The 55,986-nt window shown below is 57.7% G+C and carries 54 protein-coding genes (2 of these 54 running past the window's edge); 28 read left to right on the top strand and 26 right to left on the bottom strand.

Annotation, left to right across the window (positions count from 1 at the left end; translation table 11 throughout):
* Positions 1-134, bottom strand: the 5' end (the start) of a protein-coding gene (locus tag AC0QKW_RS22705) for a DUF8196 domain-containing protein (protein ID WP_473153385.1). It extends 511 nt beyond the left edge of the window; the window shows 134 of its 645 coding nt (coding positions 1-134); its start codon is at positions 132-134; its stop codon lies off the left edge, out of view.
* Positions 135-394: 260 nt separating this feature from the next.
* On the opposite strand from AC0QKW_RS22705, the gene secA reads away from it, so the two are divergent.
* On the top strand, positions 395-3,184 hold the full coding sequence (secA, locus tag AC0QKW_RS22700; protein WP_473153384.1) for a preprotein translocase subunit SecA: 2,790 nt from the start codon (positions 395-397) through the stop codon (positions 3,182-3,184).
* An 18-nt stretch (positions 3,185-3,202) separates the two neighbouring features.
* Positions 3,203-3,367 carry a hypothetical protein gene (locus tag AC0QKW_RS22695; protein ID WP_473153383.1) on the top strand — a complete coding sequence of 55 codons (165 nt, stop codon included), beginning with the start codon at positions 3,203-3,205 and terminating at the stop codon, positions 3,365-3,367.
* Here the strand turns inward: AC0QKW_RS22695 and AC0QKW_RS22690 are convergent.
* On the bottom strand, positions 3,360-4,613 hold the full coding sequence (locus tag AC0QKW_RS22690) for a M23 family metallopeptidase (RefSeq protein WP_473153382.1): 1,254 nt from the start codon (positions 4,611-4,613) through the stop codon (positions 3,360-3,362). The two genes, AC0QKW_RS22695 and AC0QKW_RS22690, sit on opposite strands and share 8 nt — an antisense overlap.
* On the opposite strand from AC0QKW_RS22690, the gene AC0QKW_RS22685 reads away from it, so the two are divergent.
* Positions 4,612-4,734 carry a hypothetical protein gene (locus tag AC0QKW_RS22685; protein ID WP_473153381.1) on the top strand — a complete coding sequence of 41 codons (123 nt, stop codon included), beginning with the start codon at positions 4,612-4,614 and terminating at the stop codon, positions 4,732-4,734. The two genes, AC0QKW_RS22690 and AC0QKW_RS22685, sit on opposite strands and share 2 nt — an antisense overlap.
* 177 nt (positions 4,735-4,911) lie before the next feature.
* Positions 4,912-6,921 (top strand): ABC1 kinase family protein, encoded by a 2,010-nt coding sequence (locus AC0QKW_RS22680; RefSeq protein WP_473153380.1) that lies wholly within the window; start codon positions 4,912-4,914, stop codon positions 6,919-6,921.
* A gap of 77 nt (positions 6,922-6,998) precedes the next feature.
* Here the strand turns inward: AC0QKW_RS22680 and AC0QKW_RS22675 are convergent, their stop codons facing one another.
* From AC0QKW_RS22675 to AC0QKW_RS22650, 6 genes are all read right to left on the bottom strand, one after another.
* The gene (locus tag AC0QKW_RS22675; protein WP_473153661.1) at positions 6,999-7,184 is read right to left on the bottom strand and encodes a DUF4278 domain-containing protein; all 186 of its coding nucleotides are present in this window, start codon (positions 7,182-7,184) and stop codon (positions 6,999-7,001) included.
* Between the two features lie 495 nt (positions 7,185-7,679).
* A complete protein-coding gene (locus AC0QKW_RS22670; protein ID WP_473153379.1) occupies positions 7,680-8,207 on the bottom strand; it encodes a DUF937 domain-containing protein in 528 nt (175 codons plus the stop codon).
* A gap of 86 nt (positions 8,208-8,293) precedes the next feature.
* Positions 8,294-10,735 carry a DUF4912 domain-containing protein gene (locus AC0QKW_RS22665; protein WP_473153378.1) on the bottom strand — a complete coding sequence of 814 codons (2,442 nt, stop codon included), beginning with the start codon at positions 10,733-10,735 and terminating at the stop codon, positions 8,294-8,296.
* Positions 10,736-10,958: 223 nt separating this feature from the next.
* Positions 10,959-11,810 (bottom strand): KPN_02809 family neutral zinc metallopeptidase, encoded by an 852-nt coding sequence (gene ypfJ / locus AC0QKW_RS22660; RefSeq protein ID WP_473153377.1) that lies wholly within the window; start codon positions 11,808-11,810, stop codon positions 10,959-10,961.
* Between the two features lie 254 nt (positions 11,811-12,064).
* Positions 12,065-12,634 (bottom strand): ribosome maturation factor RimM, encoded by a 570-nt coding sequence (rimM, locus tag AC0QKW_RS22655; RefSeq protein WP_473153376.1) that lies wholly within the window; start codon positions 12,632-12,634, stop codon positions 12,065-12,067.
* On the bottom strand, positions 12,634-13,917 hold the full coding sequence (locus tag AC0QKW_RS22650; protein WP_473153375.1) for a valine--pyruvate transaminase: 1,284 nt from the start codon (positions 13,915-13,917) through the stop codon (positions 12,634-12,636). Before AC0QKW_RS22650 ends, rimM begins: the two co-directional genes overlap by 1 nt.
* Before the next feature lie 584 nt (positions 13,918-14,501).
* On the opposite strand from AC0QKW_RS22650, the gene AC0QKW_RS22645 reads away from it, so the two are divergent.
* Together AC0QKW_RS22645 and AC0QKW_RS22640 are read left to right on the top strand one after the other, a co-directional pair.
* Positions 14,502-15,275 (top strand): hypothetical protein, encoded by a 774-nt coding sequence (locus AC0QKW_RS22645; RefSeq protein ID WP_473153374.1) that lies wholly within the window; start codon positions 14,502-14,504, stop codon positions 15,273-15,275.
* An 11-nt stretch (positions 15,276-15,286) separates the two neighbouring features.
* A complete protein-coding gene (locus tag AC0QKW_RS22640; protein ID WP_473153373.1) occupies positions 15,287-16,540 on the top strand; it encodes a DUF4231 domain-containing protein in 1,254 nt (417 codons plus the stop codon).
* A gap of 112 nt (positions 16,541-16,652) precedes the next feature.
* On the opposite strand, the gene AC0QKW_RS22635 is transcribed toward AC0QKW_RS22640, so the two are convergent.
* Both AC0QKW_RS22635 and AC0QKW_RS22630 read right to left on the bottom strand, forming a co-directional pair.
* Positions 16,653-17,396 (bottom strand): phycobilisome rod-core linker polypeptide, encoded by a 744-nt coding sequence (locus AC0QKW_RS22635; protein ID WP_473153372.1) that lies wholly within the window; start codon positions 17,394-17,396, stop codon positions 16,653-16,655.
* Positions 17,397-17,753: 357 nt separating this feature from the next.
* Entirely contained in the window at positions 17,754-18,335 is a 582-nt protein-coding gene (locus AC0QKW_RS22630) for a phycobiliprotein lyase (protein WP_473153660.1), read from the bottom strand.
* A 728-nt stretch (positions 18,336-19,063) separates the two neighbouring features.
* Between AC0QKW_RS22630 and AC0QKW_RS22625 the strand changes: the two genes are divergently transcribed.
* The 8 genes from AC0QKW_RS22625 to AC0QKW_RS22590 all read left to right on the top strand — a co-directional run bounded on the left by AC0QKW_RS22625 (position 19,064) and on the right by AC0QKW_RS22590 (position 25,015).
* A complete protein-coding gene (locus tag AC0QKW_RS22625; protein ID WP_473153371.1) occupies positions 19,064-19,582 on the top strand; it encodes a phycocyanin subunit beta in 519 nt (172 codons plus the stop codon).
* A gap of 91 nt (positions 19,583-19,673) precedes the next feature.
* Positions 19,674-20,162 carry a phycocyanin subunit alpha gene (gene cpcA, locus AC0QKW_RS22620; protein WP_473153370.1) on the top strand — a complete coding sequence of 163 codons (489 nt, stop codon included), beginning with the start codon at positions 19,674-19,676 and terminating at the stop codon, positions 20,160-20,162.
* Between the two features lie 103 nt (positions 20,163-20,265).
* Positions 20,266-21,078 carry a phycobilisome rod-core linker polypeptide gene (locus tag AC0QKW_RS22615; RefSeq protein WP_473153369.1) on the top strand — a complete coding sequence of 271 codons (813 nt, stop codon included), beginning with the start codon at positions 20,266-20,268 and terminating at the stop codon, positions 21,076-21,078.
* Between the two features lie 243 nt (positions 21,079-21,321).
* A complete protein-coding gene (locus tag AC0QKW_RS22610) occupies positions 21,322-22,197 on the top strand; it encodes a phycobilisome rod-core linker polypeptide (protein WP_473153368.1) in 876 nt (291 codons plus the stop codon).
* 90 nt (positions 22,198-22,287) lie between these two features.
* On the top strand, positions 22,288-22,512 hold the full coding sequence (locus AC0QKW_RS22605; RefSeq protein ID WP_473153367.1) for a phycobilisome linker polypeptide: 225 nt from the start codon (positions 22,288-22,290) through the stop codon (positions 22,510-22,512).
* Between the two features lie 33 nt (positions 22,513-22,545).
* The gene (locus AC0QKW_RS22600; RefSeq protein WP_473153366.1) at positions 22,546-23,379 is read left to right on the top strand and encodes a HEAT repeat domain-containing protein; all 834 of its coding nucleotides are present in this window, start codon (positions 22,546-22,548) and stop codon (positions 23,377-23,379) included.
* A 91-nt stretch (positions 23,380-23,470) separates the two neighbouring features.
* Positions 23,471-24,109 carry a HEAT repeat domain-containing protein gene (locus tag AC0QKW_RS22595; protein ID WP_473153365.1) on the top strand — a complete coding sequence of 213 codons (639 nt, stop codon included), beginning with the start codon at positions 23,471-23,473 and terminating at the stop codon, positions 24,107-24,109.
* Positions 24,110-24,274: 165 nt separating this feature from the next.
* Entirely contained in the window at positions 24,275-25,015 is a 741-nt protein-coding gene (locus AC0QKW_RS22590) for a WecB/TagA/CpsF family glycosyltransferase (RefSeq protein ID WP_473153364.1), read from the top strand.
* Between the two features lie 149 nt (positions 25,016-25,164).
* Here the strand turns inward: AC0QKW_RS22590 and AC0QKW_RS22585 are convergent, their stop codons facing one another.
* From AC0QKW_RS22585 to AC0QKW_RS22575, 3 genes are all read right to left on the bottom strand, one after another.
* On the bottom strand, positions 25,165-26,127 hold the full coding sequence (locus tag AC0QKW_RS22585; RefSeq protein WP_473153363.1) for an RNA polymerase sigma factor, RpoD/SigA family: 963 nt from the start codon (positions 26,125-26,127) through the stop codon (positions 25,165-25,167).
* A gap of 105 nt (positions 26,128-26,232) precedes the next feature.
* Positions 26,233-28,167 (bottom strand): ABC-F family ATP-binding cassette domain-containing protein, encoded by a 1,935-nt coding sequence (locus AC0QKW_RS22580; protein ID WP_473153362.1) that lies wholly within the window; start codon positions 28,165-28,167, stop codon positions 26,233-26,235.
* Positions 28,168-28,296: 129 nt separating this feature from the next.
* Positions 28,297-28,818, bottom strand: a complete 522-nt coding sequence (locus AC0QKW_RS22575) for an NADPH-dependent FMN reductase (protein WP_473153361.1) — start codon at positions 28,816-28,818, stop codon at positions 28,297-28,299.
* Between the two features lie 384 nt (positions 28,819-29,202).
* On the opposite strand from AC0QKW_RS22575, the gene AC0QKW_RS22570 reads away from it, so the two are divergent.
* Positions 29,203-29,847 carry a hypothetical protein gene (locus AC0QKW_RS22570; RefSeq protein ID WP_473153360.1) on the top strand — a complete coding sequence of 215 codons (645 nt, stop codon included), beginning with the start codon at positions 29,203-29,205 and terminating at the stop codon, positions 29,845-29,847.
* Between the two features lie 106 nt (positions 29,848-29,953).
* Here the strand turns inward: AC0QKW_RS22570 and AC0QKW_RS22565 are convergent, their stop codons facing one another.
* The 5 genes from AC0QKW_RS22565 to AC0QKW_RS22545 form a co-directional block, all read right to left on the bottom strand.
* Positions 29,954-30,481 (bottom strand): hypothetical protein, encoded by a 528-nt coding sequence (locus AC0QKW_RS22565; protein ID WP_473153359.1) that lies wholly within the window; start codon positions 30,479-30,481, stop codon positions 29,954-29,956.
* 29 nt (positions 30,482-30,510) lie between these two features.
* Positions 30,511-30,957, bottom strand: coding sequence for a Tse2 family ADP-ribosyltransferase toxin (locus AC0QKW_RS22560; RefSeq protein WP_473153358.1), 447 nt, complete (start codon positions 30,955-30,957; stop codon positions 30,511-30,513).
* Positions 30,958-31,111: 154 nt separating this feature from the next.
* Positions 31,112-32,272 (bottom strand): AlbA family DNA-binding domain-containing protein, encoded by a 1,161-nt coding sequence (locus tag AC0QKW_RS22555; protein ID WP_473153357.1) that lies wholly within the window; start codon positions 32,270-32,272, stop codon positions 31,112-31,114.
* A gap of 554 nt (positions 32,273-32,826) precedes the next feature.
* Entirely contained in the window at positions 32,827-34,830 is a 2,004-nt protein-coding gene (gene uvrB, locus AC0QKW_RS22550) for an excinuclease ABC subunit UvrB (RefSeq protein WP_473153356.1), read from the bottom strand.
* A gap of 177 nt (positions 34,831-35,007) precedes the next feature.
* Positions 35,008-38,802, bottom strand: a complete 3,795-nt coding sequence (locus tag AC0QKW_RS22545) for a WD40 domain-containing protein (protein ID WP_473153355.1) — start codon at positions 38,800-38,802, stop codon at positions 35,008-35,010.
* Positions 38,803-39,070: 268 nt separating this feature from the next.
* Here AC0QKW_RS22545 and AC0QKW_RS22540 point away from each other — a divergent pair, with 268 nt between their 5' ends.
* The 7 genes from AC0QKW_RS22540 (at position 39,071) to AC0QKW_RS22510 (ending at position 46,223) form a co-directional block, all read left to right on the top strand.
* Entirely contained in the window at positions 39,071-40,228 is a 1,158-nt protein-coding gene (locus AC0QKW_RS22540) for a BMP family ABC transporter substrate-binding protein (protein ID WP_473153354.1), read from the top strand.
* 88 nt (positions 40,229-40,316) lie between these two features.
* Complete coding sequence (locus tag AC0QKW_RS22535; protein ID WP_473153353.1) at positions 40,317-41,414, top strand: ABC transporter permease; 1,098 nt, start codon at positions 40,317-40,319, stop codon at positions 41,412-41,414.
* 181 nt (positions 41,415-41,595) lie between these two features.
* Entirely contained in the window at positions 41,596-42,525 is a 930-nt protein-coding gene (locus AC0QKW_RS22530; protein ID WP_473153352.1) for an ABC transporter permease, read from the top strand.
* A gap of 155 nt (positions 42,526-42,680) precedes the next feature.
* Positions 42,681-43,361, top strand: coding sequence for a biuret amidohydrolase (gene biuH, locus AC0QKW_RS22525; RefSeq protein ID WP_473153351.1), 681 nt, complete (start codon positions 42,681-42,683; stop codon positions 43,359-43,361).
* Positions 43,362-43,490: 129 nt separating this feature from the next.
* Positions 43,491-45,035 carry an ABC transporter ATP-binding protein gene (locus AC0QKW_RS22520; protein WP_473153350.1) on the top strand — a complete coding sequence of 515 codons (1,545 nt, stop codon included), beginning with the start codon at positions 43,491-43,493 and terminating at the stop codon, positions 45,033-45,035.
* Between the two features lie 75 nt (positions 45,036-45,110).
* Positions 45,111-45,455 (top strand): cupin domain-containing protein, encoded by a 345-nt coding sequence (locus AC0QKW_RS22515; RefSeq protein WP_473153349.1) that lies wholly within the window; start codon positions 45,111-45,113, stop codon positions 45,453-45,455.
* An 81-nt stretch (positions 45,456-45,536) separates the two neighbouring features.
* Positions 45,537-46,223, top strand: coding sequence for a cysteine hydrolase family protein (locus AC0QKW_RS22510; RefSeq protein ID WP_473153348.1), 687 nt, complete (start codon positions 45,537-45,539; stop codon positions 46,221-46,223).
* Positions 46,224-46,417: 194 nt separating this feature from the next.
* On the opposite strand, the gene AC0QKW_RS22505 is transcribed toward AC0QKW_RS22510, so the two are convergent.
* Both AC0QKW_RS22505 and AC0QKW_RS22500 read right to left on the bottom strand, forming a co-directional pair.
* A complete protein-coding gene (locus AC0QKW_RS22505; RefSeq protein WP_473153347.1) occupies positions 46,418-47,203 on the bottom strand; it encodes a DUF1350 family protein in 786 nt (261 codons plus the stop codon).
* A gap of 59 nt (positions 47,204-47,262) precedes the next feature.
* Positions 47,263-47,385 carry a hypothetical protein gene (locus AC0QKW_RS22500; protein ID WP_473153346.1) on the bottom strand — a complete coding sequence of 41 codons (123 nt, stop codon included), beginning with the start codon at positions 47,383-47,385 and terminating at the stop codon, positions 47,263-47,265.
* Between the two features lie 15 nt (positions 47,386-47,400).
* On the opposite strand from AC0QKW_RS22500, the gene AC0QKW_RS22495 reads away from it, so the two are divergent.
* Positions 47,401-48,261: an alpha/beta fold hydrolase gene (locus AC0QKW_RS22495; RefSeq protein WP_473153345.1), complete on the top strand. Its 861-nt coding sequence runs from the start codon at positions 47,401-47,403 to the stop codon at positions 48,259-48,261.
* A 7-nt stretch (positions 48,262-48,268) separates the two neighbouring features.
* Here AC0QKW_RS22495 and AC0QKW_RS22490 read toward each other — a convergent pair whose 3' ends face one another.
* Positions 48,269-48,508, bottom strand: a complete 240-nt coding sequence (locus AC0QKW_RS22490; protein WP_473153344.1) for a hypothetical protein — start codon at positions 48,506-48,508, stop codon at positions 48,269-48,271.
* A gap of 169 nt (positions 48,509-48,677) precedes the next feature.
* Here AC0QKW_RS22490 and trxA point away from each other — a divergent pair, with 169 nt between their 5' ends.
* From trxA to AC0QKW_RS22475, 3 genes are all read left to right on the top strand, one after another.
* A complete protein-coding gene (trxA, locus tag AC0QKW_RS22485; protein WP_473153343.1) occupies positions 48,678-48,998 on the top strand; it encodes a thioredoxin in 321 nt (106 codons plus the stop codon).
* 3 nt (positions 48,999-49,001) lie between these two features.
* On the top strand, positions 49,002-49,547 hold the full coding sequence (gene folK, locus AC0QKW_RS22480; RefSeq protein ID WP_473153342.1) for a 2-amino-4-hydroxy-6-hydroxymethyldihydropteridine diphosphokinase: 546 nt from the start codon (positions 49,002-49,004) through the stop codon (positions 49,545-49,547).
* Positions 49,548-49,608: 61 nt separating this feature from the next.
* Complete coding sequence (locus AC0QKW_RS22475; protein ID WP_473153341.1) at positions 49,609-50,172, top strand: NUDIX hydrolase; 564 nt, start codon at positions 49,609-49,611, stop codon at positions 50,170-50,172.
* Positions 50,173-50,437: 265 nt separating this feature from the next.
* Here AC0QKW_RS22475 and AC0QKW_RS22470 read toward each other — a convergent pair whose 3' ends face one another.
* On the bottom strand, positions 50,438-51,178 hold the full coding sequence (locus AC0QKW_RS22470) for an HAD family hydrolase (RefSeq protein ID WP_473153340.1): 741 nt from the start codon (positions 51,176-51,178) through the stop codon (positions 50,438-50,440).
* 328 nt (positions 51,179-51,506) lie between these two features.
* On the opposite strand from AC0QKW_RS22470, the gene AC0QKW_RS22465 reads away from it, so the two are divergent.
* A complete protein-coding gene (locus tag AC0QKW_RS22465) occupies positions 51,507-52,292 on the top strand; it encodes an RNA polymerase sigma factor SigF (protein WP_473153339.1) in 786 nt (261 codons plus the stop codon).
* Here AC0QKW_RS22465 and AC0QKW_RS22460 read toward each other — a convergent pair.
* The 3 genes from AC0QKW_RS22460 to purN all read right to left on the bottom strand — a co-directional run bounded on the left by AC0QKW_RS22460 (position 52,216) and on the right by purN (position 54,944).
* Positions 52,216-53,121, bottom strand: coding sequence for a DUF1350 family protein (locus AC0QKW_RS22460; protein WP_473153338.1), 906 nt, complete (start codon positions 53,119-53,121; stop codon positions 52,216-52,218). The two genes, AC0QKW_RS22465 and AC0QKW_RS22460, sit on opposite strands and share 77 nt — an antisense overlap.
* Before the next feature lie 171 nt (positions 53,122-53,292).
* A complete protein-coding gene (locus AC0QKW_RS22455; protein WP_473153337.1) occupies positions 53,293-54,126 on the bottom strand; it encodes a hypothetical protein in 834 nt (277 codons plus the stop codon).
* 176 nt (positions 54,127-54,302) lie between these two features.
* On the bottom strand, positions 54,303-54,944 hold the full coding sequence (purN, locus tag AC0QKW_RS22450) for a phosphoribosylglycinamide formyltransferase (RefSeq protein WP_473153336.1): 642 nt from the start codon (positions 54,942-54,944) through the stop codon (positions 54,303-54,305).
* Between the two features lie 183 nt (positions 54,945-55,127).
* Here purN and AC0QKW_RS22445 point away from each other — a divergent pair, with 183 nt between their 5' ends.
* Positions 55,128-55,259 (top strand): hypothetical protein, encoded by a 132-nt coding sequence (locus AC0QKW_RS22445; RefSeq protein WP_473153335.1) that lies wholly within the window; start codon positions 55,128-55,130, stop codon positions 55,257-55,259.
* A 74-nt stretch (positions 55,260-55,333) separates the two neighbouring features.
* Here AC0QKW_RS22445 and AC0QKW_RS22440 read toward each other — a convergent pair whose 3' ends face one another.
* On the bottom strand, positions 55,334-55,986 hold the 3' portion of the coding sequence (locus AC0QKW_RS22440; RefSeq protein ID WP_473153334.1) for a class I SAM-dependent methyltransferase. It continues 307 nt past the right edge of the window; 653 of the gene's 960 nt are visible here — the last part of the coding sequence; the start codon falls outside the window, past its right edge; it ends in the stop codon at positions 55,334-55,336.

The following is a 55,986-nucleotide window of genomic DNA, read 5'->3' as shown; positions in this document are numbered from 1 at the left end:
TCGGCGGCGCGGCGATCGGCCTCGGCATTGAGTTCAGCCATGCGGCGATCGGCTTCGGCGGCGCGGCGATCGGCCTCGGCCTGGGAGGTTTGAAAGAGCGCGTAGATGTCGGCGATGGTGACGGGGTCTGCCATGGTTGCTGGTATGTGGAGCCTATCTGCAATCCATTATGCCTCTCCTAATTTAGGTACAGAAGTAACCGAGCTTCAGCAGTGACCTCAGCACCCAGCAAACCCGCCCAGCAGGCCAGGTGATAGGATAGAAAAGCACTTTTGGCTGCTTGCAAACTCACCTTGACCCGCCCCAGGTGTGGACATTGCCCCTTGCAGAGCGATCGCCCGTTACGGTTGACTTTAAGTGCAACACCCTACGCTGACCTAGGCTGCCTGAATTCATGCTGAAGAACCTCCTCGGTGACCCCAACGCGCGCAAGCTGAAGAAATATCGTCCCGACGTGGTCGAGATCAACCTGCTGGAGGAAGAGATTCAGCAGCTCTCCGACGAGGCCCTGACGGCCAAAACTGGAGAGTTTAAGCAGCGCCTTGAAAAGGGCGAAACCCTTGATGACATTCTGCCCGAAGCCTTTGCCGTGGTGCGTGAAGCCTCGAAGCGGGTGCTGGGCATGCGCCACTTTGACGTGCAGCTGATCGGCGGCATGGTGCTCCACGACGGCCAGATCGCCGAGATGAAAACCGGGGAAGGCAAAACTCTGGTGGCGACGCTGCCGTCGTATCTCAACGCGCTGTCGGGCAAAGGTGCCCACGTGGTCACGGTCAACGACTACCTGGCCCGCCGCGACGCCGAGTGGATGGGGCAGATTCACCGCTTTTTGGGCCTCAGTGTGGGTCTGATTCAGCAGGGCATGTCGCCGACTGAGCGCAAACAAAACTACGGCTGCGACATCACCTACGGCACCAACAGCGAGTTTGGCTTTGACTATCTGCGCGACAACATGGCCACCGCCATGGAAGACGTGGTGCAGCGCCCTTTTAACTACTGCGTCATCGACGAGGTTGACTCGATTCTCGTAGACGAAGCGCGCACGCCGCTGATTATCTCTGGCCAGGTCGAGCGCCCTAGCGAAAAGTACACCCGCGCCGCCGAAGTAGCCCGCGAGCTTAACGCCGAAGACCACTACGAAGTCGATGAAAAGGCCCGCAACGTGCTGCTCACCGACGAAGGCTTTATCCGGGCTGAAGAGGTGCTGGGGGTACAAGATCTGTTCGACCCCAAAGACCCCTGGGCGCACTATATATTTAACGCCATCAAGGGCAAAGAACTCTTCACCAAAGACGTCAACTACATCGTTCGCAACGACGAGATTGTGATTGTGGACGAGTTTACCGGGCGGGTGATGCCCGGTCGCCGCTGGAGCGACGGTCTACACCAGGCGATCGAAGCCAAAGAGCATGTGGAGATTCAGCCTGAGACCCAGACTCTGGCCAGCATTACTTACCAAAATTTCTTTTTGCTCTACCCCAAGCTGTCGGGTATGACCGGTACGGCCAAGACCGAAGAAGCTGAATTTGAGCGCATCTACAAGCTCGAAGTCACCATCATCCCCACCAACCGGCCTGCCTCTCGTCGCGATCTGTCGGATGTGGTCTATAAGAACGAAGAGGCCAAGTGGAAGGCCGTGGCCGAAGAGTGCGCTGAGATGCACGAGGGCGGTCGTCCGGTGCTGGTGGGCACCACCAGCGTGGAAAAATCGGAGGTGCTGTCGGCCCTGCTGAGCGATCGCGGTGTGCCCCACAACCTGCTCAACGCCAAACCCGAGAACGTGGAGCGCGAGTCTGAGATCGTCGCCCAGGCCGGGCGCAGTGGCTCGGTCACGATCGCTACCAACATGGCCGGACGCGGTACCGACATTATCCTGGGCGGCAATGCCGAATACATGGCCCGCCTGAAGGTGCGCGAATATCTGATGCCTCGCATCGTTAAGCCCGAGGATGAAGACGAATTTTCGGTCACCGCTGTACCGGGCACCAAGGGGCGGGGCGCGGCCCAGGGGTTTGGCGGCAATAAGAAAATCAAGACCTGGAAAGCCTCCCCCGACATCTTCCCCATTGAGCTGTCGGCTGACACGGTGAACGAGCTCAAGGCCACCGTCGATTTTGCCGTGGCCACCTATGGGGAGCGCAGCCTGCCCGAGCTACAGGCCGAAGACAAGCTAGCCGTCGCCGCCGAAAAAGCCCCCACCGACGACCCGGTGATTCAAAAGCTGCGGGATGTGTACAACCGCATTCGCCACGAGTACGAGGCGTTTACCAGTACCGAGCACGACAAGGTGATCGAACGCGGTGGCCTGCACGTGATTGGCACCGAGCGCCACGAGTCGCGCCGCATCGACAACCAGCTGCGGGGCCGGGCGGGGCGTCAGGGCGACCCTGGCTCCACCAAGTTCTTCCTGAGTCTGCAAGACAACCTGCTGCGGATTTTTGGCGGCGATCGCGTCGCCGGTCTGATGAATGCTTTCCGCGTCGAAGAAGACATGCCCATCGAGTCGGGGATGCTCACCCGTTCTCTAGAAGGCGCGCAGAAAAAGGTTGAAACCTACTACTACGACATTCGCAAACAGGTGTTTGAGTACGACGAGGTGATGAACAACCAGCGCCGCGCCATCTACGCCGAGCGCCGCCGCGTGCTCGAAGGCAATGAACTCAAAGAGATGGTGATCGGCTACGCCGAGCAGACCATGGATGACATCGTCACCGCCTATATCAACCCCGAGCTGCCTCCCGAAGAGTGGAAGCTGCCCGAGATGGTCGATAAGATCAAAGAGTTTGTCTATCTGCTGGCCGACCTCACCCCCGAGCAGCTCGAAGACCTCTCCGTGGGCGAAATTCGCACCTTCCTCCACGAGCAGGCCCGCATTGCCTACGACATTAAAGAGGCCCAGGTTGACCAGATCAAGCCGGGGCTGATGCGCGAGGCCGAGCGCTTTTTCATCCTTCAGCAGATCGACAGCCTCTGGCGTGACCACCTGCAACAGATGGATGCCCTACGGGAAACCGTGGGCCTGCGCGGCTACGGCCAAAAGGATCCCCTAATTGAGTACAAGAGCGAGGGCTACGAGGTCTTCCTCGACATGATGACCGGCATTCGCCGCAACGTGGTCTACACCCTGTTCCAGTTCCAGCCCCAGCCGCAGACCCAGGTGAAAGCCTCTCAAGAAGTAGGGTAACCGCAGGGGCAGACCCACGTGTCTGCCCTACCTACTGTGGATTACCGCATGGGTAAGGCTGAGGATGACGATGCGATCGCCCGACACTTCCACGACTGGTGGCAAAACCACGGCACTCCAGGGGCTGACAGCAGCCTGATGGAGCTAGACCTGACCACCAGGTTCGAGCCCTTGACTAGTTAGGGAAATCAACCACGGTCAAAAACAGGGGAAACTCCTGCTGGCGCGGTTCTGGCTGGGGCAGTAGCGCCGATCGCCAATCGCCCTCCATACTGTAGAACTGCTCCACGGCCTCCAGCGGAATTTGCCCGGATACAGCCATGGAATCAAAGGTGTAGGGCAGCCCGTTTGCAGCCAGGGTGGGGCCATCCATCAGGTGAAAATGCAGGTGAGGGGCCGATGTATTGCCTGTGTTGCCTAGCCGACCTAAAACTTGCCCCTTTTTGACCTGCTCTCCCGGCGCTACGTCCACCGAGCCTGGCTGGAGGTGGGCATACAGGGCGTAGGCTCCGTTTCCTAGATCGAGAATCACGTTGTTGCCCAGCACGTTTTCCAGGGTGATGGTAGTGGGGTCGGGCAGGGTGGGAGGCACCTGCTCGGGCAGATCGCTGCGGGTCTGGATCACGGTGCCATCGGCCACGGCCAGCAGCTCAGCGCCATAGCCGGTATAGTGGCTCACCTCGGCCAGATCGCCTGTGGCAAGACGCCCCTGGCGATCGAGCTGCATCCAGTCGATGGCAAAGCGCTGGGCAAAGTGAATCTCGCCGTTGATGGGCAAGCCGGTACTGCGGTGACCCACCAGGGGAGAGCAGCAGCCGTTAATTGCCACCCAGCCTGGCCCTCGCAGCGGTGGCCCCAGCACCAGGGCGTCCGGCGATATCGCCAGCGCAGCTGTGGTATAGCTGAGAGAAGAAAGCTGAGTCCGCCTTGGCCCCTCTGGCGCAGAAATATCGAGCCGGTGCAGCAGGTGCTGGGGCAGGGGGCGATCCTGGGCAAAGCTGTGGTCAACCAAAAACAGGCGGGTTTCACTGGGGCCTAGGTCAGCGCTGGGGGCTGGGGCATTGCCTAGGGTGCGCAATCGCAGCAGCAGGTCGTCGTCGCTGAAAGATGCGATCGCTGGAGAAAGCTGGTCATTGACTACCACCTCCTGGGAGCTGTCTAGCGCCACCACCTCAATGCGGTTGACCGTCACCGTCACCGGGCTGGTGTTTGACAGCATCAGCTCGTACAGGCCGTGGTAGTGGCCATCCACCCCCAGCACAGGCTCGGCGGCAGGGGTCAGGGGTGAGACTACAATGGGCGTCCACTGGGGCGGGGCGGGGGCCGATGGGGGCTGGGCTAAGCCAGAGATGTGGGTCAGCCCCACCAGCGTGAGGGCACCCATCAGAGCCATCAGGCCGGTCTTGAGCCAGTTGAGGCGTTTATCCATGGCGGTTTCCTCGGTCTATGGTGTCAACCATAGAGGGTTTAGCGCCCCCGCCGCCGTTAAGAATGTTGAGCGGCGATCGCAAGGCTGCAAGACCACCAGGGGCAACAGCAGGGGGCATTAAACAAAGATCAACCTGCCGGAGAACAGCAGCAGCGGCCCTAGGGGAAAAATCCGCCAGTCACAAGTGGGGAGGTCACCACCTGGGATTCTGAAGCTAAGCCGTTACAATAGTTTACGGGACTGTTTCAGGCGATCGCTTGGGGGTCTTTGGTTATCGGTACTCTTCTCTGAGCTTGTTATGGTTTTCAATCCCACTCAGACTTCGGCTCAGCGCGTCGGTGGCTCTGTCGACATCATCGATGCCGAGGTGATTACGGTAACTGAGGAAGTGCTGGCTGAGCCCATGGTGGCCGCACCGCGCACCCTAGCCACCAAGCCCCAAGACCCCTTTGAATATTTTGGCTACGATCCCGATGCGATCGCCGCCTACTATCGCCGCCGCCCCTTTCAGGTGTGGGGGCGGTTTTTGGGCATCTTTGTGCCGCTGATTAGCTTCTTTGCCCAGATCTGGCTCGATCGCCGGGCTGGCCGCAGTGCCCAAAATGAGGCTAAACGGGCCACTCAGCTGCGCGATATGCTGACCAAACTTGGCCCCGCCTACATCAAAATTGGCCAGGCGCTCTCCACCCGGCCCGACCTGGTGCCGCCGATTTTTCTCGAAGAGCTGACCACGCTGCAAGATCAGATTCCCCCCTTCGCCAACGCGATCGCCTACCGTTTTATCGAAGAAGAGCTGGGCGCGCCCCCAAGCCAAATCTATGCCGAAATTTCGCCTGACCCGATCGCGGCGGCCTCCCTCGGGCAGGTGTATAAGGGCAAGCTGCACAGCGGCGAAGCCGTAGCGATCAAGGTGCAGCGCCCCGGTCTGGCCCAGCGCATTGCCCTCGACCTGCATATTTTGCGGGGGCTAGCCCGCTTTGCCACCAACCGCATCAGCCAGATTCGCAGCGACCTGGTGGCGATTATGGACGAGTTTGGCGATCGCATCTTCGAAGAGATGGACTACACCCACGAGGGCCAAAACGCCCAGCGTTTTGCCGCCCTCTACGGCCATATTGCCGACATCTACGTGCCCTATATCTATCCTCAGTACACCGCTCGCCGGGTGCTGACCATGGAATGGATCGAAGGCACCAAGCTGACCAACATCGACCAGCTCACCCGCCAGGGCATCGACGCCACCCATCTGATCGAGGTGGGGGTGCAATGCTCGCTGCGGCAGCTGCTAGAGCACGGCTTTTTCCACGCCGACCCGCACCCCGGCAACCTGCTGGCCATGGCCGATGGCAAGCTGGCCTACCTCGACTTCGGCATGATGAGCGAGGTCAAGCCCTACCAGCGCTACGGCCTGATCGAGGCGGTGGTCCATATGGTCAACCGCGACTTTGAGGGGCTGGCCAACGACTACGTCAAGCTGGAGTTTTTGACGCCCGACACCGACCTGACGCCGATTATCCCGGCCCTGGCCAACGTGTTTAGCAACGCCCTGGGGGCCAGCGTCGCCGAGCTCAACTTCAAGAGCATCACCGACGAATTTTCGGCCCTAATGTACGAGTACCCGTTTCGGGTGCCCGCCTACTACGCGCTGATCATTCGCTCCCTGGTCACCCTAGAGGGCATCGCCATCAACGTCGATCCTGAGTTTAAGGTGCTGAGCAAGGCCTACCCCTACGTGGCCAAGCGCCTGCTCACCGACCAGTCACCGGAGCTGCGCGCCTCTCTACAAGATCTGCTGTTTAAAGACGGCAGCTTTCGCTGGAACCGGCTAGAAAACCTGCTGCGCAACGCCCGCGACAGCGATGACTACGACATGGATCGGCTGATCGACCAGACGCTGGAGTTTTTATTTTCAGAGCGAGGGTCATTTTTGCGCGATCGCATCGTTAGCGAGCTGGTCAACGGTCTCGACAGCTTTACTCAGAGCACCGTGCACAGCTTTACCACCGCCGTGCAGCGACGCCTTGGTATTAAGCAAGATCTGCCCGTCGCCGCCACCACCGGCCCCAGCGATCTCGACCAGCTGCGCCGCATTTTAGATCTACTGCGAGAGACCCCTGGCTTCGACGCTGCCCAGGTGGCCTCTCGCCTGCCCTCTCTGCTGTTTAAGCCTGAGACCCAGGCCATGGGCCAGCAGGTGGTGTCTGGCCTAGCCCAGCGCGCCCTGGCCCGCCTAATTCGCAATCTGCTGGTGGAAGGCGAACCCAGCGCTAGCCCCCCGCAGCTGACGCCCTCCCGCCTGGGCCGCTAGCTATTTTTCCAAGGCTGAGACGGGTTAGATGCCTGAGCCACCCCTGGGGGTGGCTCAGGCATTCATGCTACTAGCTGCTACAGCTGGGCTTGATAGGCACGTCCCATAAAGCGCAACGTAACTGGCTCAGTGGTCTTGGCTGGGTGGCTATATTGTCGTGCACTCCAGGCAACGCCTCTATATTTGCCAGTCACCTCTCCTGTGTGGGTCTCAACAATAGGCCATTGACGAGAATATTCTGCACCGAGAAAATGTAGCCGCATAGGATTTCCTTTTTTCTTAAATGGGTTCAAAAAATTTGCATGTCAAACTACGGTCAAAACCAAAGATCTACAGGGCGACACCCTCATGGGTTGAAGGAATTATGACCCAAATAAATTAAGCAGCCCTGATATAAAAATTAAATTGACAAATTTGTTACAGAAATTTTTTACGCTGACTGGGATAAATAATCGGCTTAGATGGCTAATACTAAATCCTCCTTGGCTGCCCCCGATTCAGCAGGGCAAACAACCGTTTGCCCCTACGGTTCGGCCTCTGGGGAATCGGGGTTATGGGACTCGGATTTGGTATCAGCCATGGTTAGAGCTAAGCAGTCGCCTGGGAAATTAACCTGGCGGGCTGCTGTCGCCAGCCGTTGCGTATTCAAGTCCCAAAATAAAAAGCGTCCAAAGACAAAAAGCGCTGCCCGTGGGCAGCGCTCAAGAGAGGTTGTAGCTGATGGGTGCGATCGCCCAAACGGGCCATCCGGGAATGTCTTACTGCGGTGGGTTGAGAAAGCGACCGGCAAACTTCATCACCGTGCCCAGGTCGCTAGTGTTGGAGCTGCCGGAGTTGAGAAAGGCATTGAGCAGAGCGTTACCGCCGCTGGCAGCACCGGGTTTAGCGGCACCCATACCCAGCAGCCCCAGCACGACGGGCAGCAGCTGGGGCAGTAGGGTTTGCACCATGCCCGCGTCCATGCCGCTTTTTTGGGCCACCGCCTGAATCAGCTGCTGCTGCATCTGGGGCGGAATCGCCGACGCTAAAGCGGCAACGCCCCCCGCGCCGCCCAGTTTGCTCAACATACCGTCGAGCTGGTTGGTGCCCATGGTCGAGGCCTGCTGCTTGAGGGTAGGCTGTAGGGCACCGCCCAGAGCGTTTAATAGCGAGCCCATTTGGTCGCTGTTCATGCCCTGGCTACCGGCTAGCTGCTGTACAGAGCTCATTACTGAGCTGAGTTGGTCAACGCTACCCTGCTGATTGGGGTTATTGATCGAGCTCAGAACGTCAAAGAAAAGAGACATAGTTGTTCCTTATTGCGGGGAAAAATTGAGATAAAAACCCAGTGGGACAGGCTGCAAAAAGGCTTTCAAAAGCCGCTTGACGCAGACTAGGCAGCGGGTACGCGCACATGGAGCGATCGCACCAGCTGGAGCCACTGACCATCGTCGGTGAGATAGCCCAGCTCCGCCACGTAGTCGCGATCGGGGGTGAGAATGGGCACGTGGCGATCGGTGTCATCAGATTGCAGAATGTACTCCTGGGTAGCGTGGGGAGGCTGGTAATCTAGCTCCAGGTTGGTCGCGTCGTGAATGCGCAGGGCCAAAGCTTTGCCGCCTTCTTCGATCAGCGCCGTCCGGTGAATGGGGGCTGTTTCCCAATAGGCATAGGCAGCGTCGGCCCCTCGGGGCACCAGAATGATCTTGCTCTCAGCCCCCATGTCAGACCGTAGGCCCACCCCAGCCGCCTGCGTTTCAGCGACGACGGCTTCACCAGTGCGATCCCAAAGGCCGGTTACTGCGCCACCCCCAGCGGCGGCGGCAGCAGCTGTCACAGCCGTGCCGGTCAGCGTGGTGACGCCAGTGGCCAGAGCGGCAGCTTTAGCCTGTACGGTGTCCGCTCCACCCAACGGACAGGCCGGTACCCGCACTGACTGAGACTTGGCTAGGGCCTGCCACTGATAATTGCTGTCGACATAGCCGATCTCAACTAGGTAGTCGCGATCGTCAACGGCGACGGGCAGATGCAGATCGCCAGGGGTCTCAAGAGGAGCGTTAAACTCTTGCAGACTATTGAGACCATGGCCGTTGCCGGGCAGCTCCGTCACGTCGTAGAGCCGGGCCTTAAGGGCGCGCGCCCCAGTCTTGAGGTCGTCTACGGTACTCTGGGGCAGCTCCCAGTAGACGTAGGCATTTTTGCAGTCGCGGGGAGCGAGAATGACCCGTGTCGGGGCGGCGGTCTCAGCGGGGCGGGCCATGGCGGCGGCACCTAGACCTGCCGCTCCTAGACCTGCCGCGCCTAGGCCAGCAGCAGCGGCGGCCGCAGCACCAATGCCAGGGGCGGCAGGGGGCACGGTGCTGGGGCAGGCGGGCACTCGCACGTGGGTCGATCGCACCAGGGCGTGCCAGTCGCTATCGTTGCCCACATAGCCCAGCTCAACTAGATAGTCGCGATCGTCGACGCCTATGGGCAGGTGGCGATCGCCCACGGCCACGGTATCGCAGCCAAACTGGTGGGTGCTGTGGGGCGCTTGGCGATCGACATCGGCAATATCGGTCACATCGTGCAGCTTCAGCGCTAGGGAAAGATTTTGATCGCGCAGAGCCTGCACTTCGGCCTCGGGCAGTTCCCAGTAGGCGTAGGCGTCGCGGCAGTTGCGGGGAGTGAGAATAATGCGGCGATCGGGATCTGCCCCCAGGGGAGCCGCCGCCAGGGGAGTCGCCACCGGGGCACGATCTTTTAGCAGCCACCAGAGCAGACCGCCCAGGACTGGCAGGGCCAGCAGCCAGGGCCACCAGGGCAGCCTACGGGCTGGAGCTGGCGCGGGAACAGGTTCGGCCTGTTCGAGAGTGGTTTCTGGAGTAGTCTCTGGAGTGGCCTCTGGGGTAGCTGTGGCTACGGGTTCAGGCTCTGTCGCCGACTCAGCCGTGGCTGCGGCCCGAGCCGCTTCGATCAGCGCCTCGCTGTTGGGGTTGACCGCCAAGCCCAAAAAGGCCAGGGTCGCTGGGCTGGCCGTCTGCGGATTGTAGGCGTAGGTGAGGGGCTGAGAAAAGGGGTAACGCTGGTCGTCGGGCAGGGTGTCGTGCATGGGCACGATCTTGACTGCTGGGTTGTTGATGGCCTGCTCTGCAATGATGTAGCTAATGCTGTTTTCGTCGAGGCTGTCGGCAATCTCGTCAATGCTGGCCTCAGGCAGGGTCACAGCACTAGATACGGCTTCAAATGGGGCTTCCTGGAAGACAGGATAGCTGCGAAAGGCCTGGCGAGTGTCGCTGTCTTCGGGGTGGTCAACCAGCACGATGGGGGCGTCTTGACCACCCACCTCAGACCAGTTGGTGATTTCGCCGCGAAAAATTTGGGCAAACTGCTCAACGGTGAGGCTGCCGGCAAAGGAATTGGCGGGGCTGACCAGGATGGCAATTTTGCGGCGCGACACGGGCACTTCCTGTAGCCCTTCACTGAGTTCTGCGTCGGTGAGGCTGCGCCCGAGGGCGGCCAAGTCGGTGTCGCCGTCGATCAGCGCCTGAATGGCGTTGTTGGCGCTGTCGTAGTCAACCACCACCTCAGCATCGCTGTACTGGCTCGAAAAGCGCGATCGCAGCGCCTCATTCACCAGGCGCATGGCCTCTGAACTTTCAATATTCAGGCGGCTACCGGGTTCGAGGGAGGCGGGCAGCTCAACCCCTTCCAAAGCAGCGGGCACCTGGGCCAGCAGGGCACCATCTCGCTCAAACCATAGGGTAGCTGTGACTACTAGGGGCGCGGTGGCCAGCCAGAAGCTCGATCGCCTCCAGGGGCTGCTGTGAGCATTTGCGCTGTAGCGTTTGGACATAAGCAGGCACCAAAATATTTCAGAATTTTCAGAATTCAAAAAATGGATGATAGAAGCTGGACGCTTGAAATAGCGCAGCCAAAAATAACGCGGCAGCCGAAATTTGCCTACCTTAGGTGCCGAAGTCTACGGTTGGACAATGCTGCTTTTTGCTCTCGGAGCTTAGATCAGAAACATAAGAAATTCATAAAAGTAAAGCTAGGGGCAAAGCCAGGTTTAGGGTTTAAACCCTGGGCATATCAAAGGTGTTGCACTGATTGATGTCACCGGTCTCGATACCGCGATAAAACCACTCTGCCCGCTGCTGAGACGACCCGTGGGTAAAGGAGTCAGGAGTAACATATCCTTGCGCCTCCATCTGGAGGCGATCGTCCCCAATTTGGCTGGCGGCGTTGAGGGCAGCCTCGATATCGCCCTCCTCGAGAATGTTGCGAGACACCTGGGCACGGTGGGCCCAGACCCCAGCAAAACAGTCGGCCTGAAGCTCTAGACGCACCGACAGATCGTTGGCCTCGACTCGGCCTACCCGCTGCTGGGCCCGCTGCACCTGATTCGAAATGCCCAGCAGATTTTGCACATGATGGCCCACCTCATGGGCAATCACATAGGCCTGGGCAAACTCTCCTGGAGCCCCGTGGCGCACAGCCAAATCGTTAAAAAAGCTGGTGTCGAGATAGACCTTTTGATCAGCCGGGCAGTAAAACGGCCCCATCGCCGACTTGCCCAACCCGCAGGCCGACTGGGTAGCCCCAGAGTAGAGCACCAAGTTGGGTTCCTGGTAGCGGGCACCAAATTCGGAGGCAAAAATGCCGTGCCAGGTGTCTTCGGTCTCTCCCAGCACCGCTGCGACAAAATCTGCCGAGCGATCGCGCTCTACCTGAGAGGTCTGAGGTGCATTGTCGTAGGGGCTAACCGCTACCCCTGGCTGTAGCACCACCGACGGATCGCCGCCCAAAAACGCCACTAGCAAGGCCATGATTAACGCCCCAATACCACCAATGGCTGGGCCACCGGGCACACCCATACCTCGGCGATCGTCTACGTTGGTGCTCCGCCGACTCGATTGCCACTTCATGGGGTCGTCTCCTGCTGGTTAAACGCTCTGCTGGTTTTTTTGCTAAGAATAGCGTCTCTGTTCTAAATGCCGATTCTAAATGCCGATCGGTTTTAACAATTGGTTTAAAAGGTCATTACTTCTAAGCGTCTAAAGGGAAATTTTATTGCCCATAAGCAAACCCCGACCATCGAGAGATAGCCGGGGCGAGTTGGTCGTTCCATTTATGGTCGTTGAGTAAATACTAGAGTTTAAAGATAAGAAACCCATAAGAGCTAAGGGGTTAAAAGCCCCGCTGGAGGGTCAATTTCGAGGTATCCCTCAGCTAAATTAACCACCGGCACGATGGCGTTGACAAAGGGCACCAGCACCCGATGGGGCTTGTCAGTGCCTGCATTCTCTGCGTTTAGAGGATAGTAAGTAACTTCTAAGAGGTCGTTGCCCGCTTCAAACAAATCGGTCACCGTGCCAATCTCATCGCCCGTGGCCTGCACGATCACCCGCAGCCCCAGCAGGTCGGCCACATAAAACTCGTCGGGGTCAAGCTGGGGGCGATCGCCTGCGGGCACCAACAGCACTGCATCTCGCAGGGCTTCGGCGCGATCGCGGCTGTCTACCCCCGCCAGTTGCACCACATAAATGCCCTTGCCCTCCACGTAGCGCCCCCGCACCAGCTCCACTGGCTCGGGGGTGAGGCTACGGGGGCGCTTGAGCCAGCGCTGCCCTGGGTCTACAAACCGCTCCGGAAAATCGCTGCTAGGATACACGCGCACCTCACCCTTCACCCCCTGGGGGGCGACAATGCGGCCAATTTCAACCCATTCGTCGGCAGTGGTCGGTGTCATCAGGCGGGTACCGTCGCGGCCTGGTAGATCTCGCTCACCAAAGCGCCGAGGCGAGTGGCCGCCTCGGTCAACTCTCCAGGGCTAGCGGTCAAGCTGAGGCGCAGACACTGGCGGGTGTGGGGCCAATCTTCGCGCAGCCCAGGAAAGAAAGGACTGCCAGGCACCACAATAACCCCCCGCTGCTTGAGCTGTTGGTAGAGATCTTGGTCAGTAATCGGCAAATGGTCGAACCACAGCCAGGCAAAAATGGCTCCCTCACCGTTGTGCAAGTACCAGGGCAAATCTTGGGGTAGAGCGCGATCGAGAGCCGCTTCGAGCACGGCAAACTTATCTTGATAGTAGGGGCGAATCACCTGCTCAGACAGATGGGCCAGCTCGCCCGAGGCAATGGCTCGGGCCGCGATCGCCTGCCCGTAGCGCGACGAGTGAATGCAGAAGTTGGTCTGAAAACACTCTAATACTTGAATAATGGCCGGATCGCCAATCGCCACCCCCAGCCGCTCCCCCGGTAGCCCCGCCTTTGACAGACTCATGCAGTGCACAATGTTGTCGCCAAACACCGGCTCCATGGCGGTAAAGTTGAGCGCTGGGTAAGGGGGCGCGTAGGCCGAGTCAACCAGTACCGGTACATTGTGAACAGCAGCTAGGTCAGCGATGTGGCGCACATCTCTGCCGCTGAGCACGTTGCCCGTCGGGTTGCAGGGGCGAGAAAACAGCACAAACCCCGTATCAGCGGTAATGCTCAGCTGGCTAAAGTCGGGCCGATAGCGAAACCGGTGGGCGCGCTCATCCCCATCGATCGCCGGACGGCAGGCCCGCACCGCCTTAGGTACGAGAGAAATGCCGCCATAGCCAGTGTAGTCAGGGCTGAGGGGCAGCACAATATCTTTCATTCGCCCTGTGGCGTGGTAGCCGCCTAAAGCATTGGCCGCCAAAAAATACAGCGCCTGGCTACCGGGGGTAATCAAAATGTGGCGATCGCTCAACGCCAGCCCGTAGCGCTGGTTAAAGTCATCTTTAATAGCCTCAATGAGAGGCTCGTAGCCCTGGCTAGTGCCGTAGCGACAGACTACATTGCCGTACTCAGAACTGGCCAACAGCGCTTGGGTACAGTCGCGCCAGAGCTGCTCGATCTCAGGCAAAATTACCGGGTTGCCCGCACTGAGGTTAATAAACTGCCGCCCCACCCCCGCCTGCAGCGTCTGGGCAATGTCTTTCATAATGGCGCGCACCCCAGTCAGGTGAGACATTTCCTCGCCAAAGCGGGTTAGTTCTGGAGTCATAGGAGATGAGAGATGGAGGGGGGGGATAGGTCAGTACTACAAAATAACCAGATTAGTATAGTAACCTTGCAAGGCCTCAGCCATCGCCACCCCCAAATGGCAAAGGCTATCAGCAACTCTCATTTTGAGATATTTACCGTTCATCCTGAGCCTGTCGTTGGCGCTGCCTGCCCGCAGGGCGTGGGCTGAGCTGGTTGAAGCCTGAGCGAGATTCTCTAAGCTGAACAGTCAAAATGAGAATTACTGCGTCTCTACATAATGCTTGGTAGGAATTTAGAGCCTTGAGGCATAATAAACCAAACCAAAGTCAAACATTGGTAGCTTGCCTGCGGGCAACTACAGCTCCCAAGCTAGATTTGGTACAGCCGCCTTTTAGGTATAACCGCTTTTATAGAGTAGGCCAGCTGTCTAAACTGCCTGGGCAAGAGGGCCTCACCCCCCAACCTACGGCAGCAAAACTCTGTACACCCTCTAGCTGAAACCTGTTAAGGCTGGGTTACAAGCTCATGAACTAGCATTTTTTCCTAGGGTTGCATCCATGCCGACATCCTTTCAGTTCCCTTCTTGAACCGCATGGCCACCGCATGCTAGACACCTTTGCTACCGGCATTATTGACTTGCGCTTTCACAATGGGAACAGTGCTAAGGCGCTGTCTCTATCGCCGCATAACACCAGCCAGCAAGCTCTCAACCTGATGGGGCTGACAGCGCCCCGACCAGCTCTGGTGATTATTGGTGGAGCCAGTCTGATGACGCCTGAGAGTCTAGAGCAATTGCAGACTATCTTCAACCAGGTGTTGGCCCCTCTAGCCCAAGATCTAGGTCTGACCGTGCTTGATGGCGGCACTGATGCCGGAGTCATTCAAATGATGGGGCGGGCCAGGCAGCAGGTGGGGGGCAATTTCCCTCTGATTGGAGTAGCCCCTGAGACCAAGACTCGTCTGCCGGACTCCCCAGACAATGAGTCGCGCTATGCCCTAGAGCCCCACCACACTCACTTCTTTTTGGTGCCGGGCGAAAAATTTGGCAGCGAGTCGCCCTGGCTGGCAGAGTTTGCCGCCCACATTGCCACCGATCGCCCCTCATTGACGGTTTTGATCAACGGCGGCAAAATTGCCTTTACCGATCTGCAAGAAAATCTAGCCATTGGTCGCCCCACAGTGGTGCTGTCGGGCAGCGGTCGGTTGGCCGACAGCATTGCCGCCGCCATGGGTGGAGACTCAACGGCGGCGGAACCGGAGGTTTTAGCGCTGATTCACCACTATCAGCCTGGCGGCAAGCTGGCCCTCTTAAAGATGTCTACCCCAGTAGGCGAGATGCGCGATCGCCTGCAGCTTTATTTCACCTCCACCCCCTGACCTGACTCACCGTGGCCCATACTCTCCCCGACCCTCAGGATGCTTCTCCCGATCAACCCCTGGCTGCGCCAGGGCCTGACATCGACCCCATACCTCTGCTCAATACCGTTTGGGAACGGCAGCGAGCCTACAGCCAAAACGCCACCAATGCCCAGGAGCGATTTTTTACCCTAGAGCGCATCATTACCCTGCTCGCCGTTGCGGTAGTCGTGCTGGCGGTAGCCCAGCCCATTGTGCTCTACCGATTGATTGCTACCCCGGCTCTATTTGAGCAACGCTTGCCCTTTGACCTGTTGCTCAACCAGCCTCGCCATAACCTGCTGGGCAGTATTAACCTGCTGCTGATTGTCCTCCCCGTTACTATCACGGCGCTGCGGGCCTATGCCATAAAATTTAGCCGGGGCAACAGTTGGGTACTCCTGCGGGGGAGTGCCGAAGCCCTAAAAATGGAGATTTTCTACTTTCGCACTCGGGTTAAGCACTACCGCACCAACCGCAACGCCGAGCTTGCCAACCGCATTCAGCTGATTAGCAAGCGGCTCGAGGGCAGTGCGGTGCAGCAGCGAGCGCTATACCCTTACGAAAACCAGCCCCAGATGAAGGTGCATCTGGGAATTTTGCTGCGCGGGGGGCAGGCGATTTCTAGCTGGTTCAATCGTCTGATAGAGCGCTGCCTAGAGTTTCTGGTAGGCATCAGGGAAGAGGAAGCAGGAAAAAACGCTAGCCCCGGCCACGACGATCGCCTATCTGACCTTTCCCCTGAGGGCTACCTTCGGTATCGACTAGAAAATCAGTTTGATTGGTACCGCCGCAAAGCCCGAATCTACGATCGCCAGCATCAAATTGTGCAGACGAGTGCCTACATTTTTGGTGGCTTTGGCACGCTGCTAGCAGCGGTCGGCTTTCAGGCCTGGGTGGCGGTCACTGCGGCCCTGGCGGCAGCCTTTATCAGTTATTTAGAGTATCGCCGAATCGAGGCCACGGTCATGGGCTACACCCAGGCCGCCGATGCCCTCTACGACATTCGCACCTGGTGGCTGTCGCTCTCCGATGCTGAAAGAGCAAACTTTGACAACTTTGAAAAACTGGTGGTCAACACCGAAGAGACCATTCGCAGCGAGAACAATAGCTGGCTGCAAGACATGCAAGACCGCCTGGCAGACCTGTACGAATCGACCGCCAAGGACAAAGACCAACCGGCTGACAAGCCCGAGACCGAAGCCCATCTCCCCCCCGATCTGCCCAGCCAGCCCGATGAGGTCTAGAGCATCGGCTGTGTTGCCCCGCACCACGTTCTTATGACTGGGTTCGATCGACTATGAAAAGCCCGCCGATGCGATCGGCGGGCCAGGTCACAGGCGCAGTCAACGAGCAACGCTACAGACTAACCCAGCCAAACCAGGAGAGCACGGTGGCGATCGCAATCAACCCAAGGAAGATCGCCAGTCCGGCGGTGACGGCTCCAGCGGCTTTGCGCACGCCATCTGGAATCTCCATCCAGTCGGCCTGGGCCAGGCGGCGATCGGGCGAGAAGTCGTAGCCCAGGGCCTCTAGGGTGGTCAGATGATCAGCCGTGTAGCGGGGCGATCGCTCAAAGGGCAAATCTCCCTGCGATCGCTGGGGCAGCACCCGCCGCCGCTGGTAGGGCACCGTATTGTCGCCAAAACTAGTGGCATATTCTTCGCTGCCGATCAGGGCGTCTACCAAACCTTCAACCCCTTGGGTCGCCAGCACAATCGACCAGGCCAGAGTTTCTTTGTCATCGTAGATAGGACGCCCCAGCAGGCGCTGCACGCACAGCTCAGCAAAACGGTAGTTATTGTTCACCTCATAGTTCCAGGTGCGAAAAGCATCCGAAACTACCAGCCCCCGGACAAAGTCTTTTACCGAAATCAACCCCCCGCGAAGCTGTGACTCCAGCAGCGTTTGGCGGTTGCTCTTCAGCATTTGTTGCTCATGAAAAATCTGTCGATAGGCGGCAGTAATCAGAGCGTCAACATCTTCTACGGCATACCCTTGATCTAGGGTAAAAATTCCAGATTGCTCGTCTCCAGGGACTTCATAGCCCTCTACGCGCTGGTTTTGACTCCTGGGTGCATAGGCTAGTAGCGGCAAAGTCATGGCCATTTTTCCTCCATATGGAAAACAAAAAAGCATGAATCCTCAGCGGCTGAATCTGACCATGAATCAAGTTCAGATCGAGATCCATAGTTTTCTACAGGCGACACTCTACTGCTGAACTTGGGCAAGGTTTAATTAGCAGATTTCAGCCTTTTCTTCACTTCTAATCGTTGCCCATGTCGGGGGCAGAAGCGATTAAAGCTAAGCCTAAAAGAAGCAGGGATCAGACATTCTGATTTCGACAGGGAGAGTAACAAACAGTCACGTTTCTTTAAAAACAGGTCTTTAAAACCAGGGGTGGCGCTCTGGCCCATGGCCAAAACTCCACCCCTGGTGCTTGGGTATAGGTTTGTCGGGCTACCAACCAAAGGCCGACAGCGAGGCCAAAGCTTCCTCCGGCTGAGTCTCAGTCTGGGGCTCAACCAGACGCGACTCAGCGCAAAATGACGCTGTGCTAAAGCCGCCAAACCGCTTCACCACGCTGGTACGCAGGCGCAGGTTGGGGTTGGCAAACCAAAACCGCTCGATCGAGCTCATGGTGTCGTACTCGGTGATCAATAAAAGACCTCCATCGTCATCGATTTCGTAGCGCCCAATCACCGGCACAATCTCTGCGTAGCCTCGTTCGCGCAGCAGCTGACCCTGATGGGGGGTGTCGGCATCGGGTACAAGGGCAAACACAGTGCTGCCCTCATGGTTTTCATCCTCTTTATCCCAGGCCATGGCTCCCTGCCAGGTAACGTAGGCTCCACCCACAGCCAGGGTGGGGTCGACATCGTGAAGCTGGCAGATTTCGACCACGCGAGGGTCTGCTGCCTCTAGCGCTTCTACAGAGATGGCCGAACCACCCAACTCAGCACGGCGAAAGGGCAGGTGATGGGTGGTGCGCTGGGAGTTCCACTGGCCCGCACTCAGGCGAAAAAAGTCCATTACGTCCATGGGGCAGATCTCTGTTGCTCGGGTTTTCACTCGTGTTTTCATAATTGTGGCCTCAATGCCGCCCCAAAGCCAGCACGACCTGGTAACAGATGTATTGAGACCCCGGATCAGATCTTACCGCTAGCGGCCTCTGCTGCGCCCAGCCTCTAGACTGACGAATAGGTACTTTCGCTACAGACAGGAGCCTGCCGGGGCTAGTGAGGCTCTATGGGCAGGGGTAGCGCGATCGCAGCACCCCCTTTTTTCACCTTTGAGCCCATTTATATTACGCAATGTAAAGTTGCCTGAGAAGACTGGCGCTGGCCGCCCAATCCCCAGACCGCCCAGTGGGAGCTAATTCTTTCGCTTGCCCCCCCGTAGAGTCAGTGCTTTCCCTTAATAACTTGTAAAAAACAAAGACACACCAGCGGTGTATAAACATGTCTGGAGGGTTAATTGAATTAGCGAAAGCCAATTCAGGCAACGGTTTCAAGGAATGTTGCAGATCGCTTACAGAGAGGCTCATTCCTGTCTTCATAGACCATTTGCTTCAGGCCTGTTCGGCAGATTATGTAGAAGCTTGAACAACCTTGAAGAAATGTAAACTAGATGAGAAAACCGAACCCGCTGATCTTTAAGATCCTTCCTATAGATTGGTTAGGCAGCTCCGGCTGTAACTAATGATTAACTTGGTCTTCTGACCGCTTTCAAGCAAACTCAGCGACAAAAATATTAGGAGATTTGAGTCGATGTTTGACGCATTCACTAAGGTTGTTTCCCAAGCCGACGCACGAGGCGACTTCCTCTCCACCGATCAAATTGATGCTCTGCAGCGCATGGTTGCCGACAGCAACAAGCGCATTGACGCGGTCAACCGCATCACCAGCAACTCTTCCAAGATTGTGTCTGATGCTGCCCGCGCTCTGTTCTCTGAGCAGCCCCAGCTGATCGCTCCCGGTGGCAACGCTTACACCAACCGTCGCATGGCTGCCTGCCTGCGCGACATGGAAATCATCCTGCGCTACGTCACCTATGCTGTCTTCTCCGGCGATTCCAGCGTTCTCAACGATCGCTGCCTGAATGGCCTGCGTGAGACCTACGTTGCTCTGGGTACCCCCGGTGCTTCCGTAGCTGCTGGCGTTGAAAAGATGAAAGCGGCCGCTATCGCTATCGTTAACGACACCAACAACATCACCCCTGGTGATTGCAGCTCCCTCGTTTCCGAAATCGGTAGCTACTTCGACCTGGCTGCAGCTGCGGTTGCCTAGGCTAACGCTAAGTCCTAATGGGTTACGCCCTCGGGCGTAGCGTCTCTGTCATCTGTTCATTCGCTGTGAAGACAAAGGAGAACCTTAAATTATGAAAACCCCCTTAACCGAAGCTGTTGCAGCAGCCGATTCCCAAGGCCGTTTCCTGAGCAGCACCGAATTGCAAGCTGCTTTCGGTCGCTTTCGTCAGGCTCAGTCTGGTCTAGAAGCTGCTAAAGCTCTGACCACCAAGGCTGACTCCCTGGTGAGCGGTGCTGCCCAAGCCGTGTACAACAAGTTCCCCTACACCACCCAAATGCAGGGGCCTAACTACGCAGCTGACGAGCGCGGCAAAGCCAAGTGCGCCCGCGACATCGGCTACTACCTGCGGATGGTGACCTACAGCCTGATCGCTGGCGGCACTGGTCCTATGGATGAGTACCTGGTAGCTGGTCTGGATGAAATCAACAGCACCTTTGAACTGTCTCCTAGCTGGTACGTGGAAGCTCTGAAGTACATCAAAGCCAACCACGGTCTGTCTGGCGACGGCGCTGTTGAAGCCAACTCCTACATCGACTATGCCATCAACGCTCTAAGCTAGTTTGGCATTGTGCCCGGAGGGGCAGACAGTTGTTAGCGACTTTGTTAGCGATTGTTTGTGACTCCGGGCATTGTTGTATCTGTATAGTCCCAAGGAGGCAACCATGGCAGTTACGACTGCAGCGGGACGCCTTGGCGTCTCGCCCTATCAAGAGTCAACGCGGGTAGAACTCCGGCCTAACTGGACTGAGGGCGATGTGGAAGCAGTGATTCGGGCTGCTTACCGTCAGGTCTTTGGCAACCAGTACATTATGGCTAGCGAGCGCAATACCAGCGCTGAGTCTTTGCTGCGGCGGGGAGAGATCTCGGTTCGCGATTTTGTGCGGGCTTTGGCCCTCTCTGATCTCTATCGGGATAAGTTTTTCCTGAGCGGGCCACAAAATCGCTTTATTGAGCTGAACTATAAGCACCTGCTGGGCCGAGCGCCCTATAGTCAGGACGAAATTGCCTTTCACACCGATCTTTATAACACCTACGGCTACGCTGCGGAAATCAATTCCTACCTTGATTCCCAAGAGTACCGCGACAATTTTGGGGACAATGTGGTGCCCAGCTATCGTGGTCATCTGACTCAGCGGGGCCAGAAGACGGTTGGGTTTAGCCGCTTCTTTCAGCTCTATCGGGGCTATGGTACCAGCGATCGCGCCCAAGGGGTGCGATCGCAGCTGGTGTCCGAAATTGCCAAAAATTCTTCCTCGCCCGTGGGTAGCGGGGCTACTGGAGCTGCCATCGTGGGCGGATCTGGGGGCGATCGCGAGAAACTCTATCGAGTGCGGGTTACCCAGGCTGCCCGGCCCGGCAGCCCCCAGGTGCGCCGCACCTGCACCGAGTTTTTGGTGCCCTACGAGCAACTGTCTCGCAAGCTGCAACAAGTTAACCGCTCCGGCGGTCGGGTAATCAAAGTCGACCTGGCCTAGGCTAGGGCTTTAATACCTTTCTGGCGGAGTGCTGAGTCCTGCTGAGGCAGGGCTGTAATGGCTATCCCATTGGGCTCAGGGCGGTAGAACTGCGGTTCGCAACCGACCTGAGTGTAGTGGATTTAGCCTGAGGCACTCCGTCGTTTTTTTCTGTGTTGATTGTCTGTGTTGATTGTCTGTGTGGATCGGTTGAGCCTACGCTCACCCGGTTGACCTTACCCTTTTGATAAGGAGGATACCCCTGTGCCTATTACAACAGCTGCATCCCGTTTGGGAACCGCAGCCTATGACGAAACGTCGCCCGTAGAGTTACGCGCCAACTGGACCGCTGACGATGCTGAGGTGGTGATTAACGCCGTCTATCGTCAACTGCTGGGCAACGACTACCTGATGAAGTCTGAGCGGCTGGTCGGGGCTGAGTCGCTGCTAAAAAATGGCTACATCAGCGTTCGCGATTTTGTGCGCGCCGTCGCCAAGTCTGAGCTATACAAAGAAAAGTTTTTCTACGGCAACTTTCAGACCCGCGTGATCGAGCTGCACACCAAGCACTTGCTGGGCCGTGCTGTCTACGACGAGTCTGAGGTCGTTGAGCACCTCGATCGCTACGAGACCCAGGGCTACGACGCCGATGTAGACTCGTTCATCGACAGCGAAGAGTACCAGGCCAACTTTGGTGACAACACGGTGCCCTACTACCGCAGCTTTGTCTACCAGGCGGGTCAGCGCTCGGTGGGTTTTACCCGCATGTTTCAAATGTATCGGGGCTACGCCACCAGCGACACCTCCCAGGCGGGGGGCAAAAAGTCTCGCCTAGCCGGTGAACTGGGCCGCAACACCTCCTCCTCGGTGATTGCCCCCACCAGTGCAGCGGCGGGCTGGTCGTCTCAGGCCAACAAACTGGCTACCCCCAGCCAAGCCCTAGGTGGGTCGACCCCCTACGGTGCTGGTGCGGGCAAGGTGTACCGGGTTGAGGTCGTTGGGGCCAACCTGCCCCGCTACCCCAAGGTGCGGCGCATCAACACCGCCTACCTGGTGCCCTACGAACAGCTGTCGGCCAAGCTACAGCAGATTCACAAGCAGGGTGGCCGAGTAACCAGCGTGACCGCTGCTAGCCTCTAGGTTAAATAGCCGATGGGCGCACCCCTAAGCCTGCGCCCATCGGCATGAAATGTTGGATTCGAGTTATTGCAACGACCAGGAGAGTTTCCTATGCTTGCTCAAAATGTCCTTGGCAGCCAAGCCAGCAATCGTGTCTTTCTCTACGAAGTTGAGGGGCTACGCCAAAACGACGCCACTGACAAAAATAACTATCCTATCCGCCAGAGCGGTAGCACCTTCATCAAGGTACCCTACAGCCGCATGAACGAAGAAATGCTGCGGATTAGCCGTATGGGCGGAAAGATCGTCAGTATTCAGCCGTTGGCTTCTAACTAGACTATTGAGCTAACGCTGGAGACGTCTGGAGCTATGGGTCAGCATTCGCCGCAGTTAGTCAACGCCGGGGGAGAGTCTCTGACGGTCGATCAGGCGATCGCCAATCTGCGCCAGACTGTCGATACGGGGCTGCGCTACTATGCGGCTTGGTGGCTAGGGCGCTTTCGGGTGGCCGTGCCTGAGGCAGTTGAGGCACTGGTGATGGCCTTACAAGATGAGGGCGATCGCGCCCCCGACGGCGGCTATCCGCTGCGGCGCAATGCAGCGCGGGCATTGGGCAAGCTGGGCGATCGCACAGTTGTTCCTGCCCTCATCGCATGTCTCGACTGTGACGACTACTACGTGCGCGAGGCGGCGGCCCAGGCGCTAGAATCCCTGGGCGATCCCCAGGCGATTCCAGCACTGCGGGGGTTGCTAGAGGGCGGACTGGCGGCGGCGGTCGCCGTCCCCGACAAGCCCCACCTGGTACAGCCCTACAACGCAATTTTGGAAGCCCTGGGTACCCTGGGGGCCACCGGCATGGTTGAAGAGATTGCGCCGTTTTTAGATCATGAAGTGGCCCAGGTGCAAAACGCCGCCACCCGCGCCCTCTACCAGCTCACGGGGGATGGTACCTACTGCGATCGCCTGGTGCAGCGCCTGCAAGAGCCCAACCTGCAACTGCGGCGATCGGCGATGATGGATCTGGGGGCGATCGGCTACTTGCCTGCGGCGGGGGCGATCGCCGCCACCCTGGCCGAAAACAGCCTCAAGCTGATCGCCCTGCAAGGTGTGATTGAATCACACCTGCGTCAGTCTGAATTTCCTACCGTGGGTTTGAGCGACGACGCCCGCCAGGTTTTAGCCCTGATGGATGGGTTGCTATAGGGAGTTGCCAGGTGGTTAAAGACCATTCTCCATCGCCGCTCACACCAAAGACTTTTTGACTGCACTGACAAGGACTGGAGACTCTCTCAGCGTGGGCGCAACCGTAGCAGAGCTGATTAACGCCGTTGATGCCGCCGATTCTAAAGGTGCAATGGTGGTGGCCGTGAATAATCTGGCCGCCGCTAAAGATGCTGCCGCCATCTCTACCCTGATCACCGTGCTCGGCTACAACAACCCCGGCGCGGCGGTGGCGGCGGTAGATGGCCTGGTGGCCCTGGGCAGTGGCGCCGTACCCACCCTACTCGAAGCAATCGACGGCTATAACTATGGGGCACGCGCCTGGGCAATTCGTGCCCTGGCGCTGATCGGCGACCCGCGCGCGCTGCCCGTGCTGCTAGACACTACCAAGGGAGACTTTGCCCTCAGTGTGCGCCGTGCCGCCGCCCGCGGCTTGGGTACGATTGACTGGGCACTGCTGCCTACTGACCAGGTCGCGGCCCGTCAGCGTGAGGTGTTAGACGTGTTAACCGGGGCCACCACCGACTCAGAGTGGGTCGTGCGCTACGCCGCAGTAGCCGGGCTACAGACCCTAGCGACCAGTCTGGTAGAACCCGGAGAGCAGCAACCACAGATTCTCGCCACTCTCTATCAGGTCTTGCAAAAGGATGAAACCCTGGCTGTGCAGGCCCGTGCCCGATTGGCTTTAGATGCCCTTGAAGAGCTCCATTAAAGCCTTGAGCTCGATGTTGAGAAATGCAACACATTCATTCAATTTCAAGGTATGGTCTCTATGGTTAATGCGCAGGCAAAGGCCTCGGGCCAGTAGGGCATTGTCTTAGACAGTTTAGACTGGTCGTTAGGCGCACAGCAGACATGGAGAGGCAGAGAGGGTTTTATGGTGTTGACAGGTCGGTCAAATACCCCGGAAGTGCTTAAGGTGATGGGGCTACCCGTCCACTGGCGAGCTGACTATGCGGGCTGGCTGGTCGATCAATACCGCCAGGGGCATGGTGTCCATGTGGTCACGCTCAATGCTGAGATGGCTATGCAAGCTGACCAAAATCCCGATCTCCGCCAGGTCATTGTCAATGCCGAACTGGTTATCCCCGACGGGGCTGGGGTGGTGCTGTACTTTCGCAGCAAAGGGCAACGCATTGAGCGCTCTCCAGGTATTGAGCTGGCAGCTACAGTGCTCAAGCACCTTTCGCCCAAAGAAACAGTCTTTATGTATGGTGGTGTGCCCGGTGTGGCCGATCGCGCTGGTGTCTATTGGCAGCGACAGCTAACCGGGCTAAAAATTGTGGGTACCCAGCACGGCTACCTTGGCCCTGAAGACCAGCCCGAGTTTTTGCGCCATCTAGAGGCGCTCCAGCCCAGCGTTATTTTGGTAGGTATGGGTGTGCCTCGCCAAGAGCTGTGGATTCGCGACCACCGTCATCTCTGTCCCAACAGCATTTGGATTGGCGTCGGGGGCAGTTTTGATATCTGGGCGGGGGTCAAGTCTCGCGCCCCTGGGTGGATGTGCGATAACCACCTGGAGTGGCTCTACCGCCTGTATAAAGAGCCCTGGCGCTGGCGGCGGATGATGGCCCTGCCCCACTTTGCCTGGCGATCGCTCACCTACTCAGCCCGCTAGCCCCAAGTATTTACAGATCCGTTAATGCTGTACAACCCCTACCAATCGGCCTTACAGAATCCCGATTCCCAAAAGGCCAAATCGTAGGGGCAAACGGTTGTTTGACCTGCTGAATCGGGGATAGCCAAGGCGGATTTGGTGTCAAGCCCCTACCCAGCCAAATAGGCTCTCAGATCTTGGCGGGCGTAGCGGAGCTTTTTAATCGCATCGCGCTCAATCTGGCGCACTCGCTCGCGGCTGACGTTGAGCTGTTGCCCCACCTTAGACAGCGATAGCCCCTCGCCGCTGCCGAGGCCAAACCTTAGCACCAGTACCTCCCGCTGCTGAGGCGTCAGGCGATCGAGAATTCTCAGGATGTCTTGCTTGAGGCTGTTTTGGGTGGCGTAGTCTTCGGGCGATCGCCCCTGGTCGTCTTCGAGCATGTCGGCCAGCTCGGTGTCGCCTTTGTCGCCCACCAGGGCGTTGAGAGACATGGGCTGCTGCGACTGGGCCAAAAACTGCCGCACTTGGGTCAGGGGTAAATCTAGGTGGTTGGCCACTTCTTCTAGGGTCGCGGTGCGGCCCAGATCTTGGGCGAGCTGGCGCTGGGCGCGCTTGATCTTGCTCAGCTTTTCAAAGATGTGAATGGGTAGGCGAATCGAGCGGCTCTTCTCAGCGATCGCCCGGGTAATTGCCTGACGAATCCACCAGTAGGCGTAGGTCGAAAAACGAAAGCCCTTGGTGGGGTCAAACTTCTCGACCCCTCGCTGCAACCCGAGGGTGCCCTCTTGCACCAGATCCATCAGATCGAGGTTGCGCTTAGTATATTTTTTGGCGATCGACACCACTAGCCGCAGATTGGCTTCTACCATGCGACGGCGGGCCATCTCACCGGCCTCCACCTGCTGCTGAAGATCTTCTAGAGATAGATCGGCTGCCGCTGCCCATTCTTCCAATGTGGGCGGCTGCCCCAGACTCTCGGCGAGGGTCTCGCGCTGGGCAGTGAGCTCATTGAGCTGTTGCACCCGCTTACCCAGGAAAATTTCCTCGTCGCGGGACAGCCGAGAGATGCGGCCAATTTCTTTCAAGTAGGCCTGAACAGAATTGCTGGAGGCGAAAGTAGTTTGAGCCATAGAGCGGGTTTGGTTAAGCATTTAACTTAACTATCACTATGGCAAGCTCCAGTGATCTACACCTCTATCCCAGGGAGGGAAGCTAAGGAATGTTACAGGATCCGGCTATTCCATACGCTCAGCCAATTGCAGCCAGCGCTCGGTGGACGAGTCAATGGTGGCGGTGAGTTCGCCCAGACGTTTTGACAGCTTTTCCACCTCGCTATAGTCACTAGGTGGGTTGCCATAGAGCTGCTTTTCTAGGGCTTCTTTCTCAGCCTCCATGGCAGGAATTTGGGTTTCGAGCTGCTCGTATTCACGCTTTTCTTTGTAGGAGATCTTTTTAGGCTTGGCTTCAGCGGGCGGGCTCACCACCGAGGCGTTGACTTCTGGTTTTGGTTTCTGGCTTTCTTCTGCTTTCTGCCTTCTGCCTTCTGCTTTTTCTTCACCTATGGCCGACTTCTTGTGGTCTAAATACACCGAGTAGTTGCCGGGATAGTTACGCAGAATGCCGTCGCCCTCGAAGGCAAAGATGGTGTTGACGGTGCGATCGAGAAAGTAGCGATCGTGGGAGACCACAATCACGCAGCCGTTAAATTCCTCCAGGTATTCTTCGAGCACGCCTAGGGTTTGTACGTCGAGGTCGTTGGTGGGCTCGTCGAGAATGAGTAAATTTGGGGCCGCCAGTAGTACCCGCAGCAAAAACAGCCGTCGTCGCTCACCACCAGAAAGTTTCTCTAACGGCGCATACTGCTGGTTTGAGGTGAAGAGAAACCGCTCCAGCATTTGGGAGGCCGTGATCACGCTGCCGTCGTTGGTGGTGACCAGTTCGGCGGTTTCTTTGAGGTATTCGATCACCCGCTGGCTGGGGTTGGCAAACAGGTCTTCGGAGTGCTGGTCGAAGTAGCCCACATGGATGGTGCTACCAATGTCGACGGTGCCGGTGTCTGGCTCCAGCCGCCCGGTGATCACATTCATTAAGGTCGATTTGCCGACGCCGTTGGGGCCGATAATGCCGATGCGGTCGTCGGGGGCAAAGTCGTAGGTGAAGTCTTTGAATAACAGGCGGTTTTCGTAGCTTTTGGAGACATTCTCCAGCTCGATCACTTTCTTGCCAATGCGGCGACCGACGGTGGAAATATCCACCTTGCCGAGGGATTCTTTAAACTCGCGGTTTTGCATGTCGCCGATGCGATCGATGCGGGCCTTTTGTTTAGTGCTGCGGGCCTTGGGACCACGCTTCAGCCATTCCAGCTCGCGGCGCAGCACGCCAGCATGTTTCTTTTGGCTGCTCTGGTCGGCGGCTTCAGCCAGGGCTTTTTTCTCTAGGTAATAGGCGTAGTTGCCCGCATAGCTGTAGAGATCGCCCCGGTCAATTTCGAGAATGCGGTTGGTGACCTGGTCGAGAAAGTAGCGATCGTGGGTGATCAGCAGCAGCGCGCCGCGAAAGCCGCTGAGGTAGCTTTGCAGCCACTCTACCGATTCGGCGTCGAGGTGGTTGGTGGGCTCGTCCATTAGCAGGGCGTCGGGGTCGGCCAGCAGGGCAGCGGCGATCGCCACCCGTTTCCGATATCCCCCCGACAAATCGCCCACCCTGGCGTCAAAGTCGTCAATGCCCAGGCGGCTGAGAATGGCTTTGGCACTGCTTTCTAAGTCCCAGGCATCGGCGGCGGCAATTTTTTCAGATACCGTCGAGAGCCTGGCCATCAGGGCATCGGCGTCGCCAGTGCCCTGGGCCATGTGGTGGGAGATATCTTCGTACTCGCGAATTAGCGCCATCTGCTCGCCTGCATCGGCAAACACTTGCTCTAGCACGGTGCGATCGGCCTCAAAGTCGGGCTGCTGGGGCAGGTAGACAATCTTGGCCCCAGGGTTGACCCAAAAGTCGCCGCCATCAAAGGGCTCTAGCCCGGCGATCATCTTCAGCATGGTCGATTTGCCCGAGCCGTTGGTGCCAATCAGGCCAACTTTGTCGCCCTCCTCTAGGCTAAAGCTGGCATCGCGGAGAATTTCTTTGATGCCAAAGTCTTTAGTGGCCGATCGCAGGGTGAATAGAGTCATAGGGGCGTAGCAGCAAAGCCAGAGTGAAAAGAGCTAGATCGCAACATGGGCGGTGTAAACCACCTTCACAACTTTACCCTCCCTAGCCTCGATCTGCGGCGGGCCTGCCCAATCGGTGGTCAACCCCGTCTAGACAGTCGCCGGTACGCCCTTGTAGGAAGTTTCAAGCACATGGAGCTGGGCAACAAGGTCGGCGATCGACTCGGAGTTGGCGGGCTTTTGGGGGGTGGTCAACAGTTCTCGCCCTAGCACTGTGCAACCCAGGTGGGCAAACTGCTGGCGCATGGCCACCAGTACTTTTTGACCGCCGCCGCCGCTGTGGGTAGCCACCACCACCGGCCTGGTGTTGAACAGCGCCCGAAAGTCAGCGGTGCTCACCGACAGCCAGGCTATGGCATTGCTCAACACCGGAGGAATTGAGCCGTTGTACTCTGGTGCGCAGACAATCAGACCGCTGTGGCGCTTGAGGGCCTCTTCTAGCTTGACCAAGCCGTCGCCCGCGCCCTGGTCTTTATTCAGAGAGTCAAACATGGCTAGGTGTAGCTCGGGCAGGGCAATCACCTCAGCGGATAGCCCCTGAACAGTTGCTTGGGTAGCAAAGGCCTGAGCGAGGTCAAGGTTATTGCCATTGGTGGCAGATAGAATCAGCATTTTGGGTCAAAAGGTTAATGATAGTTTACAAAAGTGTGGTGTCTCTAATTTACCACTGCAATAGCTGTAACGACATCTCTCGGTCTACTCCCTAGGGCAGATGTTTTGTCATCGGCGGGTCAAACCTCTTAGAGAACAGGCCGTAGAGGCCAGAGTCGATGGTGAGCTGCATCTATGACCGTTCTGGGCTGTCGGCTCGAAGCGCCTGTGCAGAGGGTGCAGCATTGGCATGGCCGGGGTGCGGCGCGATCGCCCTCACAAACCCATCTCTATCGCTGGAGTTCTACCCTCGCTTTAAGATCGTTGGCTCAAAATTGGGCAACCTGAAAAAACAATGGGTTGGCCAATTTTGAGTCAATGAATCTGGGTCGGGGGAGCATGAGGATGCAGAAATCAGCGATCGCCTGTAGACCGCTTGCCGATTGGTTAGGGCAAAATGTTCGCTTTCAGGGATATTTAAGTCATTGGAAAACGGCTGACAGAACTGGCACCAAAGCTTGTCTATTGCAGCATATTGAGGTTGTGCCTTACAAAGGTTGCAAGGCGCAAGCGAGAGCGCTAAATCACATTTGGCTGTATTTAGGCGAAAAGGCCCAGGCTGAAACGCAGCTTGAGCGGTTTCGCGGATACCAGGCGGTTGGGCAAGTGGTGAGCTATAGGCGCAGCAATGGCACCAAAGATTTTGCCGTTGATATCCATTCCTATTTCCGTATCGAGTCTTACCTTGAACGGTTGCAGTTGTGTGCAGAACCGAGGCTCGATCACCTCAAAGTCAGGGCGAGACTGCTTGAAAAAGTGTTGACTTTGTTAGAAGCTGAGGAGCTAGATTTTGGCATTCAATCGTCCTACAAGGAGGTTTATCAGCACTTTCAGGAGGATTACGATTTTTGTCGCAGACAGGTTGAGATCAATGAGCGGTATGAGGAACAGAAACAGCATCGCTCCAGGCCAAATCCTGATATTCTCAAGTTTGCTTCAACGTCATCGAAGCCAACCAAAGTAGCCTGCAAAGGCTTTGCCGCCTCGTGACTCATCGGATAATGGGATGACTAGGTAAGCTTTGCGGAAGGTACTTTTTCAGCAGTTTCTCTTCTAACATTGCAGCCACTTCTGCATCCCACACTGTCGTTGCCAATCAGCTTGCCAGCAATAATTCATCCAGCTGATTCTTTAAGCTTGGAGATGCCATCAGCGGATTATAAATTTCACCCTCGTAGGGCAGCCAAACGTAACCAGGACTGAACGAACGATAGGCTGAAGGTAAGCCCATCTCTAACCCGACCTCTCTGGCCAAAACCAAACCGGGAATAGATAACTCAGAGGCATCTTCTAACAACTCACTGTAAGTCCTGAACTCATCAATTTCGACCCCAACTAAGGCGTATCGAAATTTGGGAGCAGATCGCAAATGCCTATAAAAGAGAATGCCTAACTCTGTCATGAGATAGGCGCTTTCTGAAGACTCAATACCAATCTCACTGATATTGTTAGGGCAAACCCGACACCACCAGTTGTCATCAACATCCTGAAACGTGGCGGTTTGACACTGGCACTGACGTCCGTTAGAGAGCGTCCAAGTCACTCCCTCAAAATGTTGAGAAAACAGCTCTGCCTTGCTTTTATCTGAGCCGCATTCTGCCGATAGGCTAAATATCCATGCCATTGCTGTAAGCTCCAGGTATCGATGCCTGATTACTCAACTCTTTCCCAATCGTTCTGAGTATTTGCCAGTGCTGCCTCGTATTTCTCTAAAAGCATTGTAGCGCTTGGCAGAATGCTGACGTGGGTGGGGCTATCTTGAACTGCTTCTAGATCGCCAGTGATCTTGCTGTCATCGATTTGCCAAAGTGGATCTCGACCTGTACCGCCAAACTCAGCGGGTTTACGAAAGGCTGGTAAACCCTCAATGGAAAGCGAGACAGACATGCCTTTTTCATTCCTGATGGCAACGGCTACAGTTTTCTGCGTATACTCGCGTTCTGCTTCTGGTCTTAAGCGACCTTCCCTATCAACACAACCAGAGGGCATTTGCTCAATATCAATGTCAATACCGGGTCTGACTCCCAACAGTCGAGCACTGCGCCCAATTTTAGGCTTGCCGTTGTTCTCTGCCATACCTCGGTAGTAGAGTTTCGCCATCCGTCAAACTGGTTCAAGTTTACAGAGCCGCAATGTTATTAAGGGTCTGACGTCCGCATAACGGTAAATTTGTGAGGCGGCAGATGACCTCGAATGTCCACTGACAACTTTCATTCCATCTGCACCAACACATTGCCAGGCATTTTTATACATCTCAGAAAAATCGATCGCCCATCACCTTGAGTTGTTCAAATGTCATTGACATCCTTTTCGAAGAGACAGAAATCATGAGTGTAGATTCTTTAGGCGTTGCAAGATTATCAGCATACGAAAAAACGGCCAACAAAATCTTTTGACTAATTTTACTGCCAATGTAAAAAGTCTTTGAGCAGATATATCTACCAGGTTGTAGATCTCCAAAATCAATTTTAATCATCATCTTTTCAGGAGTGCTTTCAATGCTTACATCACCAGGACTTTTATGAATGGAGTGAATACCTCTTAAAAACGCAGTGCTTTCAAGTCTATTTTTGCTAGGTCTTGATGGCAAATCAGATTCTTCCAAGACTATGGTTTCATCCCGACTGGAAGCTGTCAGTTCAATACGTACATTCTTAGCAGCGACTTTGCCAGTGTTTTTAACAACTAGCCGTACGGGTTGGCAAAGCCGACGAGTACACTCATAATCAGCTAGCTCACGATAAAAATTGGAGTTGATCTGATTGAACATGTCAGATTGCCAGAAATCATTCCTGGGATTAGATAGATCAGGAATTGAATAGTTTGATGGCATTTCGCAATACTCTGATTCCCAATCAAGCACAGAACCTATAGGCATTTCAGTTCTTATATCACAGAACTGAACAGAGACCAAAGCCTCTTCATGAGATGATCCCAGTCTCATTGTTGCAATCTCGTCAGGCAATGCAGGTTTCGTAGGATCAGTAGAGCTTCCCCTGCGAACATAGACCTCATTCTTCTTAAGCTTGCCGTAGTCACGCTTCAGATAAATAGGTCGCATTTGCTCTTCAATACTTATGATACCGAGCTGCTTGCCTTCAAAACAAAATGCTTCATATTGAAATCTTACCGGATGGTTGGTCAAGTTATTGATAAACTGTTGAAGTGCATGATCTTGCAAATGGCTACTCGGGGAAATGCCGACGATTCTTCCACGATCACCTCGAACCTCTTCTACTCCGATGAGGATGTATGCAGTGACTCTACGCCAAGCATTAGCAAAGCCTAGAATATCTTTAAGCAACTCCGACTTTTCCTCATCTGTTGCTTTTGAAAACAGATATTGCTCTTTCTTAAAATCAAGAGTATTTCCTTCTTCTTCGTATAAAAGTTGTTCGAATTGCTCTTGCTTCATGGCTCATAAATAGTCAATAGACCTCAACTTATATTTTCGCTTATCAGCATTTCTGTGGCAGACCGCTTTAGTACACCTAACAATTTATTATGCTGACAGTTTCCGCATAAATGCCTTGTACAGGATGGTTATACGGACGGTTTCCGCATTATTTACCTGGGGAGGGTAGTTATATGGAAAGTTCACACAGAATATCCTTACTACTGGTAGGCACCTAAAAATTTCTGTATAGCTTCATAAAGACTGGCATAGGCGGTGCATTCACTCCACGGTTGACGAGGAGCGTCTGTAGCCGTGCTCTTTATACCTTAAGTCGTTCAACAGAACGGTGACCACACAAAACTCGAAAACTTTGACGCTGTCCGAAGGTGGTGGCACACCAACGAACAGCTAACCCCGCAAATCTACTCAGCTGATTGCCAGGCTATGTTTGCTCGTACCCTAGCTCCCCTAGTTTGCACTTCAGCTGCGGGCGCTAGGGTTTTCGCGTTCTGTCTTCCTCCCTGTTTCTAAGTACAAGGCATTGAGGTAGGCGATCGCCCCTGGATGATTCTTTACGATCGCTTGCCCAAGAGCTGATCGCGCAGGGATTTGATGCGATCGCGAAACTTAGCCGCCTCTTCAAAGTCCAGGTTTTTCGCTGCTTCTTTCATCTGCTTTTCAAACTGACCAATCAGTTCAGGAATTTCTTCCAACGGCAGCTCTTCTTTGTGTTCGTAGACCTCCTCTAGCTCGTGGGCGCTGAGGCGGCGAGAGACTTCGAGAAACGACAAAATCGAGTTGCTGTTGCGGCGAATAATCGAAGTGGGGGTGATGCCATTCGCCTCGTTGTGGGCGGTTTGAATGGCGCGGCGGCGCTCGGTTTCGCTGATCGCTTTGGCCATGCTGTCGGTGAGGTTGTCGGCATAGAGAATCGCCTGACCGCGAATGTGGCGGGCGGCACGACCGATGGTCTGAATCAGCGATCGCTCAGCCCGCAGAAACCCTTCTTTATCCGCATCCAAGATCGCCACCAGGGAAACCTCGGGCAAATCGAGCCCTTCTCGCAGCAGGTTGACCCCCACCAGCACGTCGTACAAGCCCTCCCGCAGGTCTTGGATGATCTCAATGCGCTCGATGGAGTGGATCTCGGAGTGCAGGTAGCGCACCCGCACCCCGTGCTCGTCGAAATAGTCGGTCAGGTCTTCGGCCATGCGCTTGGTCAGGGTGGTGATCAGCACCCGTTCCTGCCGCGCCGCTCGCTCTTTGATTTCGCCCAGCAGGTCATCGACCTGGCCTTCGGTGGGGCGCACAAAGATCTCGGGGTCGAGCACCCCCGTGGGGCGAATGATCTGCTCGACTACTTTATTCTCGGAGATCTCCATCTCCCAGTTGCCGGGGGTGGCGGAGACAAAGATGCACTGGTTCACCTTGTCCCAAAATTCTTCCGCCTTTAGGGGGCGGTTGTCGGCGGCGCTGGGGAGGCGAAAGCCGTGGTCGATCAGCACCATCTTGCGGCTGCGATCGCCGTTATACATGCCGTGAATCTGCGGAATGGTGACGTGGGACTCATCGATCACCAGCAGCCAATCTTTGGGAAAGTAGTCGAGCAGGCACTCTGGCGGCGACCCGGCGGTGCGCCCGGCTAAGTGGCGAGCGTAGTTTTCTACGCCGTTGCAGTAGCCCACCTCGCGGATCATTTCCAGATCGTAGCGGGTGCGCTGCTCTAGGCGCTGGGCCTCCAGCAGTTTGCCTTCTTTCTCTAGCTCCTCCAGGCGTTCCTTCAGCTCGTCTTGGATGGCTTGGCAAGCCTCTTCAATGCGATCGTCGGGGGTGACAAAGTGCTTGGCGGGGTAGATGCTCAGGCCTTCCATGCTTTGCAGGGTGGCTCCAGTGATCGGGTCCACGTAGCGCACAGCATCGATTTCGTCGCCAAAGAACTCAATGCGAATGATCCGGTCTTCGTAGGCGGGGCCGATCTCCAGCACGTCGCCCTTGACTCGAAATTTGCCTCGGCCCAGATCCAAATCGTTGCGCTCGTACTGAATCGAGGCCAGATCGCGCAGCACCTGGCGCTGGTTGACCTCCATGCCCACGTGCAGCGGAATCGACGCCTTCAGGTATTCGGACGGAATCCCCAGACCGTAGATGCAGCTGATCGAGGCGACTACGATTACATCTTTGCGCTCGAACAGGGAGCGGGTGGCCGAGTGCCGTAGCATGTCGATCTCGTCGTTGATCGAGGCGGTCTTGGCGATGTAGGTGTCGGTGGTGGGAATGTAGGCCTCAGGCTGGTAGTAGTCGTAATAGCTAATGAAGTACTCGACCGCGTTGTCGGGGAAAAACTCGCGCAGCTCGTTGCAGAGCTGCGCCGCCAGGGTTTTGTTGTGGGCCAGCACCAGGGCGGGTTTGCCAATTTTGTCGATGACGCGGGCAACAGTGTGGGTTTTGCCCGTGCCCGTGGCCCCCAGCAGAGTCTGGTACTTGGTCTGATCTTGGAGGAATTGGGTCAGGCCTGCGATCGCCTTTGGCTGGTCGCCCGTGGGTTCAAAGGGAGCCTGAATGTTGAAGTCGCCCATAGGTCACCAAGGAACGATACAAAGACACTAGTACATCTCTTCATGATGCCTGATTTTTTCCGGGGTGGTGGTTATCTGGGTGACTGACAAACTTTCACCAGAGGCACCCGGTTCAGCCCTCCAGCCAGGGGATAGCGATCGCCGGTTTGGGCCTAGGGAGAGGTTGCAGCAGGCTGCTCACGCCGGGGGAGGGGTCGGAGATAAACGCTGATGGGCCGGGATGGCTGCACCCTGGAGGCTCAGCCCGACAGGGTTGGCACATCCCACCGTAACTGACCCATTCACCTCAGGAGTTGCTTCACTGGCTCCGAGGGTGATCAGGGCTGCCTTTTGCGCGGTGGTCAACCCCGTCGCCCCCGCAATGGCCATGGCTTCGTAGGGGCGGGGCATGCGCAGGGTCTGCTCATGGCAGTAGATAAAGCCATCGGGGGTAGTCAATTTCTTCCACACCTGAATGGTTTCGTCTTGACTACAGCTGATCAGGCGGGTGCCGTCGGCGCTAAAGGTGACGTAGCGAACCCATTTGTGGTGGCCGCCCAGAGTTTGGTGACACCGCCGGGTGGGCAGGTGCCAGAGCTTAATCGTGGTGTCGCCACCGCAGCTAGCCAGCCACTGGCCGTCGGGGCTAAAGGCCACGGCCAGCACCAGGCTGGGATGGGTGCCAATCACCGTGCGATGGCCCAGCTTTAGATCCCACAGCATGACGTAGCCATTGGAGCCGCCGCTGGAAAGATAGCGGCCATCGGGGCTAAAGGCCAGCCCCCGCACCCAGCTGCCTTCGCAGGGCAGGGCTTGTAGGCAGGTCTGGGTGGCTAGATCCCACAGGCGCACGGTTTGGTCTTGGCCACCGCTGGCCAGACGGCGACCGTCGGGGCTAATGGCCAGGGTCCAAACACCGCTTGTGTGGCCAGTGAGAATGCCCTGGCAGGTAGCACTGGCAAGATCCCACAGCCGCAGGGTGCCATCGAGGCTGCCGCTGACCAGGCGATCGCCCTGGGGACAGAAGGCAACCGCCCAAACCTCGTGGCTATGGTCAGCCCAAGTGGCCTGGCAATGGCCCGAGACGCTATGCCACAGCCGCACGGTGCGGTCTTCGCCACCGCTGGCAATCCACTGGCCGTCGGGGCTAACCGCTACGGCTAACACCCAGCCGTCATGGCCCCCAAAGGCTCTGGGGCTGCCCTCGTCAGTGAGGGGCCAGAGGCGTACCCGGCGGTCTTGACCGCCGCTGACCAGGTATTGCCCCTGGGGATGTAGAGCCACCGACCAGACACCGCTGTTGTGGCCGCGCAGCACCCGCAGGGCCTGATGGGTTTGACTATCCCACAGGCGCACCGACTGATCTTCGCTGGCACTGGCCAGGGTGCAGCCATTTTCCTCAGGCGACGCGCCCCGCACAGGGCTAAAGGCAACGTTAGAAATCCAGCTGCTGTGGCCTTTAAAGACCCAGTCAATCTGTCGGGTTTGCCAGTTCCATAGGCGAATGGTTTGGTCATCACCGCCGCTGGCTAACTGTCGACCATCGGGGCTAAAGGCCACGGAGCGCACCGCCTGGTTGGGCCTCGGAAGAGATGCCTCGGGGTGAGTCACCAGCCCTGGTAGAGAGGTCTGGGTCGCCCGATCCCAAAGACCCACGGTGCCATCTTGATGGCCGCTGGCCAAGATTTGCCCATCGGGGCTAAAAGCGATCGCCGCAATGGGTGAACCGGTGGTCAGAATGGTGCTGCCGCCGCTGACCAAATTCCAGAGGCGCAGGGTGCCGTCGTAGCTGCCGCTGGCCAGGTGGTGACCGGCCTGGGTTGGCCCTACCCCGCCTCTGATATAGCCCTGGGGCGAAAACGCCACGGCCCGGACTTCATTGCTGTGGCCAGCCAGGCAATGCACCAGAGTACGGGTGCGCACATCCCAGACGCGAATGTGGTGATCTTCGCAGCCGCTGGCCAAGAAGCGCCCATCGGGGCTAAAGGCCAGGGAAAAAACCCGGCCACCAGAATCTTGGAGCTGGCCGTAGCGATCGCCGGTTTTGAGATCCCACAGGTCGATGGTGTCGTTGGCGCTGCTGGCTAGGGTCTGGTTGTCGGGGCTAAAGGTGACTGCCCAGCACCAGCCGTTTTGGGCTTGCAGGGTGAGCACGGGCTGGGCATCACTGACCCGCCACAGATGGATCTCGTAGCTGACGTCGCTGGCGGCGAGCAGCTGACCATCGGGGCTAAAGGCAATGGAGAGCACCTGGCTAAAGGTGTCTTTAAACACCGAGCGAGACAGGTCGGCATGGGCAAAGTTAGTGTGCTGTAAGGTGCTGTCTTGTAGATAGGCCTGCCAGATCGTCTGGTGAGAAAAATCCCAGCCGGAAAGGGGAATTTGGGCCTGTTGGAGCAGATTGATCAGATTGCCGCAGGCGTAGCTTTGCAGCCCTTGGTGTCGCCAGGCCTCTAGGTGGTGGCGCAGACGATCGGCTAACGATTGGGGACGCAGGCAGTCTAGCACTGGCTGCAAAATCAGCCGGGTCTGGCTGTCGCGCAGATAATCTTTAGCCTGGGCCAAAACCAGAGCGTAGGTGTGCAGCGGGCTGGGGTCGAGGCTGGGCGGAGCCAAAATGGCCTGGCTGACCTGCTTGACCAGCCAGTCGGTGACATATTCCATCACGACGGGTTGGAGGGTAAAGCGGGGGCTGCGCTGGGTGGCCCGGGGGGCATCCCGTTCGATCAGCGATCGGCGCTCTAGGCTGGAGAGAGCCTCAATCAGCTCTCCCAGGGGCAGGGGAATGACCAGGTGCGATCGCAGGTGGGCCAAGGTAACCGGCACGCGGTGAATGGCTAGCCAGGCCATCACCTGCTGTTCTAGGGGCGAGAGCCGATCGATTTGGCCGGCCAGCAGGTCGCGAATATCGCCAAAGACAGAGTTTCCCTGGGCCAGCATGTGCAAAAAGGGACTGAGCTGACCGTCGAAAAAATCTTGCACCACGGCGGCCACCATCTTGAGGGCCAAGGGGTTGCCTGCGTAGTGGTTGACTAAGCGCTGCCAGTCGCTGGCGGTGCCGATAAACTGCCCCCGAGCTTGACATAGAGATTGCCCCACAGGGGGCGGCAGCCCCGGCAGCCGCAGCGAACGAATCGGTAAACCATCCCCTTCTTGGTAGACAATTTCTTTGATTTTCTCGCGGCTGGTGAGCACGATGGTGCTCTGGTGGGCGGCATTGCCGAGGCTGTAGAACAGCAGGCCATAGTCTTCGTAGCCGGGCTGGTAGGTGCCGGTGCGATCGCCAGGTTGCAAAATGGTTTCCCCATTGTCGAGCACCAGCAGGCAGCGGCGCTGGCGCAGCTCAGTCAGCAGCGATCGCAGCAGGCCGTCAAACTCAGCGGCGGTGTCGGTCTCCGGTGCCAGCACCCCCAGTAGATCGCGGAGCAGATCAGGGGCCAGCGGGGCGTGGCGCAGCGATCGCCAGATCACCACCTCAAAGTGGTCTTGCATCTGCTGAGCCAGCTTGACCGCTAGGGTAGTTTTGCCCATCCCCCCCATGCCAAACACCCCCACCAGCCGACAGCCTTGAACACGGCTCTCTGCCCCTTGATCAGCCAATATCCAGGCTTCGAGTTGGGCTAGTTCGTGGGTGCGTCCGTAGAAAACGGCGGTGTCGGGCGCGTCACCCCAGTCGCGGCGGCGGGTAGACACTGGGGTCAGATCTAAGCCGTCAGCAGCAGGCAGCCCCAAGACAGACCGTTGGCGGGCTAAGACGCCGCGCAGATTGCGCTTGGTCACCCTTTCCCCCAGGTTTTCTGAGAGGCGCTGCCACAGATCAGAGCCGATTTGCTTGATATAGCCAACCTCATAGCCCAGGGCCAAGGCCATACCTTGATAGGTGCGATCGTCCCAAGCCTGCCTAAACAGAGTGATTTGTAGTGGGCTGAGCGATCCCGTCCCCCGGTCAGCCAAGACTTGCTCAACCAGAGCTAACGCATCATCGGCGGTCATGGTCGTGTATCCAAGACTACTCGTTTCTCTGAAACTGAGGCAACACAGGGCATAGGGGCAGTTCTTTGGTGTTGATCCTAGCCAAGCGATACCTACAACTTTGTACCTTAGGCAACATTTTGTCAGAGAGCCCAGCCCAGCCCGCCCACAAACGCACCTTTGGCGAACTTTCCTCGAACCTCCCTCTATGGGCCCCGTTGGTAATCTCTCCTTAACTGTTCAGCGCTTCATCCTGACTGTCTTTCACCCTTATTTACGGAGAGCCCCCATGCGAAACCCGACATTTCAGGTGACCCGTCGCCAGGCAATCCGGGGATTGCTGGCCACCGGAGCCTTTGGTCTAACCGTTAAGCTCAGCGCCTGCGGCAGCGCCCCCACGGCTGGTGGCAGCGATACTCTCACAACGGGGTTTATCTACGTTGGCCCCAAAGATGACTATGGCTACAACCAGGCCCATGCCGAAGGTGCCACCAGCCTCAGCGCCATTGACGGGGTGAAAATCTCCGAAGAGGCCAGCGTGCCCGAAACCAATGCGGTGCAAGAAACCATCCGCAGCATGATCGACATTGACGGGGCTAAGGCCATTTTTGCCACCTCCTTTGGTTACTTTGACCCCCACCTGCTGGCCCTGGCCCAAGACTTTCCCGATGTTCAGTTTTTCCACTGCGGCGGGCTCTACGAAGAGGGAGTACACCCCGAAAATCTCGGCAGCTATTTTGGCTACATCGACGAAGCCCAGTACGTGGCGGGCGTAGTCGCGGCCCACGCCTCGAAGAGCAAACGACTGGGGTTCATTGCCGCCAAACCTATTCCCCAGGTGCTGCGCAACGTCAACAGCTTTACCCTGGGTGCCCGCAGCATTGACCCCAGCGTTACTACCCAGGTGATCTTTACCGGCGACTGGGCCGACCCGGTGCGCGAAGCCGAGGCCGCCAACAGCATGGCCGACCAGGGCATCGACGTCCTCACCTGCCATGTGGACAGCCCCAAGGTGGTCATCGAAACCGCCGAGCGACGCGGCATCTTTGCCTCGGGCTACCACGCCAACCAGGCCGAGCTGGCTCCCCAGGGCTACCTCACCGGGGCCGAGTGGGATTGGTCAAACGTCTACAAAAACTACATCACCGAGATCCAGGCGGGCAAAACCCTGATGAATGGCGGCATTCCCCACCTGGTGCGGGGCGGCTTTCAGGATGGCTTTTTGAAGCTGTCGCCCTTTGGCCCGGCGGTGAGCGCCGAGGCCCAGCAGGCGGCAGAGGCGGCCAAGGCCCAACTGATGGCTGGAGACCTGGTGATTTATAAGGGCGAGATCAAAGATAACCAGGGCAAAACCGTCATTGCTAGCGATCAGGAATTGGGGCAGACCGCCATTGAGCTAGAGCAGATGAACTGGCTAGCGGAAGGGGTAATGGGGAGCGTGGGGTAGAGCACTCATCTGAATGGTGGGAAATACCCACCATTCAGACGTATCCCTGACAACGTGATTCAAAATCCGGTGAGTAAGGAGCAAAATCATGAGCGATCGCTGGCGAAGCCTTCTCGAAAAAATCTGCATTCCCGTGGGGGCGCTGGTGGCGGCCCTGATGATCTTTGGTCTATTTTGCGCCCTGGCGGGGGCCAACCCCTTTGGGGTCTACTACTCGATCTATCGGGCCGCCTTTGGCAGCTGGAGCTCATTTCAAAATACGCTGATCCAAGCGTCGCCGCTGATGTTGAGCGCCCTTTGTACGGCGCTGCCTGCCCGGTTGGGGCTGGTGATTATTGGTAATGAAGGAGCGCTGGTGCTGGGCGGGCTGGCGGCGGTGGCGGGCGGCCTCACCCTGGGGGGCTGGGGTTTGCCCACCCCAGGGGTGCAGTTGGGTATGGCCCTGGCGGGCATGGCGGCGGGCGGCATCTGGATCGCCATTGTCGGGGCGCTGCGCCACTACCGGGCGGTAAATGAGACCATTAGCAGCCTGCTGATGAACTACATTGCGATCGCCTTTCTCAACCACATGGTCAACGGCCCGATGAAGGATCCGGCCTCCCTCAATAAGCCCTCTAGCTACCCGCTACCTGAGATTCATATGTTGGGCACGCTGCCTGGCAGCCGGGTGCACTATGGCCTGGTGCTGGGTCTGGTGGCCTGCGGTCTGGCCTATTTCTTGATTCAGCGCACCACCTTTGGCTTTGCGGCGCGCACCGCCGGGGGCAATGTGCGGGCAGCGCGGGTGGCGGGGCTACCGGTGGGCAAGCTCACCCTGGCGATCTGCTTTTTGGGCGGGGCCTGCGCGGGCTTGGCGGGGATGATTGAGGTAGCGGCAGTCCACGGTCGGGCGAATGAATCGCTGAATGCCAACTACGGCTACGGCGGCGTGCTGGTGGCGTTTATCGCCCGCCACAACCCGATCGCCGCTAGCCTGGTGGCCCTTTTATTAGGAGGCATTCTCGCCAGTGGCGGCATTTTGCAGCGGGCCCACGGTCTGCCCGACGCCACGGTGATGGTGTTTCAGGGCATTGTGTTTTTGTCGGTGCTATACAGCGACTCGCTCTACGGCAAGCTGCCCATCTTCAAAGAACGGCCTCCCACGGTGCGGCCTGCCCCCCCGGTGGCCACGGCGACCCCGGTTTAGAGAAGCATCGTCCCCTCCTCGGAGGGGTGCCCGTAGGGCGGGGTGGGTCAACCCAGGCAGAGAACATTCCGCTGACGGTTAGAAACCTGAGCTCGACCCACCCCTACCCCTCCCAGGAGGGGAGTCCTCCTGGCATATCCCAAGATTGGCTCAATCAATACACCCACGGAGAGTTAGAACCATGGCAACTGAAGCGTTGGGCTGGTGGGGCGTACCCCTGGCCATCATTGCCGGAACCCTGCGGGGCAGCGCCCCCTTTCTGTTTGTCAGTCTGGGAGAATGCCTGACCGAAAAAAGCGGCAAGATCAACCTGGGCCTAGAAGGCACCCTGCTGATGGGGGCGATGAGCGCCTACGCCGTGTCGTACCTAACCGGGTCGCCCTGGCTGGGGGTGATTACGGCGGGCGTCGCGGGCATGTTCCTCGGGGTTATCCACGGCTGGCTGTCGCAGCAGCCTCGGGTTAACGACGTGGCGGTGGGCATTGCCATGATTATCTTTGGTAGCGGCCTGGCCTTCTTTTTGGGCAAGCCCTTCATTCAGCCCTCGGCCCCGCAGCTGCCGACGCTGTCGCTGGCGGGGTGGACTCAGATTCCGCAGCTAGAATCGGCGCTGCAGATTAGCCCGCTGTTTATTTTGGGGGTGGCGATCGCCCCCCTGATGCAGTGGTTCTTTCGCTCCACCCGTTGGGGGCTGCTGGTGCGGGCCGTGGGCGACAGCCCCGACGCCGCGAGGGCCATGGGCATCTCGATCTTTAAAGTGCGGATGGCCAGCATTGTGGCGGGCAGCTTTTTGGCCGGTATCGGCGGCGCATCGCTGTCGCTGTTTTACCCCGGCAGTTGGTCAGAGCGAATTTCGAGCGGCCAGGGTTTGATGGCGGTGGCTCTGGTGATCTTTGCTCGGTGGAACCCGATGCAGTGTCTGCTGGCCTCGCTGCTGTTTGGCGGTGCCCAGGCGATCGGCCCCGCCATGCAGTCGGTGGGCATCGACGCCTACTACTACTTGTTCAACGCGTCGCCCTACATTTTGACGCTGCTGATTATGGTGATCACCTGCTCGCCCAAGCGCACGTTGACTGGCGCACCGGGAGCCTTGGGGCAAGCTCAGGAGTAACCGTTTAGCGCTGTCCTTTAGCGCACTTTATAAGAATGTCTCTAACTGTAGGTTGGGTGAAACGCAGTACAACCCAACAGCGGCAGATTTGTTGGGTGCCGCTACGCTCTACCCAACCTACGACACCTTGTTAGCCATTGCGATGGAGAGAACCCATGGGAATTTTTGTTGAAGCCGAGCCGTACCCCTACCCCTACAACGGGGATCTGCGACCGGAGAATACGGCCCTGATTGTGATTGATATGCAGACCGATTTTTGCGGCATCGGGGGCTATGTCGACAAGATGGGCTACGACCTATCGCTCACCCGCGCCCCGATCGAGCCGATCGCCAAGCTGCTGGGAGTGATGCGCGATCGCCACTTCACCATCATTCACACCCGCGAGGGCCATCGCCCCGATCTGTCAGATCTGCCAGAGAATAAGCAGTGGCGATCGCGCCAGATCGGCGCAGGCATTGGCGACCCTGGCCCCTGCGGACGCATTCTCGTGCGCGGCGAACCTGGCTGGGAACTCATCCCCGAGCTGCAACCTCTGCCTGGCGAGGTGATCATCGACAAACCCGGCAAAGGATCCTTCTACGCCACCGATTTAGACTTGATTTTGACCCGCAAAGGCATTCGCAACATCATTTTGGCGGGCATCACCACCGATGTGTGCGTGCACACCACCATGCGCGACGCCAACGATCGCGGCTACGAGTGCCTGCTGCTGTCTGACTGCACTGGCGCGACTGACTACGGCAACCACCTGGCGGCGCTGAAGATGGTCAAAATGCAGGGCGGCGTGTTTGGTGCGGTAGCCCATTCTGAGGCGCTGATCGAGGCGTTGGCCTAATTGGAAATTTGGAAATAGGGAAAATGCTCACCCTGCGTCAGCTATAGGGGCTTAGCAGTGCTAAGCCCCTACCCATCCCTAGCCCTACCCTCCCTCCCATCCACCCCCTACCCCCTACCCCCCACTCCTATGGCAACCACCACCGCTGCTCCGCAGACCAAAACCGCCCCGCCTGAGCTAGAAGTGATCAACCTCACCAAGCGCTTTGGCACCTTCACCGCCCTCGACCAGGTTTCGATCAAAGTCACCCCCGGCAGCTTTCACGCCCTGCTGGGCGAAAACGGGGCCGGCAAGAGCACCCTGGTGAAATGCATCATGGGCTTTTACACCCCCACCTCTGGGGATGTGCTGGTAGATAAACACTCCCGCACCATTGCTAGCCCCAAGGATGCCCACCACTTTGGCATTGGCATGGTCTACCAGCACTTCACCTCGGTGCCTGCCATGACCGTGGCCGAAAACCTGGTGCTTTCACGCTACGACAGCCCCCAGTGGATTAACTGGGCCTCAGAGTACGATCGCCTTGAGGCCTTTATGGCTAGCTCACCCTTTCAGATCGACCTGCGCACCCCCATCGCTCAACTGGCGGCGGGCCAAAAGCAAAAGCTGGAAATTCTCAAGCAGCTCTACCTCAACAGTCGGGTGCTGATTCTCGACGAGCCCACCTCGGTGCTCACCCCCGACGAGGCCGACGAGGTGCTGGGCCTGCTGCGGGACGAGGTCACCGCTGGCCACCTCAGCGTGCTGATGATTTCCCACAAGTTTCGCGAGGTCATGGCCTTTACCGACGAGGTCACCGTGCTGCGCAAGGGGCAGCTAGCGGGCCACGGCTACGTGCGCGATCTGACCGTGGCCGACATGGCCCACATGATGCTGGGCGAAAAGAAAGAGGCCACCCCGGTTGAGAAAGTGACTGTGCCCGACCCGCGCCCGGTGCTAGAGCTCAAAGATCTCTGCGCCGATCGCGACAATGGTCTGCCTGCGGTGCGCAGCGCCAGCTTCACCGTCAACAGCGGCGAAATCGTCGGCATTGCTGGGGTTTCGGGCAACGGCCAGCGGGAGCTGGTGGAGGTGCTAGCGGGGCAGCGCCCTCGCCACAGCGGCGACATTTTGGTCAACGGCACCCCATACCAGTCGACCCGCAAAGAGATGGCCCTGCACCAGGTCTACACCCTGCCCGAAGAACCCCTGCGCAACGCCTGTGTGCCCCACATGAGCGTGGCCGAAAATATGGCGCTGCGCACCTTTGACTGCCACCCCCAGGCTAGACAGGGCTGGCTGCTCAGCCTTAGCAACATTCGGCGCATGGCCGAGGGTTTGGTCAAGGTGTTTTCGGTCAAGACCCCGTCGGTGGATACCCCCGTGAGCCATCTGTCCGGCGGCAACGTGCAGCGCACCGTACTGGCGCGGGAGCTGTCGTCCACGAATATCAACCTGCTGATCGCCGCTAACCCCTGCTTTGGCCTCGACTTTTCGGCGGTTGACTATATTCACAGCCAGATTCTCGCCGCCCGCAATCGCGGGGTGGGGGTGCTGCTGGTGAGCGAAGACCTGGACGAGTTGCTGAAGCTGAGCGATCGCATTTTTGTGATCAGCGACGGCGAGCTGGTCTACGAAAGCCCCACCGCTACTGCCGACATCAAAACCCTGGGGCAAAAAATGGCCGGGCATTAGCAGATAGGTGGATGGGTAGGGGCAGACCCACCTGTCTGCCCTGGCGAGCATGGGTTAATCAGCGGAAAAGTTGTGATGGAATCGATTGTGTTGCCCGATTTAAAAGCGTTAGCGGTTGATCCAGACCTGGCCTGGGAGCCGTTTCGCCCCGGCGTGGAGATCCATCGGCTGTACCCGGCTGTACCCGACGGGGCCGCCGCCGCGCTGCTGCGCTACCAGCCGGGGGCTTCAGTTCCCTACCATCGCCACACCGGCTTTGAGCATATCTTGGTGCTCTCTGGCTCCCAAGTCGACAACCACGGCACCTACACCGCAGGCACCCTGGTAGTCAACCCGCCCGGCACTCGCCACACCGTCCATAGCCCCGACGGCTGCATCGTCCTCGCCATCTGGGCCAAGCCTGTCCACATCGAAGAATAACGCAGGCGCCGTTTTTCCCGAATCGAACCCTGGGGCAGACGCCGTCTACACCTACCCTACCTCTTTTATCTCCTACCCACCATGACCATCCTCGCCCTCCCCTACCCCTACCCCCTACCCCCCACCGGCCTGGCGCTAATCATCATCGACATGCAGCGCGATTTCATCGAGCCGGGCGGCTTTGGCGATGCCCTGGGCAACGATGTCAGCCTACTGCGGGCAATCATCCCCAACGTCAAGGCGTTGCAGGAGGCGTTTCGCCGCTACAGTCTGCCGATCTTTCAGACCGTGGAGGGCCACCAGCCAGATATGTCTGACTGTCCGCCGTCGAAGCGCGATCGCGGCACGGGCTCACTCAAAATTGGCGATCGCGGCCCCATGGGGCGAATTTTGATTTTGGGCGAACCGGGCAATGGCATTATTCCTGAACTCGCGCCGTTGCCGGGGGAAGTGATTATTCCTAAACCCGGCAAGGGGGCTTTCTATGCCACCGAGCTAGAGGCCCATCTCAAAGCCCAGGGCATTACCCACCTGATTATTACCGGCGTCACCACCGAAGTCTGCGTACAGACCACCATGCGCGAGGCCAACGATCGCGGCTATGAATGCCTGCTGGTCGAAGACGCCACCGAGAGCTATTTCCCCGAGTTTAAGCAGTCCACCCTAGAAATGCTGCGCGCCCAGGACGGCATCATCGGCTGGACGGGGTCAACTGAGGCGGTGCTCAGCGCTCTATCGGCCCAGTATGCTGCTCAGGCCGTGGCCTAAAGGACTAGCCAATCAATCAGACTACCCCCAATGCCTCTGGGCAAACGCCATTTGCCTCTACGATTTTGCCGGTTGAGCATCGGGGTGATGTGATGCGGATGTGTACTGAATGCTTTCCGGTTGACGCTTAGATCGCTGTCCCTATCAGGGCAAGGGTGACCCTTAAACGAGTCATGCAACACAGCCGTTTCACACTATCCTCGATCCATGGTCTGAGGGAGATTAAGCCAGGCCAGCAGGTGGTGACGCAGCTGATTCAAGTCACGATAAAATTCCTGTTTCATAAACTGCCCCACGGCATCGAGGGGGCTAAAGGACTCCCCCGGTTGCCAGCCAATCTCCTGGGCGATGGGGGTAGTGTGCGACCCCTGGAGAATCTGCACAGTGGTCAACTCAGGAAACCGGCGCACCAGTACCTCAGACAGGGGGCGGGTTTGATCGAGATTATCGCTACGAAATTTGATCAGCAGGTTGCGCGGCACTGGGTAGCGATCGCGCACTAGGGCTAGGGTCGTCTCTGGATCTGGGGTGAACTCAATGTTGAAGGCCGGGTTAAACTGCACCACCTGTTCTAACAGCGGAATCGATCGCCGGGCCGGGTAGTTATTAAAGCTCATGTAGATATTCCCCGCTCGCTCTACCTGCCACAGACTGTTGATCAGCAGGTGCACCTTGCAGCCCATGCTGTGGCCCAGGCCGTAGATCGGGAGATAGCGGCTGCTAGTGAGCACGCGCTTGTGCAGATAGCGCAGAGCTTGATCAAAGGTAATCAGCACTTCTTCGGCGATCGCACTGTGGTCAAAAGTGTTGATAAACGGTGTCGCCACCACCAGATAGCCCTGGCGAGCTAGGTTTTCTAGCAGCCACTGGTAGGTAATGCTGGGAGCTGTAGCGACAAAGGCACCGCCCAAAAAATGTACGATCGCCCTGGGATTGGGGGGCACTAAAATCCAGTTGCCAGACACCTCTTGCCAGTTCATTGCGACCAAATAGGGGGAGGGCACTACCGTGGGATGCACCCACTTTTAATTTCTTAACTTTACTGTAGCCAGGTTAAGGCTGGGGCAGCGACCGACCGACAGTAGAGATAGCCGCCCGCCTCGTCGGTCGCTCGGGGCGGCTTGCCCTGGGTTTCGGCAGAGCGGTAAGCTCGACAGACCACACTAAAGGCAAGTCTATGGATCAGAGCAGGGCGATCGCAGAGCAAACCGTAGCCGCAGACGGGCTGACGTGGTTCTACCGCGAGCTGCAGCCCGTGGGTGACAGCGATCGGCTGCCGGTGGTGTTGCTGCACGGCCTGGTCTCCCAGAGCTATAGCTGGCGACAGGTTATGCCTGTCCTGGCCCAGCAGGGCTTTCGCACCATTGCCCCTGACTGGCTAGGCCACGGCTTCTCCGACAAGCCCGATCGCCGCGACTTTGCCTATACCCCCGAGGCGCTGATGGCCGCTTTCGGCAGCTTTTTAGACGCTCTAGCTCTACCTCGGGTCCATCTGGTTGCCCAGGGCTTCTTGGGATCGGTGGGCATTCAGTATGCCCTGGCCCATCCCGATCGCGTCGATCGCCTGGTCATCATCAATGCCCCCATCGGCCCAGGCGCAAAGCTGCCCTGGAAAATTCGCCAAATGGGCCTACCGCTGGCCGGAGACATGATCACCCAAGACCCGCTGCTGGTTGACCGCACCCTAGAGGGCGGCGGCCCCTACCAGATTGACGATGCTGATCTAGATGTCTACCGACGGCCATTTTTGAAGAGTTCTGACGTGGGCCGAGCCCTAATGACCACCGTGCGGCGGCTGGCCATCGATGAGGTCAGCCAGGCGATCGCCGCCGGGCTACCCCAGTGGGATCACCCCACCCTGGTGCTCTGGGGAACCAGCGATCCTTGGCTGCCGGTGAGTTTGGCAACCGCTGCTGTGCAGGCTCTACCCCAGGGGGAGCTAAAAACCCTAGACGAAGTGGGCCACTACGCTCAAGAAGACTGGGCCGAGAAGGTCGCCGCTGCCCTCGATACCTTTTTGCGCCAGATGGCTGTGTAGGCGATTGCTACTGCCAGTCATACTCTAGGGCGGCATCGCCTAATACCTGACGCATGGTCTCGCGCACGGTAGTCAGCTCGGCTACGGTCACCCGGTGATCAGCCCGCATCAAGGTCTGAATACTTTGCATCTCAGCCTTCGATAGTTTGCCGTCTGCTAGGGCACGCTGGATCAACTGCCGGAGTTGATCTAGGTGGGCAACCTCCTCAGGGCTGAGGTCTGCTGAGTTGGGTCTTTCAATCTTCATGGCTGGCTCTAGGGCTGGGGCAGAGAAAGGGTGCAAAAGGCTCTAACGTTGCTCTAGTTCTAACTAGGGGTATAGGCTCTGAGCGCCATGGCCATCGTCATTAGCCTATGCTAGACAAATAGGCAATGTTGTGACCCAGACAACCAATGCTTGTCAGCGGAGATTAACCATGGCAACCAAACAGCAGTTTCAGAGTTTTGACGCCCTACTGGCAGGGGCAGACACCCCCGTTTTAGTTGACTTTTATGCTACCTGGTGTGGCCCTTGTCAGATGATGGCGGGCATTTTGACCGAGGTCAGTCATCAGCTCAAAGGACAGCTAAAAATCGTTAAGATTGACACCGATAAATATCCCCAAATTGCTTCTCAGCACCGCATTGCGGCCCTGCCCACCCTAGTCTTATTTAAGAGTGGTCAGCCTGTAGATCGCATTGAAGGGGTACTCCCGGCCGATCAACTCACGGCCCGGCTGCGGCTTAACTTGGGTTAGTCTGTGGCGGCTGATCCTGCTTATGCTGATGTACTTTGTGCGATCGCCCTGGGCAGCAATCTAGGCGACTCACGCAGCCTTTTGCACCAAGCGCTGACGACCCTGCACCATCCCCCAGATTTGACCCTGGTGGCCCAGTCTAGCCTGTACCAGACCATTGCCATCGGCCCACCTCAGCCCGACATTCTCAATGCCTGCGCCCTGGTTACCACCACCCTGACCGCCAGCGCTTTACTGCATTACCTGTTGGCTGTTGAGCAGCGGTTTGGGCGAGTGCGGCGCGAGCGCTGGGGGCCTCGCACCCTCGATCTTGACTTGATCTTTTACGGTCACCTCGTTCACACTGAACCCGATCTAGAGATCCCCCATCCACGCCTGCGGGAACGAGCCTTTGTGCTCATTCCCCTAGCCGAAATTGCCCCAGATTGGCTTGACCCAGTCACCGGGCGATCGGTGCAAGATCTCTGTACCGCCGTAGACCCTGCCGGGGTGACCCTGCTGGGAAAATTTCTCCAGCCCCAGGAGTCACCTACTAAAACTCAGCACTAGCCCACAGGCGCAAGCCGGTTACAATAGTTGACCATCAGGAATTTTTACTGAGTTCTCATCCATGCCCCTTGGTCAAGAGCCGCCGCAACTGCTAAAGCAACGTCTTTTTTACGAGGGTCGCAAGTTTAATTTTGAGGTCAATCGCCTGCGCCTGCCCAACCGGGCCGAGGGCGACTGGGAATGCATTCGCCACCCCGGAGGGGCTCTGGCGGTGCCGGTGACCGCCGATGGCCAGCTGGTGATGGTGCGTCAGTATCGCTTTGCGGTGATGGGCCGGCTGCTGGAGTTTCCGGCGGGTACCGTTGAGGCCAATGAGAGCCCCGCCGCCACCATTGGCCGCGAAATTCAAGAAGAAATCGGCTATACCGCAGAGACTTGGCTACCCATTGGCACGTTTCCCCTTGCCCCTGGCTACTCTGACGAGATTATCTACGCGTTTTTGGCTACCGATCTAAATGCGATCGCCTACCCCCCCGATGCCGATGCTGACGAAGACATAGAAGTAGTCATGCTCACCCCAGCCCAGCTCGAAAAGTCAATTTTGGCGGGAGAAGCCATCGACGCCAAAACCATCGCTAGCTTCTATCTGGCCAAGCCCTACCTCGATAAACTGGCGGCACTTTAAGCCCAGTCGATCTCTGGAAAAGAAAATACCCTCATGTAGGGGCGCAGGGCCTGCGCCCTCGAGAAGAACCAAAATTCTTGAACATTTTCTTAGGCAGAATTGTCATTATGCTAAATTCGCCTTAGCTACCCCTGATTGGGCTGGGCAAACACCGTTTGCCCCTACGGTTTGGCCGGTTTGGAATCGGGGTTATGCGATCCGGATTGGCTCTAAAAATAGATTTTTATCGTAGGGGGTGCCGCGCCAGCGGCATGGACGATTGGCATTAGTACGCTTCCATCGACACCACCGCTGGCTGGAGCGGGTCGCCGTAGTAGGGTTTGAGCCAGTCTAAATGGATCTCATAGAGATAATCTACCGCCCAAGTAGCTCGGCGGTGAATCATTTGGTAAGGGTAGGCGTGGGCCACTCCCAGCACCGGCACCCCAGCCCGTTTGGCCGCCTCAATACCCGCAAAAGAATCTTCGATGGCTAAGCATTCAGCCGGGGCCAGCGCCAGATCGGCAAATTGGTGGTTGAGGTGCTCGATGGCCAGCAAATAGCCGTCGGGAGCGGGTTTGCTCACGCCGATCGCCAAGTCGTCTGAGGACACAATCAGGCTGACATGCTCACCCCAGGGCACCGCCGCTAGCACCGCCTCAATCTCGCTCCGGCGCGCTCCGGAGACAATAGCCAGCTTGAGCTGAGCCGCTCGAATCTGGTAGACCAGGTCGTCTAGGCCAGGGTACAGCGGCAATTGTCCTAACCCTGCCACGAGTTCTTGGTATCGCATCGCTTTGCGATCGAGGAGCTTTTCAATGTAGCTGGCAGACACCACTCGGCCCTGGCGGCTCAGCAAGTCACCTAGGCAGGCGGCATCTGAGCGCCCGAGGCAGCAATCGGTCAGATCTTGGGGGTTGGGGCGCAGGTTTTCGGCCAACAGCAGCTCTTCGATCAGCCGCCCGTGGATGGCCTCGTCGTTGATCACAACGCCGTTAAAGTCGAGTAGTACTGCCTTGAGAGCCATTGACCTTGCCAGAATCTGTTAAGAGATGCAACGGGTGCACCCAGCTCTTAGCTTAGCCGGTTTGGGTGGCCTAGCAATGGCTGTAACCCTGCCAAGCTAGCCGGTTTGGGGCCAAGGGTGAAAGGGCACACCTTGGCGATCGCCTCTCCCTGCACTCCTCTGTCAGGAGCAGGCTCCAGGACTAACCCCGTAGAACCACTGAGGCGGCCCCCCTACCCGGCCTAGACTACCGTAGATCAACGATGGTGAATGCCGGGGCTTCTCCCGAGAATAAGGACAGTTCAAGCGACTCCGCTCTCGTCCCGCTCTCGTAAGGACACACGCAGATATGGCTACCGAAACCTCGACCATTCGCTCCCGTGGCATGGAACTCCTGATGGAGTACAAGCAGTCTCCCTCCGTTAAGTTGCGCAACCGCCTGGTGCAGCTCAACGCTGGGCTCGTACGCAAGATTGCCCACCGCGTTAGCTACCAGTGTTCTGAGCCCTACGAAGATCTGGAGCAAATCGGCTACATCGGTCTGATTCGAGCCATTGAGCGATTCAACCCCGGCCAGGGCTGTGCCTTTAGCTCCTTTGCGGTGCCCTACATTCGCGGTGAGATGCTGCACTATCTGCGCGATCGCGGTACTACTGTTAAGATTCCCCGTCGCTGGCAAGATCTACAAAAAGAATCCCAAAAACTTCAGATGGAGCTAATGCGTAGCCTGGGCCGCACCCCCAGCGACTGCGAAATGGCCGAAGCCCTAGGCGTGCCCGTGAAAGAGTGGCGCGAAGTGAAGATGGCCCACAAAAACCGCATGCCCCTCAGCCTCGACGCCACCGTGTGCCAGCAGGTCGACTCCAACATCACCCTGGGTGAAACCCTGCCCGACAACCACTATCTGCTGATGCAGGCTCTAGAAGAAGACCGCCAGCAGATTCAGCGGGCGCTAAACCGGCTGGAAACCAAAACCCGCACCGCTATTGAGTTTGTCTTCTTCAAAGGTCTGTCCCGCAAGGAAGTGGCCGAAAAAATTGGCGTCAGCCCCATGACCGTCACCCGCCGTATTCAGCGCGGGGTAGATGAAATGATTGCCTTTCTTCAGCCTCAGGAACTGCGCACCGACCCCTAGATGCCGAGAGCCATGGGGCAATCGCCCTTAGGCGAGGGCGCACCACAATGCCCATGGGCTCGAGGTGTCGACCAGCTAGTTCATGGTGCACCAGCCCCTTGGGACGCAGGTGCTGGTAGAGCCAGAGCACATCGCTGGCGTTGGGGCAGGGATCTTGGATACTGCCCGCTACGGTATCTCGCTCGAAGGAGATCATAGCGGTGAGGTTAAATAGATTGCTGCGATCGATCAGCGCTAGGGTCTGCGATCGCGTTGGCTGTACTCCCAGCCCCAGGCTATCGAGCAGGCGGGCCAGGGCTTTCACCGGCACCGCACTGGTGGTGTCGCTGATATCGGGTGCCAGAAGCTGAGAGGGCTGGTTCCAAATAGTGGGGGCATTGGTCAGGCGGCGGCGCAGCCAGTTCGCGTTTTCTACCCCGATCACCTCATCTAGGGTGGGATCATCTGGGTTGAGTTCAATGCCGCACAGCAGCTCTAGCAGAGCAATGTATTTACAGCCCAGGCTGTGGCCGAGCCAGGCGTAGCGATCGCCCTGGGCATAGATTTCGCTGGCATAGCCAGCTCGGGCGGCCAATTTTGGCAGGTAGGCCTGGAGTCGACGCTGCTCTTCTAGTAGACCCAGGGCAATGCTCCAGTGACGAAAGCTAAACCGAAAGGGAATCGCCACTACGGTATACCCGGCGTCGTATAGCCGGTGCAGCAGATAGCGATAGCTCACCGTCGGAAAAGAGCCAAAGAACGCTCCGCCAATGAATTGAATCACCCCCTTGGGCTGGGGGTGCAGGGCTACCCAACTAAAGGAAACCGGCTGAAAATTTAGGGCTGTCATCAGATCAAAACCTCCATAGAGACGACATCAAACAGCCGCAGGTAAGACAGCTCACCTGCGGCTGTTGTTGAGCAAGTTTGGCTGTTATGGAGCACATTGCTGGGGAATGCACCGGTTAAGCGAGATCTGGCAATCGGCCAGCTTCACTTCGGGCATCCTCAGCGCCGCACGTTATTGGTTGACTGGCTCCATGCGAATGGGAATTTCAAGCCGAGAGAGCAGGTTGCTCACGGTGCTGAGATTCTCAGCGCTAGGGTCGACCTGAGCCAGGGTCTCGGCCAGCACCTCAGCGCGGGCAGCAGGGCTGAGCAGCGACAGATCAAGCGCTGGGGGGGTGAACACATCGGGCAGCACAGGGCGATCGATGGGAAAGTTATCCACAAAGATCGGGTCGATGAAGAAAGAACCGGGTTCTGGGTTGATTTCATTTAGCCCTTTGCCGCTGGCCAGCTGGAGGGGGTAGTTGATCTGGTCAAAGTCGCCCCCGCTGGTGGGGAAAGTGTTGGGCAGGAAGGTGCCACGAGTCTCAGGATTAAGGAGCACTTTCACTGGAGTAGTGCTTTGGGGTCTCAGGCGCAGTCCCTGGCGCAAAGCGGGCAGAGTCAAACGGACAAAACCACGGATCTCGATATCGGGGTTGACATCGGTGATCAAACCAGGCTTGGTCAGGTCGGGCAGCAGTTGCAGAGAGGCAGTTTGCTTAGCCGGTAGCCGAAACCGGGTGGTAAACACGGGCGTCGCCGGGCTGGGGGTGACCGCGTTTAGCGCTAGAAAGCTGTTGGCCCCGGCGGTGTCAAAGGCCACTACGGCATTGCCGGCCAAACTGCGGTTGGCGTTGGCTGGGCTGGGGCGGCTGACGTGGAACTCAAGCTGATAGGTCAAGTCGCGATCTTCCAGGTTGGAGAGGGTCAAAAAATAGCCCTGGATCACCCGGCGGGCCAGGGTGGCGTTGGCAGGGGGAGGGGCAATGCGCTTGACCAGCAGTTCAAAGGTTGTAATTTCCATGGGGCGTTATCTCACAAAAAAGGATCAATACCCAGGGGCCGCAGCCTTGCAGAGGTCTCACGCTTTTGCCCTTGGGGTTGAGCCTATTGTGGAATGTGTACCCTGGGGGTGCCGTCACCCGAGCGGGTACTTTTGGGCATGGGCCATGGCAACGCCCGCTTGTGGTGGAAATGGCCCTAGGCTTTGAGCTTGAGGGCTGCTAGGGCGATCGCCGCTGGGTAGATACAATGCTCTTGCTGCTGAATGCGCGCCTGGAGGGTAGCGGCAGTATCCTCCGCTTGCACGGGCACCGCCGCCTGCATGATCACTGGGCCACTGTCTACCGCCAGCTCTACCTGGTGCACGGTGCAGCCCGCTACAGTCACCCCCGCCGCCAGGGCTTGATCGACGGCTTTAATACCCGGAAAGCTGGGCAGCAGACTGGGGTGAATATTCAGCACCCGCTGGGGAAAGGCGTCGATCAGCACGGCGGTGACACAGCGCATCCAGCCGGCCATGATGACCCAATCGGCCCCATGGGCGCGCAGGGTTTGCACGATGTCGCCATCCAGCGCCTCGCGACTGGGGTACTGGCGGTGGTTGAGCAACACCACTGGTAAACCCAACCGCTCGGCCCGCTCGGCCACTTTGGCACCAGGATTGTTATAGATCACCACTTGGATTTGGGCCTGGAGGTCGCCTTGATGAATGGCCTGGGCGATCGCCTCCAGGTTGCTGCCGTTGCCCGAGGCCATTACTCCCAGCTGTAGGGGGCGATCGAAGCGAGGCCAGACCGTTGGCAGCGGTGGCGAAATTAGGCAAGGAACATGGTCTGGCATAGGCTTCAGGCGCGGTGTCAGTGGCTAGCAACGACCCTATAGTATGCCGTAGAGAGACCTGATCCCAGGGCGAGGGTGCTGGGCTAGTTTTCCTATTTGCTGCTGTACTGGCCCATGTCGGCCAGCTCGACCAGGCGACCCGGTCTGATCTCGATGTTGCTCTCACCCTGGGCATCAGCCTAAATGAACTGCCTCCCCAGATTGTTGCCCAAGGCGGCGGCGATCGCCTGGGCGTTTTTAATCTCAGCAATGGGGCGATCGCCCAACGTCAGCTTGGCACGTCAGCTTGAGCTGAGTGCTAAAAAACAGAGGTAGCCTCCTGGGCCATCCACCAGACAGTGGCTAGGTGCCACCAGATTCAGGACACAGCACCACAACTCATACTCCAGTTACGTTGCGTAGATATGAGGTTTGCGGGCAATGAGGGTGCGATGCCGTGGATCACTAGGCCGCATCATAGGCGGCTCAAACCCAGCTTGCACCAGGGCCGTTTCGAGGTCAAAGGTGTAGTAGTCGTCGCTCCAGGGTTCCGTACTTTTCATGAGAGTAAACAGCACCGGGGGCAGAGCTTGAATCACTGGGGACTGGGGGTTGTTGTCTACAATTGCTAGGGCACCGCCAGGACGCAGTACCCGCAAGATCTCTTTGAAGATGGCCTGGGTGGCAGAGCGGGGCAGCTCGTGGGCGACAAACTGCATAGTGACTACATCGAAAGACTCATCGGAGAACCCGGTCGCTTCGGCGGCGGCATGTACCCACTGGGCAATCTCGTGCTGGGTATCTTGGGCCTGGGCGACGGCCAGCATATAGGGCGATAGATCAAGACCGACGGTACAGACAGAGTTCTTTTGGGCGTAGTGGCGGTGGACAGCCACCGTCGAGATACCGACCGAGCAGCCGATGTCGAGAATGTCGCTGACCTGATTGGGGCCGTGCTGGTCAAGGATGTCCAAAAAGCTCTGCCGTAGCCGTGCCTGGGCCTCCTGCCAGGATAGATCCTCCTGGGGCCAGACCCGTAGGGCCATGGCGTAGGTAGCGGGGG

Source organism: Pseudanabaena sp. PCC 9330 (assembly GCF_055795045.1).
This window is presented reverse-complemented; position numbering and strand designations above follow the sequence as displayed.

What these genes read in the sequence shown, in the direction of transcription:
- secA (WP_473153384.1), top strand. Translation starts at nt 395, where the DNA reads ATGCTGAAGAACCTCCTCGGTGACCCCAACGCGCGCAAGCTGAAGAAA.
- AC0QKW_RS22685 (WP_473153381.1), top strand. Translation starts at nt 4,612, where the DNA reads ATGGCGGTTTCCTCGGTCTATGGTGTCAACCATAGAGGGTTTAGCGCC.
- AC0QKW_RS22690 (WP_473153382.1), bottom strand. Translation starts at nt 4,613, where the DNA reads ATGGATAAACGCCTCAACTGGCTCAAGACCGGCCTGATGGCTCTGATG.
- AC0QKW_RS22680 (WP_473153380.1), top strand. Translation starts at nt 4,912, where the DNA reads ATGGTTTTCAATCCCACTCAGACTTCGGCTCAGCGCGTCGGTGGCTCT.
- AC0QKW_RS22675 (WP_473153661.1), bottom strand. Translation starts at nt 7,184, where the DNA reads ATGCGGCTACATTTTCTCGGTGCAGAATATTCTCGTCAATGGCCTATT.
- AC0QKW_RS22670 (WP_473153379.1), bottom strand. Translation starts at nt 8,207, where the DNA reads ATGTCTCTTTTCTTTGACGTTCTGAGCTCGATCAATAACCCCAATCAG.
- AC0QKW_RS22665 (WP_473153378.1), bottom strand. Translation starts at nt 10,735, where the DNA reads ATGTCCAAACGCTACAGCGCAAATGCTCACAGCAGCCCCTGGAGGCGA.
- ypfJ (WP_473153377.1), bottom strand. Translation starts at nt 11,810, where the DNA reads ATGAAGTGGCAATCGAGTCGGCGGAGCACCAACGTAGACGATCGCCGA.
- rimM (WP_473153376.1), bottom strand. Translation starts at nt 12,634, where the DNA reads ATGACACCGACCACTGCCGACGAATGGGTTGAAATTGGCCGCATTGTC.
- AC0QKW_RS22650 (WP_473153375.1), bottom strand. Translation starts at nt 13,917, where the DNA reads ATGACTCCAGAACTAACCCGCTTTGGCGAGGAAATGTCTCACCTGACT.
- AC0QKW_RS22645 (WP_473153374.1), top strand. Translation starts at nt 14,502, where the DNA reads ATGCTAGACACCTTTGCTACCGGCATTATTGACTTGCGCTTTCACAAT.
- AC0QKW_RS22635 (WP_473153372.1), bottom strand. Translation starts at nt 17,396, where the DNA reads ATGACTTTGCCGCTACTAGCCTATGCACCCAGGAGTCAAAACCAGCGC.
- AC0QKW_RS22630 (WP_473153660.1), bottom strand. Translation starts at nt 18,335, where the DNA reads ATGGACGTAATGGACTTTTTTCGCCTGAGTGCGGGCCAGTGGAACTCC.
- AC0QKW_RS22625 (WP_473153371.1), top strand. Translation starts at nt 19,064, where the DNA reads ATGTTTGACGCATTCACTAAGGTTGTTTCCCAAGCCGACGCACGAGGC.
- cpcA (WP_473153370.1), top strand. Translation starts at nt 19,674, where the DNA reads ATGAAAACCCCCTTAACCGAAGCTGTTGCAGCAGCCGATTCCCAAGGC.
- AC0QKW_RS22615 (WP_473153369.1), top strand. Translation starts at nt 20,266, where the DNA reads ATGGCAGTTACGACTGCAGCGGGACGCCTTGGCGTCTCGCCCTATCAA.
- AC0QKW_RS22605 (WP_473153367.1), top strand. Translation starts at nt 22,288, where the DNA reads ATGCTTGCTCAAAATGTCCTTGGCAGCCAAGCCAGCAATCGTGTCTTT.
- AC0QKW_RS22600 (WP_473153366.1), top strand. Translation starts at nt 22,546, where the DNA reads ATGGGTCAGCATTCGCCGCAGTTAGTCAACGCCGGGGGAGAGTCTCTG.
- AC0QKW_RS22590 (WP_473153364.1), top strand. Translation starts at nt 24,275, where the DNA reads ATGGTGTTGACAGGTCGGTCAAATACCCCGGAAGTGCTTAAGGTGATG.
- AC0QKW_RS22585 (WP_473153363.1), bottom strand. Translation starts at nt 26,127, where the DNA reads ATGGCTCAAACTACTTTCGCCTCCAGCAATTCTGTTCAGGCCTACTTG.
- AC0QKW_RS22580 (WP_473153362.1), bottom strand. Translation starts at nt 28,167, where the DNA reads ATGACTCTATTCACCCTGCGATCGGCCACTAAAGACTTTGGCATCAAA.
- AC0QKW_RS22575 (WP_473153361.1), bottom strand. Translation starts at nt 28,818, where the DNA reads ATGCTGATTCTATCTGCCACCAATGGCAATAACCTTGACCTCGCTCAG.
- AC0QKW_RS22570 (WP_473153360.1), top strand. Translation starts at nt 29,203, where the DNA reads ATGCAGAAATCAGCGATCGCCTGTAGACCGCTTGCCGATTGGTTAGGG.
- AC0QKW_RS22565 (WP_473153359.1), bottom strand. Translation starts at nt 30,481, where the DNA reads ATGGCATGGATATTTAGCCTATCGGCAGAATGCGGCTCAGATAAAAGC.
- AC0QKW_RS22560 (WP_473153358.1), bottom strand. Translation starts at nt 30,957, where the DNA reads ATGGCGAAACTCTACTACCGAGGTATGGCAGAGAACAACGGCAAGCCT.
- AC0QKW_RS22555 (WP_473153357.1), bottom strand. Translation starts at nt 32,272, where the DNA reads ATGAAGCAAGAGCAATTCGAACAACTTTTATACGAAGAAGAAGGAAAT.
- uvrB (WP_473153356.1), bottom strand. Translation starts at nt 34,830, where the DNA reads ATGGGCGACTTCAACATTCAGGCTCCCTTTGAACCCACGGGCGACCAG.
- AC0QKW_RS22545 (WP_473153355.1), bottom strand. Translation starts at nt 38,802, where the DNA reads ATGACCGCCGATGATGCGTTAGCTCTGGTTGAGCAAGTCTTGGCTGAC.
- AC0QKW_RS22540 (WP_473153354.1), top strand. Translation starts at nt 39,071, where the DNA reads ATGCGAAACCCGACATTTCAGGTGACCCGTCGCCAGGCAATCCGGGGA.
- AC0QKW_RS22535 (WP_473153353.1), top strand. Translation starts at nt 40,317, where the DNA reads ATGAGCGATCGCTGGCGAAGCCTTCTCGAAAAAATCTGCATTCCCGTG.
- AC0QKW_RS22530 (WP_473153352.1), top strand. Translation starts at nt 41,596, where the DNA reads ATGGCAACTGAAGCGTTGGGCTGGTGGGGCGTACCCCTGGCCATCATT.
- biuH (WP_473153351.1), top strand. Translation starts at nt 42,681, where the DNA reads ATGGGAATTTTTGTTGAAGCCGAGCCGTACCCCTACCCCTACAACGGG.
- AC0QKW_RS22520 (WP_473153350.1), top strand. Translation starts at nt 43,491, where the DNA reads ATGGCAACCACCACCGCTGCTCCGCAGACCAAAACCGCCCCGCCTGAG.
- AC0QKW_RS22515 (WP_473153349.1), top strand. Translation starts at nt 45,111, where the DNA reads ATGGAATCGATTGTGTTGCCCGATTTAAAAGCGTTAGCGGTTGATCCA.
- AC0QKW_RS22510 (WP_473153348.1), top strand. Translation starts at nt 45,537, where the DNA reads ATGACCATCCTCGCCCTCCCCTACCCCTACCCCCTACCCCCCACCGGC.
- AC0QKW_RS22505 (WP_473153347.1), bottom strand. Translation starts at nt 47,203, where the DNA reads ATGAACTGGCAAGAGGTGTCTGGCAACTGGATTTTAGTGCCCCCCAAT.
- AC0QKW_RS22495 (WP_473153345.1), top strand. Translation starts at nt 47,401, where the DNA reads ATGGATCAGAGCAGGGCGATCGCAGAGCAAACCGTAGCCGCAGACGGG.
- AC0QKW_RS22490 (WP_473153344.1), bottom strand. Translation starts at nt 48,508, where the DNA reads ATGAAGATTGAAAGACCCAACTCAGCAGACCTCAGCCCTGAGGAGGTT.
- trxA (WP_473153343.1), top strand. Translation starts at nt 48,678, where the DNA reads ATGGCAACCAAACAGCAGTTTCAGAGTTTTGACGCCCTACTGGCAGGG.
- AC0QKW_RS22475 (WP_473153341.1), top strand. Translation starts at nt 49,609, where the DNA reads ATGCCCCTTGGTCAAGAGCCGCCGCAACTGCTAAAGCAACGTCTTTTT.
- AC0QKW_RS22470 (WP_473153340.1), bottom strand. Translation starts at nt 51,178, where the DNA reads ATGGCTCTCAAGGCAGTACTACTCGACTTTAACGGCGTTGTGATCAAC.
- AC0QKW_RS22465 (WP_473153339.1), top strand. Translation starts at nt 51,507, where the DNA reads ATGGCTACCGAAACCTCGACCATTCGCTCCCGTGGCATGGAACTCCTG.
- AC0QKW_RS22460 (WP_473153338.1), bottom strand. Translation starts at nt 53,121, where the DNA reads ATGACAGCCCTAAATTTTCAGCCGGTTTCCTTTAGTTGGGTAGCCCTG.
- AC0QKW_RS22455 (WP_473153337.1), bottom strand. Translation starts at nt 54,126, where the DNA reads ATGGAAATTACAACCTTTGAACTGCTGGTCAAGCGCATTGCCCCTCCC.
- purN (WP_473153336.1), bottom strand. Translation starts at nt 54,944, where the DNA reads ATGCCAGACCATGTTCCTTGCCTAATTTCGCCACCGCTGCCAACGGTC.
- AC0QKW_RS22445 (WP_473153335.1), top strand. Translation starts at nt 55,128, where the DNA reads ATGAACTGCCTCCCCAGATTGTTGCCCAAGGCGGCGGCGATCGCCTGG.